This is a genomic window from Mesorhizobium sophorae (assembly GCF_002270415.1).
GTDB lineage: Bacteria > Pseudomonadota > Alphaproteobacteria > Rhizobiales > Rhizobiaceae > Mesorhizobium > Mesorhizobium sophorae.
The window spans coordinates 54,838-102,310 of record NZ_NNRI01000002.1 but is presented as its reverse complement, the minus strand read 5'-3'; the positions used below and the strand labels follow the sequence as shown (position 1 = coordinate 102,310).

Genomic DNA, 47,473 nt, shown 5'->3' with positions numbered 1-47,473 from the left:
ACCATAATGTGGAGCGAGGTGAAGTTCTCAAGCCTCTTTGCCTTGGTCCGAACCTTAAGCGCCAGCAGCTCCTTGCCGATATTGGAGGATGCATCAAAGAGGAACTGCCTGCTTCGCAGGCGGGAGTAAGCGGGGTGTGTGCTGGGAAGCTCGTGCTTGACAAACGAAGCCAGCACCGCGCGCGACAGGACCAGATACTCACCGGCTTGGTTAGTCAGCACGTACCGCTCGTCGTCTAGCGGCGAAAAACGAAAGTACGCCAGCTGATAGGTGTCGTCCAACGGTCGTTGGAACTCAGTTGCCGGAGCAAACTTAGTCATCGGACTGGAGGCCCGATCTGGAAAACGCCAGCGCCAGTATCGCGTTTCTAACCGTGGCGGTTTCGGCGGCGATGCTGCTACGCAGGTCCTGATCCAAGACCTCTAGCCGCAGCCTTTCTACCGCTGCGTCGGCCGAAGTTCGCGCGGCCGCCTTGCTGAAGTTGATCGTGCATACTGCGAAGCCGCTTTCGATCGTGATCTCAACCGCAGCGTTGCCGGTTATCCGATACGCTGCGCGCTTCACACAGTCGAGGCCGAAGACTGACAGATCAAACCTGACTTGGGCAGTCTGGACGAGCTCGCTCTCGCGAGAAGTGTCCGCCATCAACAATAGCTGTAGCCAGAGCAGTGAGATCCGTGACTAGCATGGCTCGAATGGCTGGTGTGGTACGCCATGATAACGTCCGTACCATTTGAGCGGTCGAGCACCTCACCGTAGCCGAGGTCCGCCGGAACAGTGCCAGCTTCAGCGAGCTTGGCCGAAGGCTGATTTGCCGATTCGACAAGAACTGCAGCCTGAACTTGGCCGCCGAGAATCATCGTGGCCGACAAGGCCATTGGTGACAGGAAATTGCGCTTCGACATTATCCAAACCCCCGTTTGTACGGACTCATTAGCAAAACGGGCCAAGCCGGGCAAGTACCGATTGTGGAGAAGTGCTTAAGAGATCACTAAATGTTCCGACCAAATACTGTATTGTGGAGGTTACGGGTTCCGACTTCTGAGCGGAATCGATCGTCATTTTCGCGCTGAACGCGACGGGTCACCTGCGATGACCCGCGCAACATAAGTTATCGCGCCGTGCTTATTGATAGTTGCGGCGTCGCAGCTATCGCAGCAAGCGGTGTGGTGGGTTCTCGGCGCACGTGTTCCAAAAACCCACTCAAGGATCCGCTCTGCAAGGCTCAGTTTGTGCCGTCCCTCGTTATCGCCGAAATAGTCGCGGATCGACTTACGAAGACAAGAGGTCGAGCGGAGCATCCCGGCCACTTGATCGATATTCTGGGTCCGCTGCTCCAGCATGACCGCTCTTTGGTGTTCATCCCCCGGTGCATTCGAAACAGTCATCTCGGCCATGAATTTGAGGCGGCCCGTATCACCTCGGCCCTTACCGTCGTGGAACATGACAGAAACCGACGGCTTCCCATCTCTTCCAGCGCGGCCAAATTCCTGCAACAGGTCTTCAACAGATGCTGATTGTTGCCAGTGCACCACCAGCCGCACGTTAGGAACGTCGAGGCCCATGCCAAAGGCGTTGGTGCAGATGATCTGATCGACCACCGGGCGGCTCTGCCCCAAGAAGCGTTTGACCAGTTCCTGCCGCTCCCAAGCGTTGCCGAGTTTGGAATGATAAAATGGGAGATTCAACCCCAGAGATGACAGAGCCGCCTTGAGTTCGTCGCCGACTTTAACCGTCGGGACAAAGATCATGGCCTTTTGCGCCCTCAACTGGGTGAGATTTAGCATGGAGGCGATCTCCTCCGCCCGCCGGTCAGCTCGGCAGTGCCGCCGCAACATGGCAATGTTCGGTCGATCCACGTCACGGACGAAGACCTTTGCATCCGGGATGCCAAGCGAAGCGAGTATCCGGTCCTGCATTTCCTTTCCAGCGGTGGCTGTGAATGCGAGGACGGGAGGAGCACCAAGTTTTTCGCGCACTTCGCGTAGCCGACCATACTCAGGTCGAAAGTCCTCGCCCCAGCGGTCCACGCAATGGGCCTCGTCAATGATCAGAAAGGACGGCTCGCTGAGCCTGAGCTGGCCGCGCTCGGCATCACTACGAACAAAAAAGCGCTCCGGCGCGACGTAGAGGAGCTTAATGGCCTTCAGAGCTAGGAGAGCAAAACGGATACCCTTCTCCTCGCGGCTCAGATCACTATTGATGAAAGTCGCCGGAATCTTCTTTCCGAGAAGATCGGAGACCTGCTCGGCCATCAGGGCCTTCAAGGGAGAGACAACAAGGGCAACACCGCGCCTCAGCACCGCGGGGAGCTGAAAGCACAGGGTTTTGCCGGACCCTGTAGGACTGACGACTAACACGGATTTTCCCGAAAGCGCCGCCAATATGATCGGCAACTGACCGTGACGAAATCGCTGCAGCCCGAACAGACGTAGAGCAGGTCCGAAGTTACCTGTGGCTTCGGTCACCACTCCTTCGCGGTCCAGCCATCTCGCGAGCCTCACGGCCCATCTCTCAATCGCCCTTCTTGCCAGACCACCAGCCAAGTTTGGGTGATGGCGCGCGTGGCAGCCGTCGCAGAGGGGAACTAGGTTCGACATTTCGTCGGTTCCGCCCATCGAGCGGGGGAGCAGATGGTGGACGTCCGCATCCGCCGACGTGAGCCTGATGCCGCAAGACACACAGCAATTGCCGTCGCGCCGCAAAACCTGCTGCCGGATTATGGACCAGCTATTGGATGGCACGTTCAGATCAAATTTCCCCAATGTAGTCAGCAGTTAGCAGGGTAGTCCCTCGAATGCATCTAAAGGCTACGCGGAATAGTGAGAGGTCGCAGTTAAAACCGAGTGTAGGAAGCTATTGACAGGTTTGGCGGTCGGAGGCATTGCCCTGTCGTTGAGGGGATTTGGGCAGCATGATGAAACTGATTTCAGCGTTGTTGGCCGCCGTCCTCCTTGCGGTCTCACCGGCAGCGGCCGAGCCCAAGTTCGGCGACTATCCCACCAAAATGTACCTCAAAGGGAAGCCCGTCCTGCCAAAGTTCGCGGGCTCCGCTGCTCAATTCAAAACGAGGATTCGGAACGGCATGAAGTCCGGCTCGAATTACGGCGGCCACTTCTCCCTCATCGAAATCGGCTGTGGCACGTCGTGCATCTTCGCGTTTCTGATCGACGGCCGCGATGGCAGGCTGGTCGATTTCCCGCTCGGCGGCGAGGACAACTACCAGCTTCAGCTCCAATACGGCATTGACAGCACTCTCCTGCAGGCTGACTGGATGGACACGAGCAACGGCAAATATGACACGTGCGTCCGGCGCTTCTACGATGTGGGATCGGGGAATCTGACGAAGATCTCCGAGAGCACGTATACGATCAAACCATCCTCGTTTTGCAGCCAGTGACAACGGATCGGGTCGCGCGTCTCAAGGCTTGCTCTTCCAACTAGAATTCACGCGTTTGTGGCAGGCGGGAGACCGATTTGCTAAATTGCGAGCATGGCGGCCGAGAATCAACACTACGTTCCTAAGTTCATCCTGCGACAGTTTCTTTCCGACAAGAAACGCGAGCAGGTCTCAGTCTTCGACAAACACACAGGCAAGACCTTCATAACGTCCATCAAAAACATGATGGCGGAACGCCGCTTCAACGACTTCACTTTCGACGACGAATGGATTGCATCCTTTGAGCCGATCGCTTGTGCTGCCGAGCACCAGATTCAACCAAGCTATGGAAAGGTGTTGAAAGACCGACGGCTCGACAACAGCCCCGAGCAAAAAGCCGCGTTGGCGATGATGCTGGCGTTTCAACTGTTGAGAACTAAGGCCGCCCGCGATCAATGGCAGGCAATAGAGGAGGCGCTCGTCAAGAAGGTCGAAGAAAGTGGCGGGAGAATGCAGGATGTTCGCGGGTGGGAAGGCTGGCAACCTATGACCGAGGATAGGCTGAAAAGGGAACATCTTCTGAGCATTCAAGGCAGCATCGGGGACTACGCCCAACTCATTGCCGCAAAGGATTTTGTGCTGGCAGAGCCAGCGCCGGGGCGTGGCTTCTATCTAGGTGACAATCCGGTTTGCCTTGCCAACGCGCTTGATTTTGGTCCGCGCGGCAATCTTGGCTTGGCCGTTAAAGGCATTGAAATCTACATGCCGCTCGCATCGGACCTTATGCTCTGCGCATTCTGTCCTTCGATCATCGAAGGGTTGAGGGAAACCCACAGGCGAACAAAGAACGCTTGGCAGGCAGAGGCAGTGTCGCGTCTAATGAAAGGTCAACTTTCAGCAGCTGGGATGAGGCAGTTTCTGGATGCGGCAACGGCTACAAACAGGCCAATCGAGGAGTTGCTTTCGGCTGCTGCGGACGGCCACCCTGTCTCGTCGAACGATGACAATATGGACTACTATAACTCTCTGCAGACCTCATACGCTTACCGCTACATCGTGTGCCAGCAGGCGGACTTCGCGTTGGCGAAAAGGTTCAACGGCGAGAACCCCGCGTTGAAGCGAGGGCGCAGGATTCAGGTCGCTTAGGGAAAGATCTCAGCCAACAGCTCGGGTCAAAGCGCGAAGCCGGGTCGCTGCTTGAGGATGGTCGCAACAGATCGAGCAGCGATATCCTTCAAAGCCTCTCGGCCCTCTAGACCTGCGACACACAGCTTAGCGATCTCTGCACCATGCATAAACCTGATGGTCTTATCCACTGCCATTCAGAGCCGTGAGCAGGCTGTCGTAGTCGAGAACAAGCAGCCGGTGCTTGGAAATACGGCCATCGACGTTAAGCCAAACCTGTTTAGCCGATCGCTTCCCGTGCCCAGACTCCACAATCCGTTCGGCCTGAAGCTGACGGAGAAGACCCTTGGCCGCCGATCCCACAGCGTTTCGAAATGCGGCCTGTGTGATCATCAGTTCCGTGTTTCCCGATTTGACCCGCCGATATCCTTCGAAACCCGCTTGCAGCTTGGGGGTGGAGTTTGTCACGACGGGGAAGCGCTCGGCATCTTGAACGGCCATCAAAAGATTCGCCTTCGCGTCCTCTAACGCCCGTTCCAACCCCCCGTTTGTCTCCAAGCAGCGTAGGTAGAGGCGCTTGCACACTCTGAGCGGTAGATTTTTTGGCCATGGCAGCAAGCCATGGCGGATTGCTAATCTGCCAGCGGCATAGACAAGCCCGAACTTGGCTGCGACACGACTATCGACCCCGGCACTTGTGGGACACGCTTTTTCGACGAAGCGATCTATCTCGCTCGCAAGTCCGGCGGCAAAGATCTGTCGCTGCTGCTGCAGCAGCCTAATCCATTGACGGCCGATGGTCCCGTGCGCCGTTTTGCAGGCCGTAAAGAGGTTGCTTGAGCGCTTTCCGCGCTCCCTAAGACCCTCGCTCGCTGGCACTCGATCCCAGATGCCGCCCTCGCTTCTGTTAGGCACCGGTACATCGATCCAGCGAGCCCTGTCACCATCGGTCCAAGTGTGATTGGACCCCGCAAACTCCTTTTCCATAACGTCCGGACCAGTGCTAATCGCCCAACCGCGCCAACGAAGCTGGGGTAGGCCCTTCTCAACAATTTGGGCGTAGGCGCGAGAATTACCGTCAGTGAGAGTGTGGGCTATCGAAGCGATTGCGTGGTAACGGTTTCGAGATGTGAGCGGTAGTTTCTCCGTATCGTCGAGGATCAGTTGCAGGTCGCTGTTGGCCGCTGCACGTTCATGAAGACCACGCTCACCGGCCTGCCAACTGGGTAGGGGGTGCGGAGCTCCATAGACTGAAGCGCCAGCCATAAGCGCAGTTGATTTTCCGGTTGAGCCTCGTCCGCCAAAGTGAAAAATCGCGCCTTCTGGAAGCTCGGTGAAGTTGAATAGAGGTGCCGACAACGCCTGCATGATGGCAAATGCGGCGTAGCTCGATTTTGCTGCTGACTGCGCGACGGAGCGCTTCCAAGTATCAGATGTCTCGGCCTTCTTGGCCAATCGTTCTGTCCCTCGTATCAAATGCTCGTGAACGCGATATGTCCCCTTGGGGGCTCCGATAGCCACCTTGCCAAACATGAACACGTCGCCAACCCAGCCGGAGGTCCCCGAGATCACGCAGGCCTGAAGAGGGATCGCTGCAATGATTTGTGCCGTCCAAAGCTTTTGCTGGTCGCCATCGTTCGGCCAATTCGCGCCTCGGTCTATCAAGGCCTCGATGATGTCTTTAGGCGCAGTCGTAACGGACATCGGCAGCAGCAGCTTACCGCTTCCGCCGCCAAACGTCGGGAAAGAAAGTCCCAACAGGTGCGCACCCGAGGAGCCGTCCGCAAAGCGCCGGACGAACCACTTTTTCGCAGGCTGTCCATCGTCGGCCGACGGAATCTGGACGGCTTGGACCAACTGGACACGCAACTTGGTTTTCTTAGACATTGCCCTCTGCCTCACCTGCCTCACCTGTTTCGATACAGGGTGCTATCGCCCAACATCGCGCACCTGCAGTTATCAAGGGTTCACCTCCAACAGGCCCCTCGAGGCCATCAACCCATGCCCCGTGAGCGTCTGCCGAGGAATTCGCGAACCAGCTCGCGCAAATCGGCGTTCATGAACTGTCGCATCAAGCCGGGCTGAAAGCCCTTAAGGATCATGAGTTCGGGGATGCCGTATTGCGCGTACCAAGCAAGCCACTCAGCGCGCTCGGATGCCTGCATCTTGTTGCGCTGCCGACCTTGGTTGCCGCGGTCGTCCTCGTAGCCAGAGCGCGTCTCAGGCTGGAACTTGGTGAAATACAAACCGGAACCCCCGGCGTGGTAGACAGGGTCAATTCGAGAGTTGTGACGAGGACGACGGGGGACCACCGCCTTCAGCTCCTCGTAAGTCGGACCCTTGATGATCATGTGGACGTGGGGCTCGAAGAGCAGCGTACCGTCCACATCGATCAGCGAAACTTCAACGATGCCGAAGACCTTGGATGCGACCCCGGCTTTGCGTAACCGTCGATGGATCGTGCTGACCATCCTCAACGCGGCCATCGGCCGCAACCGGTGAAGCGATCCAACCGGCTGCCGGTGGCGAATCTTCGCCAGCGCAACCGTGTGCACGTTCTCGCCATCGGCGAACAGCGGTGCGATTTTCGTCAGCACCGTCAGGCGGGCGCGGAAGCGCTCGTAGACGCAGGCGGCACTTTTCGCCGGTCCCCGGCCGAGGCTGTCGAAGTCGTCATGGATGGAAGACTTGTAGGTGCGAACGTCGAGACCCGCGGCCTTGATGTCATGGACGGCGTTGGCCTGCTTTCTCGCCAACCCGCTAATGGAAAACCTGACGGACGAGGATTTACCCTTGTGGCGACGACCGGCCTCTTCTGCCGCGTCGGCGGCTTCCTTCACGATGGCCTTCAGCCGATCGCGGATATCAAATTCGTGATCGTAGATGAACTTGGAAAGCTTCATTGTGCGTCCGGAAGGGAGAGTTGCTTAGCGACCCAGCGGGTCAACAAGAAAGGACCGGCGACCTCGGAAGATCGCCGGTGTTTACTCGTTTAAACAGGGTCCGGAATTCGAGCACTGATCCGGACGTGATGAAGACGCTCAAGCTCCGCCGAACCGGCTAAGAACCAAGCGCCGCCTTCATTCCTTATGGTCAACAGCGGGGACAGATATTCCGCCGCCACCAATAACCGCAGGAAATGTAGCAGCGGGAAGCATTTCTTGTTCTCGTCTATCATCATCGACACCGCCATCATGTACATGTGGGCAATGTGACGACTGCATGAAACGACCCCCATTGCGCTGTGTGTCGTCGTCTCCGGATATATCAAGCTCTTCAAGAGGTCGTCTGAATCTGGAAGGCGATAACAATATTCTTCCTGAAGGCTAATTTCCATTTGCAATATGTTACTATAAGCAGCCGTCGTAACGTAGATCTCTTCCCGAGTAATAATCTCATCGAGGACTCGTTCAACAGCGAGACTGATTTCAGTAATTTCTTCCATGGGCTTCTCCGGATGTTGGCGCATGGCAACGCGTCACCCGCGCTTTACGAGGGAGAGCAGCTATGCGATTTCAGTTGATTGACGACCGGGCATCCCGGCCGAAGTGCTATTGCTCGATTCCTGCCATCGGTGCTCCTTCTTGATGTGCGGAGCACCGATGGCACGAGATGAGGCTGTTTGATCGCGTAGACCTGCGTAATTACGCGTCTGGCGAACTCGGGTTCTTCAGTACCCCCTTTAGACCCGGCTGCAGCCTAATGCCCTTCCAAGCGTCTTGCAGGTTCCTTCGGACGATGCTCAACGATGTCTTCAAACCGGCCGCATTCAAGGCCGCAACAATTGTTGCTAGAGCCTGCCCATTGGCTTTTGCGTAGGGGTTGTAGCCGTATTTCTCCGCAGCCATGACGAGGATCATTCTGTCCAAAGTCGGCTTGTCACGAGAGGTGTTTTTTGCGTCCAAGCTCTTACTACCTTCGGGAGGAAGCAGCTGGTTCTCGAACGTGTTTGGAAAATCGATAGCCATTCTAGTGCAAAGCCCCTTCAAGTGGTCACGTTCTATCCCCTTCGGAATTTCGCCCAGTTCGATCGCCCTGTTCACTATTGAAAGAACCCGACGAAAATTTTTTGCGAAGGGCGATTTCCTGAATGACTTCAGGCTCCGTGCATTGACCCGTCGCGGATCCTTGTCGAGGCACAGCGCCACGGTTTCCTCGGCCGACCACATCGGCAGACCTCGCCAGTAAGCGTAGTCGGGCCGAGCGGATTCTTTTGAGAAGAACCTGCCTTTGTCGAGCAGCCGCTCGTGGAGATCGTCCAATTTGGTGTCACTAAGACAGTTGAGCCGCGCTTCCTCCTCCACGACCAACTTAATCAAGCGCTGGAGCCGTTCGGCATCAGGCTGGGAAAGGTCGATCTCTCCGTCAGAAGTTTCGTAGGGGTTGGCAGGCGTCCAACCTCCGTCGGAGATGTAAAGCAGATGTCCCGCAACCGTGTTCAGCCAGTCTGCTGTGAAGCGCGCGCTCAACCCTCGTTCGTTATCCGCCATGGCAATTGCCCACACGATCCAATGCGAATCTCGGTTCTGGCTGTTGAGAAGGGTTTCAATTTTGGCCTCGCGATTAGGGCAACGAGTTGCGAGGGTGCGCGATCCAATCAAAACGCGGGCGGTCATTTCGCACCTCCCTTGTCGGAGGTGCTGGTCCGAGAGCGGGCAGCTACGAACGACTTGAGGTCGCCAAAGTCGTAAACGACCGAGCTGCCGATCTTTTTGTAGGCCGGACCTGCTCCGGACCAACGCCAATTATTTAAGGTCTTGACGCTCAGCTTGAGGAACCGGGCTGCCTGTGACGGAGTCAGCAAATCACCGTCACGAAAGGGACGTCTCCGGGCCTTTCGCCGTCCAAGTTGGGCTGGCCGCGGCAGAAGGCCTCTGTCTGCAAAATATAGATATAGATCGACGAAAGTCTGCTCTGTTTTTCGCTTGCTCATCGTGTCCTCACAAATGCGGGACGGTGATGAGAGTGCGACGCGCATACTGATCACCGCCCCTTTAGCCAAAGGGTCGATAGATCAGAGCGGAGCGCTTGGAAGCGACAGGGGGAGCCATCCCCCAGACCTTGGCTAAAAGCCGAGATCGTCCTCTGAAGGGCACTGGCTACGGCGCCAGTTTTCTTCTTAGAGCGGTACTTAGTAAGGGCATCGCTGCACTACAATACCCCGTGCGCGCCTCAGGGAAAATTATGATCGGCAAAGGCCTCCGAGGCGGTTGGAGCCCACAAATCGCGGCAGAGATACACTCGAGAGCCGTTGCTATTCTGTAGCTAGCGGCTCAAAATTGAGGGGATTTTAGCTGCAACGCTCGCGTAATTTCGTGTTATATATCAAAGTGGTGGGCGATGACGGGCTCGAACCGCCGACATCTTCGGTGTAAACGAAGCGCTCTACCAACTGAGCTAATCGCCCGCTCCGGGCCGGACCTTTAAGCGGTCGAGGTCGGCTTCGCAAGGCCAAATGAGCTGGGGATGCCCTGGTTGGAGGCTGGTTTTGCCAACAAAACGCCGGCTGTCAAAAAACCTTCTCCTGTTTGCTGTTATGCTGTCTTGCCACGCTTGACACCCGATGGCGAACCCCTTATCCAGCGCCCCAACGACGAACACGGCTGACACGTGCTCGTCAATGCGCGGGTGTAGCTCAGTTGGTTAGAGTGCCGGCCTGTCACGCCGGAGGTCGCGGGTTCGAGCCCCGTCACTCGCGCCATTTATTTCAAGGGGTTAGCTACCGCCCCTTGAAAAGTTCCAACTCTCATTTTCCAGAGAGTTTCAGCTTCTTGTATTCATTCTGTTCCTGACCGAGCAGTTTTCGCCCCTTGCGGCGGCTGGTATCGGCGGAACGAACGGTGGCCAGATCGGTCTTCTGCAGCGCCTTGTTCTCGTCGGTCGAATTGCCCATCTTGGCGGGAATCGCTCCGACCGAAGCGCCGCCTGCGTTGGGTCGACAGTGACGGAAACGCCGAGTGAACGCCGCACCCGACTTCCCATGGGTTTGAAGCTGCCCTCAGCCCATCCCGCGGCAAGCCCACCACCAATCGGCTTCATTCACACCACGACGAAATCGGCGTTGGTCAGCGCGAGGTTAGCGGCCAGTGTGGCGAAATGGGTTGAGCCGCCAGCCGCACTGCCGTCGCTGTCATAGTAGAGCCAGCCGGTGTCCGTCTCGTAGATGATGTGCTGGTTCGCAGTGGTGGCGGCGCCCGAGGCGTTGGCGACAAACTGGTCGGCCGTCAGAGTGCCATTGCCGCCAAGCGCTGCGAAGATGGCGTTGTCGACCTCGATGGTGTCGTCGGCCATTGAGAAGTCGATGATGTGGTCGACATTGGTAACGTCATTGAGCGCTGTGGTGAAGACGAAACTGTCCTGTCCCTGTGCGCCACTCAGCGTGTCGTTGCCGCCGAGACCATTGATGACGTTGTCACCCGAATTGCCGGTGATGATGTTGGCGATCGAATTGCCGGTGGCATTGATCGAGGCCGCACTCCGGAGCGCCACGTTCTCGATGTTGCCCGTGAAGTGGTTGCCGTCACTGAGATTGATCGAGATGTAGCCATTGACGATATCCGAGCCGTCGGCGCCGGCGGTGCTTTCACTGACGATATCGCCGACGTTGTCGACGAAGTAGGTGTCGTTGCCGATGCCGCCCTGCATGGTGTCGGCGCCTTCCTTGCCGTCCAGCGTGTCATTGCCGCCAAGGCCGATCAGCGTGTTGACACCCGAATTGCCGTTCAGCGCATTGGCCAGGCTGTTGCCGGTGGCGTTGATCGAGGCTGCACTGCGCAAAGCGACGTTCTCGATGTTGCCGGTGAAGTGATTGCCATCGCTAAGGCTGATCGAGATATAGCTGTTGACGATATCGTTGCCGTCGGCGCCGGCGGTGCTTTCACTGACGACATCGCCAGCATTGTCGACGAAGTATGTGTCGTTGCCGATGCCGCCTTGCATGGTGTCGGCGCCTTCCTTGCCATTCAGCGTGTCGTTGCCGCCAAGGCCGATCAGCGTGTTGACGCCAGCGTTGCCGTTGAGAATGTTATCAATCTGGTTGCCAGTGCCGTTGATATTCGCCGATCCAGTCAGCGTCAGATTTTCCAGCTCCTGGCCGGAGAGATTGAAGGAGATGGAGCTGTTGACCGTATCGGTACCCTGGCCATTGAGCTCGATGACATGATCGCCGGCATTGTCGACAAAATAGGTGTCGTTGCCTTGAGCTCCGCTCATCGTGTCGGCGCCAAGAAGGCCATCGATGATGTTGTTGCCGCTGTTGCCAGTGATGATGTTCGCGGTGGAATTGCCGGTGCCATTGATGGACGCGGCACTGCGCAGCGCCAGGTTCTCCAACTCCTGGCCAGAGAGATTGAAACTCACATAGGCCTGAACATTGTCGATGCCTTGCCCATTGGCCTCGATCACCTGATCGCCGGCGTTGTCAACGAAGTAAGTGTCGTCGCCGGCGCCTCCGTAAAGGTGATCGCTGCCCGTACCCCCGATCAGCGTGTCAGCCAGCGGCGTGCCATAGAGCGTGTCGGATCCCGCGCCCCCGTCGATATAGTGCTCGTTGCCAGACAAATGAACGACATCGTCCAAGCCGGACGTGCGAGCATCTCCTACGACAGTGAGGAAAATGGGAGACGACCCCTGCTCACCGGTTTGGATTTCGCTGATCTTGTGGGTGCCGGCAGTCGTCCCGTCGGTAATCCAGAGTTCGTCGTTGACGACGCGGTTGTTCGTGTTGACATCGCCACCCACAAAATCGGTGGCATGAAAGATCAGCCGGTTTCCAAGCTGCGTGTAGCCTGAAATGTTGTCATATTGCGAACCATTTAGGGCAAAATCACTTACCGTATCGATATCCTTCACAAGTTGCGTAACACCGGTCTGGGTATCATAAGTATAGAGCGCCGACATTCCTTGGTTGCTGTCCTGAAAGCCCTCAAAGAAGATCTTGTTGCCAAGTGTGCCGATGTCAGACGGTATAGCGTGGATAGCATGCCCCATATAGGTCATACTGACCGCCTGCGTTCCAGCACTGGTCCCGTCCGTGCGCCAGAAATCATAACCGGTGAGGCCGAGAAACGCGCCGGGCTTGACCTGCAGGAAATAGAACTTGCCGTTGACCACCGCGGAGCGATCCTCGATTGCAACGACACCGTCATTTCCTAGTGGAGCCGTGTCCACCAGAAGATGTGTCCCTGGACCGGTTCCGTCGGTGACCCAAAGCTCGCTTCCATGCGTGCCGTCGTTTGCGACGAAGAACGCCTTGTCACCCAGGGCCACGAAAGCGTGGGAAAGGTTGGGACCGGCGGTGACCATCGATCCGATCGCTCCCGGACGGACGTCCAGGAGGAGATGCGTTCCTTGCGAGGTGCCGTCGGAAATCCATGGCTCTTCGCCATTTGCTCCCGTCTGGTTAGTGAAGATCACCTTACTGCCGAGTTGGAAGAAGGATGATGCTACCCCATGGGAATTATTGGGGCCGGTGCTCGAAAAGCTGAACGCAAGCGTGCTGTCATTCGCATTCAGTCTATAGACAAAAGTCTCGTTGAGGGCTACGTCGTCGTATTGAACATACGTACTTTGATTAAACGTAAAAAATTCAAAAAGGTTTGCCGTCGTTCCAGGTAAATTAAGCAATGACTTGGTGCCGGCGACTGTCCCATCACTTGCGTATATGTAATTTGGATTTCCGCCTGGGTCCTGCCCGTTGTAGACATGGCTATACAGTCGCGTACCATCGGAGAATTTTTCCTGCCCCCCCAACTGAAAGGATGCAGAAAGTTGCGCAGTCTCGGAATAGAAATCTGTAATCGGAATGTTATTGGTATCTGTGACGAAGGCGCCCCCGTCGATTGCGAACAACTGCTGTATACCGCTTGCTTGGCTATCGAACGGGTTTAAGTAGAGGTGTACTAGTTTCGTACCCGAGGTAGTGCCATCGGATTCATAGAGGCCCCAACCGCTGTCACCCTGCGCGGCAAAGAAGACATTGCCCATACTGCCCCCCATCTCAAATGGTCATTTTTCGCCGCGACATGACGATTTTTGAGTCGTGGACCCCCACCGAGCTTCGGCGAATTTCTGAGCGGTAAAGTATAGCTCCAATCTTGCGATCCTTTATTATGTGATCCTTTATTAGCAAGTATGCACGTAACAAATCCGTGATGGGCATTAACTCTGGATCGAGAGGTTTCTGCGAAGCGCTTTCCGCCCTACGCGTCGTGCCTCGTCCACTCGGCGGACCATCTCGACTTGCCGGCCATTGCCTTCAGGACATCGGCCCACCCGATCCAGATTCCGATCAACTGACACGCTTGCAACGGCAAGTCTGGCCGCTCCACGCGCTCAGAACCTTGCACTGCGCCCGAAAAAAGTCGTCGTCGCGATGCGAAGCTGGTGGTCCGGTCAGGACATCCAGCTAAAATTGTGGGAGTTAGTCCGATCCGACTCGATCAAAATAACGGGGGCTTTGTTCATGAGCGATCATTCCGGGATCCGCGCAAATATTCTCGAATCCACACTGGCCGCGGCTCAGCGGGATCAACGGACCCTCGACGAGCAGCGGCAGGGCATTGCGCCTCTGGTAGACGGAATGTCGTTTTTCGACAGCATCCGGCACAATGATGACCGCGGCAGCGTCACGGAGGTCTACGATCCGCGCTGGGGCTGGCACGCCGACCCGCTGGTCTTCTCCTACATCTTCACAATTCGGCCCGGGCTGGTGAAGGGCTGGGGCCTGCACAAGCTGCATGAGGACCGCTATTTTGTGATCAGCGGCGAGTTGGAACTGGTCCTTTATGACCCTCGTCCCGAATCCAGTACATATGGCAAGATTTCGAAGGTTTACCTCTCCGGCAATCGTCCACGCCTGGTCAATATTCCGAAGTTTGTCTGGCATGCCGACCGAAACATTGGAACGTCCGAAGTGGTGGTCATCAATTTTCCAACGATACAGTACGATCATTCAAATCCCGACAAGTACCGACTGCCCATCGACACCGATCTCATTCCCTATGATTTCGGCAGCGCGAAGGGATGGTGAGCAAGCCTCGCTTTTCCATCCTGATGCCGACGCATTCGCGCGTCGACGTCATCGGCGTGGCCATCCAATCGGTGCTCGATCAGACCGTCGAGGACTTTGAACTCCTGGTCGTCGGCGACGGCTGCGCGCCCGGCACGGCCGAGGTGGTCGACGCTTTTCAGGACGCCCGCATCCGCTTCTTCGATCTGCCCAAGGCGCCGAGCTATGGCTACGCGAACCGCAATATCGCGCTGCGCGAGGCCCGCGGCGACCTGATCGGCTTTGCGGCCGACGACGACCTGCTGTTTCCGGATCATCTTGAAATCCTGGCGGATGGCCTCAAAGGTGGGGCTGCTATTGCGTACAGCCAGGCGCTGTGGGTTTCCACCGATGGCATCGCAGCACCCTTCCTGACCAATCTGGAGCTGGCCGACGAGTTCAGGGTGTTCACCGAGGTCGGCAACACGATACCCGCCAGCTGCTTCCTGTATCGGGCTGATTGCCTGCCGTCGCGCGATGTCTGGCCGGAAGACGTCGCATCGGGCGGGGATTGGCAATTGTGGCGGCGAATCATGCGTGAGAACCCGCGCAATCCCCTCACCTATTGCCGCGTCCCAACCGTCCTGCATTTCAGCGCCAAATGGAAAAATTCGCGTCACTCACAGGCGGGGCAACTGGCCACGTTTCTTGATATCGCGGACGGAGCAGGCTGGTGGCCTTCAGCCTTGCGCGTCTGGATACCGAACGGCAGCAACGAACAATATGAGTACTCGCGCCTGATGCGCGTTGACCCCGCGGCCTGGAGCGCGCAGATGCGCCGCGTGGTCGGTGATCTGGTGGCACGGCTTGCCTGGGAGGACGTCCAAACGACCCGCCCGATGCTGGCAAGCGCCGAGGCCGAGAAGGTGACGCTGCAGTCTGAAATCTCGAGACTGCACAATGAGCTGCAGGCGGCTCAGCAAGGCAATGCCGAGCTACGGAGGGCCGCTTCGGACGCGTTCGACAAGGACGCTGCGTTGCAGCCGGAAATCTCAAGGCTGCGCACCGAGCTCGATCTGGCTCACCAAGGCAACGCCGAGCTACAGAGCGCCGCTTCGGATACAAGAAACGAGAAGGACGAGATCGAACAGGCGCTGCAAGCATGCCGAATGCAAATCGCGGCTTTGCATCAGTCCACAAGCTGGCGCATCACCAGCCCCTTGCGCAGGATCTCCACAAGCTTGCGTTCGAAAAAATCATAGGGCTCAAAGTCTTGAACTCAGCTTGGTTGGCGGCATCGGCGATCCGGCCGCCAAGGTGATCATTACCCCTTGGCCAGCAGAGCACCGATGAAGGCGGCGCCCGAGGCAGCGGCGGGCGCGTTATCGCCAACCGTCATGCGATGTTCAATGGGACGGCACTCGGACTGAGCGGCACACCAATATCGGAGACTAGCTTGACGAGTTCCGCCTGCCGCGTCGTGTTGGTCTTGGCATAGATGCGGCCAAGGTGGGTCTTGATCGTGTTCTCACCGACCCCGAGCGACAGCGCACTCTTCTGCGTGGTCAGTCCGCCACCCACGGCCAGCAAAACCCGCACTTCCGCCGGCGTGAGATCGAACAGTGTCGTCAGCACCGCCTCTGAGGGCGGCGCGGCCGAGGTTGTCGCCGAGATGAAGACGGCGGCGCATGCGGGACGGAAAGCCGCGCGCGCGGTCCCCTCGGTCAGTGGCAACACATAGGCAACCGCTGGGGGCTGGCTGGCCGCGGACAAGGGCAAGCCGATGCCGCGCGCGCCAAGCGAGGCATCGGCATGAGCGGCTCCCGATATCGCTTCCAGCAGGGCGCGGCCCGTTATCGGATTTTGTGCCTGGAGGATGCCGTTTCTGGAAAAGATGGGCTGCTGCGTCGAGAGCATCGCCTCGGCACGGCCGTTCGCATAAAGGATCGCGCCATCCGCTTTTGTAAGAACGACGGCGGTTGCAAGATTGTCCAGCGTCGCGCGATAGAGACTGGCGGTCACGCGCGCCTGATCGAGCAGGTCGCCGATCAGGGAAGCGCGGCGCAAATGAGGAGAAAGCAACGCCATAAAGCGCTGCTCCTCCGCAGTGACGGCACCCCTGCTCGCGCGTGTCGTGAAGCTCACGAGGCCGATCCGATCCGAGGTGTGCACGAATTTGGTTATGCAGCCCTCGCGCAATCCCTGCGGGCCAGCCCAGTTCCGGTAGAAAGGTGACTGCTGAAGTTCGGCTTCAGTCATGCTCGACAATGTCGATAACGGTGTGTCGATGTCGCCGACGACCACGGCCTTCAGACCTGGAATGTCCTCGAAGCCATAGTCCTGCTGCAGAACCCGCATTTGCTCCGCATCCCAGGGCGATTGGGCCGCGAAACGGCCATACTGATCGCCGGGATCAGCCAGCGCGATGGTTGAATAGGCGGCGTCCACGGCCTCCGTGAGCCGGACCATGACGACGGTCCAGAGCTCCGAATTGAGTGCGCTATCGTAGATGTCGCCGATGATCGACGAAAGCAACTCGTTGCTCAGCCTGTACATTTGCCCCTGCCCAACAGAGCCTTCCCTTTTTGTCAGTCAGGGATACCGCACGCCCTGCCTATACCAGCATGGCCCTGAAAAGCTCAACGCAAGCCGAAGGATTTCTGAGACCTCATTCTTTCGGGTGACGACATTGCAACACGCCAGGCCTAGTGGGCCGCACAAGGCAGGTTCCAGAGCGCGTCAATTCAAGGCGCCCTGGCACTGAGTAGCGTCGGATTCCAAGACTGCGTCCAGGCGCAAGGACTCAGGAAAACGTCTGCTTCAATTGAGAATCAGCTTTGACGGGGGTCAGCATGTCGGTTTGGAATGGTCTTGCAGGTGGCGCGTGGTCCAACGCTTCATTTTGGACTGGCGGCGTGCCTGACGCAATCGGTGCTACAGCGGATTTCAGCAATCTAGGTGTCAGCCTCACGCATCACATCGACCTGGCGGTTCAGGGTCCGTTCACTGTCGGCACCTTGAATCTGGCGAGTTCCGCCATCGAGAATTACAGTCTCGAACACGGCTCGCTCATCATGAACAAGGCGGGCGGTGCGATCATCAGCGTAACGTCGACCTCCAATCTACAGGCAAGCGTGCTGGCGTCGTCGCTGACGCTGCAGCTCAATGCGGCAACGTTGATCGCGACGACCGGAGGCAACACGACCCTCGACGTTCAGGGGCAGATTACTGGAACGGGACTCCTAACCAAATCCGGCCTCGGCACCCTGAAGCTGTCTGATGCGACCAACAACTGGTCGGGCGGAACGCAGATCAATCAAGGCACAGTTTCGTTTGGCGCCGCTGCGTTTGGAACGGGAGACATCACGTTCGCCGGCGACAGCGTGTTCCGGTCTACAGGCGGCGCGACGCTTGCCAACGATCTGATCGAACTCGCCGGCGTTTCAACATCAATCAGGGCACAGACGGGCACGTCACTTTCGTTGACCGGTACCTTCGCGGCGCTCGGCGGCGCCGGGACCACCGTGCATTTTGGCAGCGCGACGGATAAGGGAACGATTTACTTTGGCTCAAGCAGCATCACCGCCAATGATGCGGGCTCGCTTGCCATTGACGGCGGCACGCTGAGAGCGGGCAAGGCGTTCGCGTCCTTCACCAACGGGCTGGCCAACACCAATATCGCGGCCGGAGCGGTTCTCGACGCCAATGGCTTCTATCTGGAACTGAACCATCTGACCGGGGCGGGCTTGATCACCAACAACGGCCTTTCCGATGTTGTCGCTGACGTCTATGAGGCCGGCAGCTCCATCTTCTCGGGCGTTTTCGCGAATAGCTTGAGCCATACAGGGTTAAACAAGATCGGCACCGGGACCCTGACATTGTCAGGCGCCAATACTTACTCCGGCACGACCACTGTCGCGATCGGAACATTACGGGCGGGAGCCGACCACGCCTTCAGCGCCACCAGTGTCGTCGACGTAAAAGCTGGCGCGACGCTCAATATTAGCACTTTCGACCAAACCATCGCCGGACTGACCGGCAGCGGCGAAGTCCGGGCCGATACTGTTACCACGGCCACCTTGACGACGAGTATAAGCCTTGACGACGTGAGGGAGTTTGCAGGCGTGATCTCGAACGGCTCGGCGGTATTTGGCGAGCTCAACCTGATAAAAAGCGGCGCGGGAACGCAGGTTCTGTCAGGCCTGAACACCTACACGGGCCAGACTACAATAGCGGCGGGAACATTGGTGCTGTCCGGGTCGGGTTCGATTGCCGATTCATCCGGACTGGCCATTTCCGCAGGGGCCACTTTCGCTCTCGGCGGGCTGTCGGGAAACAGCGCGTCGGTACAGGCATTGGCGAATGTCGGCACCGTCAGCTTCGGCGGAACGACGTTGCATCTGCTCGATCAGTCAGCCGCCCTGGGAGGCACATATATAGGGTCGGGCTTCACGGATGGTCTTCACATAGACCTCGATGCGACAGCGTCGAATTTCAGCCTTTCGACCGCAACTTTCACCAACTGGGCAGATCTTACTGACCAAATCGCCATCGTTGGCAATGGCCTTGCCAATACGATTACCGGGTCGTCCCACGCCGATACCATTAGTGGCGACCTCGGCAACGACGTGCTGATCGGCGGAGGCGGCGAGGACAATCTGAATGGTGGCGACGGTTCCGATACGGCCTCTTATGCAAGTGCGGCCGCAGGCGTCATTGCGAACCTCTCAAATCACAAGGTCAATACCGGCGACGCCAACGGCGACAGCTATACCCTCATCGAAAACCTGACCGGATCGAGCCATGCGGACCAGCTCTACGGCAACGATGTTGCCAATATTCTGGATGGCGGCATCGGTGCCGATATCATGACCGGCGCACAGGGCAGCGACTCATACTACGTCGATAATGCCGGCGACATCGTCAGTGAGAGCACCGCCGGTGCCGACGGCACCGATACCGTCAATGGCTATATCTCGATCAACCTTGGCGATGGCAATCACTTCACTGGCAATATCGAGAACGTCGCGCTGCGCAGCGCGGCCTCGATCGACGCCACTGGCAACAGCCTGGCCAACGTGCTGACCGGCAATTCCGGCGACAATTTGCTGGACGGCAAAGGCGGCGCCGACACGATGAGCGGAGCGCAGGGCGACGACACCTACTTCGTCGACAATGCCGGCGATGTCGTCAGTGAAAGCACCGCCGGCGCCAACGGCACCGATACCGTCAACGGCCACATCTCGATCAACCTCAGTGATGGCAACCACTTCACGGGCAATATAGAGAACGTCACGCTGCTCGGTGCCGCCTCGATCAACGCCACCGGCAACAGCCTGGCCAACGCGATGAACGGCAATTCGGGCGTCAACACGCTCACCGGCCTGGGCGGCAACGACACACTGGATGGCAAGGCGGGCGCCGACACCATGCAGGGCGGTATTGGCAACGACACCTACTATGTCGACAATGCCGGAGACCATGTCGTCGAGCTCAACGGCGAGGGCACCGACAATGTCCAGGCCTTCGTCTCGTTCAACCTGTCGGGACAGGAGCTCGAGAACCTGGCACTGCGCAGCGCGGCCTCGATCAACGGCACCGGCAACTCGACCGCCAACATCATCACCGGCAATTCCGGCAACAACGTCATCAACGGCCTGCTCGGCAATGACACGCTCTCCGGCAGCACCGGCAACGACAGTTTCGTCTTCACCACGGCGCTGAACGCCTCGACCAATGTCGACCACATCACCGACTTCTCAGCGGTCGAAGACACCATCCACCTCGACAATGCGATCTTTGCCGCACTTGGGGGCAACGGCACGCTGACCGCCGACCAGTTCGTCAAGAACACAACTGGCCTTGCCGCCGACGGCAACGACCACATCATCTATGAGACGGATACCGGCTGGCTCTACTATGACAGCAACGGCAGTGCCGCTGGCGGCTCAACCCATTTCGCCACGCTGGCCGCAAACCTAGCGCTCACCAACGCCGATTTCGTGGTGATTTAGCCGGATAGATTCTACCGCACAGTCACGCGATCTCGGCTGTAAATGATCGTCACCGGACAAGGGTTGAACCCAGACGGTCGCCGACACAAGGCTATCAGGTCGCCTGCGCCAGCAGCGCCTCGACCTCCTGCAGCGTCGGCATGGACGGCGCGGTGCCCGGTCGCGTCACGGAAATTCCGGCGACGGCGCAGGCAAAACGCACCGCCTGCAGCGGCTCGACACCGCGCGACAGCGCGGCGGCGAGGCCACCGTTGAAGGCGTCGCCCGCCCCCGTGGTCTCGACAACCGGCCCCGCACTAACGGCGGGAACATGCTCGGAGCGGTTCTTGGAGTGCAAAAGCGCGCCCTTGTCACCGAGCGTGACGATGACCGTGCCGACGCCCTTTTCGATCAGGCTTGCGGCGGCGGCGCGCGCCTCATCGATCGAGGAGACCTTCATCCCGGTCAATTCCTCCGTCTCCGTCTCGTTGGGCGTAAGATAGTCGCACAGCGTGTAGATGCGGTCGGGAAGTTTTGCCGCCGGGGCCGGGTTGAGGATGGTCGTCACCCCTGCCCCGCGCGCGATCTCCAGCGCCCGCAGCGCGGCATCGATCGGTTGTTCGAGCTGGGTGACGAAGACGCCGGCGCTGCTGATCAGCGTGGCATTGGCTTCGATATCGGCCGGCGAAATCAGCATCGCCGCGCCGGGACTGACGATGATGGCGTTGCTGCCGGTCGTCTCCTCGACGAAGATGTAGGCAGCGCCGGTGTAGCTTTCCGGCGTGTCGATCACGGCATCCTTGACGCCCGCGCCGGCCCAGGTCTGCCTCGCCATGTCGGCGAACGGATCGACGCCGAGGCGGGTGAGGAAGGTGACGTCGGCGCCGAGCTTGCCGGCGGCGACCGCCTGGTTCGAGCCCTTGCCGCCCGGCCCCAGCTTGAACGAGTTGCCGAGGATCGTCTCGCCCATGCGTGGCTGGCGGTCGGCGCGGTAGGCGGTGTCGGCGACGAACACACCAAGGATGACGACAGGCTTGCCCGAGACCATGCCGCTACTCCGCATCCGGCGGCACAACGCCCTTGCGGAAGGCGAAGCAGCCATAGAAGCGGCGCTCACCGGTCTGGATGACGCAATAGGCCTGCTTGGCGCGCTCGTAGAAAGCGTAGCGCTCGACCGCGATCATCGGCCACGATTTGCCTTCGGCCTTGTCGATTTCCTTCTGCACTTCCTCCTGCACGGGCGGGATCTCGTCGGGCTTGCCGACGATCTCCATGCGCGCCGCGGCATCGTCGACGAACGTGTCCAGCGGGTAGAGCGACAGCACGGCCTTGGCCACGTCGGCGGCCGGCGCATCGATGCGCAGCAGGCGGCCGAGCGCCGTCTGGCGCGCCACCGAATCGGCCGGAAAATTGGTGTCGGCGATGATCAAATCATCGCCATGGCCCATCGCCCGCAATGCCTGCAGCACGTCGGCATTGAGCAACGGATTGATCCCTTTGAGCATGGTATTCCTCGTGAAGTCGGTTGGAGATCAGAGACGCTTGCCGGTCTCGGCGTCGAAGAGATGGATCTGGTCGAGCCGTGGCTTCAAGGTAAGCGTGTCGCCCGGCTTGAAGTCGTGGCGTTCGCGAAACAGTGCCACCATCTCACCCTCGCCGAAGCGCAGGAACACCAGCGTTTCCGAGCCGGTCGGCTCGACCACCGAAATCCTCGCCGGCACGCCATCGGGATGGATCTCGAGATGCTCCGGCCGCACGCCGTAGACGACAGCCTGCCCGTCCCGCGCGGCATTGTCCGATGCGATCGGGAACAGCGAGCCTGATATCTCGACGCCGGCCTTGCCACCCTTGCGCATGGTGGCCTTGAGCAGGTTCATCGAAGGCGAGCCGATAAAGCCGGCGACGAAAAGATTGGCCGGCCGGTCGAACAGTTCCAGCGGCGCGCCGACCTGCTCGATGCGGCCGTCGCGCATGACGACGATCTTGTCGGCCATTGTCATGGCCTCGATCTGGTCGTGGGTGACGTAGATGGTTGTGGTCTTCAGCCGCTGGTGCAATTCCTTGATCTCGGTGCGCATCTGCACGCGCAGCTTGGCGTCGAGATTGGACAGCGGCTCGTCGAACAGGAACACCTGCGGATTGCGCACGATGGCGCGGCCCATTGCCACGCGCTGGCGCTGGCCGCCTGAGAGCTGCCGGGGATAGCGCTTCAGGTAGGGATTGAGGTCGAGGATGTCGGCGGCGCGCTTGACCCGCTCGGCGACCACGGCCGGATCGGTTTTCCGCAGCTTGAGGGCAAAGGCCATATTCTGCTCGACCGTCTTGTGCGGATAGAGCGCGTAGTTCTGGAACACCATGGCGATGTCGCGCTTGGCCGGCGGCAAATGATTGACGATGCGGTCGCCGATGGCGATCGTGCCCCCGGAGACGGTCTCCAGTCCGGCCACCATCCTGAGCAGCGTGGACTTGCCGCAACCCGAAGGACCGACCAGGACCACGAACTGTCCGTCGGCGATATCGACGCTGACTTCGTGCAGAACCTTGACGGTTCCAAACGCCTTGGCCACCTTGCTGATTGCGACTTGCGCCATATCTCCCCCATCGGCTCCACTGCCGTAGGCGCAGAAGCTAACCAACGCAATCGGTCAGGGCAAGTCAGTCTCTTATAGATAAAAACCTGCCCTCGTTGACACGGCGTTTGGTTGTGAGAATAGTGACGAGTGCTGGTCCAAAGTCGGAACCAGATCCGCAATCGGAGATTCAATCGACGCAGGGTGGGGTCCTGCCAATTCGTTTCCGAGCCGGGCGTATCGCTGGTGCTCCAGCGTCCGACAGAATGGCCACACCCATTCACACTGATTTCTGGGAGGAATAGTCGATGAGAACAGGTCTTTACGAAAAACTGGTCCGTGCCGGCGCCACAAGGCGTGATATCTTGAAGGGCGCGGCCGGTATGGCCGCCCTCTCGGCGGCATCCGGCGCCGGCCTCGGCGCATTGACGCGTCCAGCATCCGCCGCCGATGATCTGCGCGCGCAAATCCTGCAGGTCCCGGGCGTCGGCAAGGGTCAGCCAACCGACGCCGATTTCCAGAAGGTCGGCGAGATGTGCCTTGGCGCTACCAAGGCCAGCGTCAAGCAAGGCGAGTTTGCCGGTGTCCAGCTCACCTTCATGGGTCTCAACAACCAGAACCTGCACAATGTGCTGTACCGCGGTTTCCTGAAGGCGTGGGAAGACTATACAGGAGCCAAGTTCACCTGGATCGACCTGGCACAGGCCGACTATGGCGCCCGTCTGCAGCAATCGATCGCCACCGGTACCGTCGACTTTGACGTCATCGAGATGGGCGCGCCGTTCGAAGGCGACGTCTGCGGCAAGGGTTTGGCCTCCGAGATGCCGGACTGGGTCAAGAAGCAGATCGATATGGACGATCTCGTCAACTATCTGAAGCCACCTGTCGGCACCTGGGATGGCAAGCAGTACCGCGTGACCGTCGACGGCGACGCGCACAACTTCAACTACCGCACCGACGTCTTCTCCGACAAGGATCTCGCCGATGCCTGGAAAGCTGCGGGCAATTCAACACCGTGGGGCGTGCCGACCACCTGGCAGCAGGTGCAGGCGGTGACCAAGTTCCTCAAGGGCCAGAAATTCAAGGGTCAGGACGTCTATGGCTATCTCGACGCGCCCAAGCCGTGGGGTGGCTTCGGCTTCTATTTCCTGGGCAGCCGCGCCACCGCCTATGCCAAGCATCCCGATGACAAGGCCTGGCTGTTCGACGCCGACACAATGAAGCCACGCATTAACAATCCAGCCTGGGTGCGCGCTATCCAGGACGTGATCGACGCGCTGCCTTTCGAACCGGCGGACCAGATCAACGCCGATCCCAACACGACTGGTTTCAGCCAATTCCTCGCTGGCACCGGCTCGATGATCCCGTGGTGGGGCGACATCGGCTCCAACGCCAAGACCAACGATTCCTCGGTCATCGGCGAGACGGTCGGCTTCTCGATCCTGCCCGGCTCGGACGACGTCTACAATTCAAAGACCGGTAAGTGGGACAAACTTGCCAGCGGCCCGAACTTTTCGCCGAACTGCGCCTATCTTGGCTGGGGCGTTTATGTCATGGCCCGCGTCGACAGTGACGAAAAGAAGAAAAGGGCGGCCTGGTCCGCCGCAGCCCATCTCGGCGGCAAGGACCTGTCACTCTGGTGCGCGGCGTATCCGTCGGGCTTCCAGCCTTACCGCAATAGCCATTTCAACATTCCGGAATGGGTAGCGGCGGGTTACGACGAGGCGTTCATCACCTCTTATCTCAAGTCGGAAGCCGACAGCTACAACCATCCGAACGCGGCCATCGAGCCACGCATCCCCGGCATCTTCCAGTATTACAGCGCTGCCGAGGACATTCTGGCCAACACCTTCGCCGGCAAGATGAAGGCACAGGAAGGCGCCGATGCCATTGCTGCGGCCTGGGAGAAGCTGACCGACCAGATCGGCCGCGAAAAGCAGATCAAGCTCTACAAGGCCTCGCTCGGCATGTAGGCTGATACTATAGTGAACCAGGGTCCGGCGGCGCAAAGCCGCCGGACCCTGACCGGCCGGCAAAGGGCCTTCTGTGAACGGACGGGACGCGTGGCTAACCAGACTTTGCCCACCAATGCGTGGCCGGCGGACGCCGCCCCTTACGATCTGATTTCACCGAGCCGCAAACGCCTGGGCTGGGCTTTGATGGCTGCTGCAACTCTCGGGCTGCTGGCGGTGATCGCGCTGGAGATCCTGTACAAGACCGACGCCGACACTGTCGGCTTCGACACCTGGCGTCCGGTCGTCTACGCCTATGTGCTGTGGGGCGTGGCGCTCGGCATCGGCCGGGTGCTGACACGCGGCGAGGACGGACAGCGTGCCCTGTTCCTGCTGCCGGCGCTGCTGTTCACCATTGCCATGGTGATCTTCCCGACGCTGTTCGGTTTCTACATCGCGCTCACCGACTGGAACCTCAGTTCCTTCAGCGGCCGCAAGTTCAACGGGCTCGCCAATTTCTGGCAGATGCTGGGCGATCCCTACTACCGCAACGCGCTGCTCAACATGGTCCTCTATGTGCTGGCGGTGTCTGTCGAATATGTGATTGCCTTTGGCCTGGCACTGTTGCTCAACGCGCAGATCCGCGCCCGCAAATTCTTCCGCGTCGTCTTCCTGATGCCGCTGATGCTGTCGCCGGTCGCGGTGTCGTGGATGATTGGCAAATCGCTGATGGAGTACCGGTTCGGACCGGCCGCGACGCTGGCACGCCATCTCGGCTGGGAAAATCCCGCCTTCTTCTCCGATCCGATCACGGCGCGTATCTCGATCATGGTGCTGGATGCCTGGACCTTCATCCCGTTCATGATGATCATGCTGCTTGCCGGCCTGCAGGCCATGTCGCGCGAGGTTCTGGAAGCCGCTCGGGTCGACGGCGCGAATGCGTGGCAGACCTTCTGGCAGGTCACCTTCCCGCTGATGCTGCCGGTGTCGGTGACGGCAGTGATCCTGCGCATCATCTTCAAGTTGAAGCTCGCCGACATCATCATCACGGTGACGTCGGGCGGCCCAGGCGGCGCCACCGATTCGGTATCGAGCTTCATCTACCGCGAATATCGCGACCGCTCGAATGTCGGCTACGGAACCATGCTGGCGATGGTGTACCTGATCATCATCGTCGTATTCGTCACGTGGCTGCTGAAGTTTGCCAGTCGTTTCGTCCGCAATGTGAATTGAGCCAGATGAGCGTCCAGACCACCGAATACGTTGCCTCAGAGATCCGCTCGCCGGCGAGCTTCGTCGCCAGCCGCGTTTTCATCTATGGGGCGCTCGTCTTTTGGGCGTTCATCTGCCTGTTCCCGATCTACTGGACGATAACCACCTCGTTCAAGACAGCAGTCGACGTCACCCAGGGCCACCTCATCCCCTTCGTCGACTTCCAGCCGGACTGGAAGGGCTGGCGCTCGCTCGGCCTGTCGCCGGATTCGATCTTCCAGACCTCGACGGTGCGCGAGGAGTTCCTCAAACGCTTCATGAATTCGGTGATCACCTCGGTCGGCGCATCGAGCCTCGCCATCATCATCGGCAGCCTCGCCGCCTACGGGCTTACCCGCTATCGCTACCATTTCGCCTGGTTCAAGAACGAAGACATCTCGTTCTTCTTCCTGTCGCAGCTGATCCTGCCGCCGGTGGTGCTGGCCTTGCCCTTCCTGGTGCTCTACCGGGAGGTCGGCCTGCTCGACACGCGCGTCGGACTGATCCTGCTCTACACGCTGATGGTGCTGCCGATCGTCATCTGGATCATGCGCGACCAGTTCAATTCCATACCGGTTGAGCTCGAGGAAGCAGCGCTCGTGGACGGGCTGTCAATCTGGGGGGCTTTCTTCCGGATCGTCATGCCGATCGCGCTGCCGGGCATGGTCGCCGCCTTCATCCTGGCGATGGTGCTGTGCTGGAACGAGTATTTCTTCGCTGCGCTGCTGACCTCGACCGACGCCAAGACAATTCCGGTCATGGTGGCGAGCCAGACCGGCTCGCAAGGCATCAACTGGTGGTCCATGGCCGCGCTTGCCACTGCGGCGATTGCGCCATTGGCCGTCATCGGCATAGCGCTCGAACGCTATCTGATCATGGGCATGACCGCGGGAGCGGTGAAATAGGCGATGGCCGCCAAATACTGGTTCGCGCGCAACATCCGCGTTGGCCACAAGGGCTACGACCGCTACGGAAAGGGCGTCATGCCGATCGCCTGGCAGGGACGCGCCGTCATCGCCGGCTTTGTGGTGGCGATGGTCGGAGGCGGCCTGTCGATGCTGCTGATTGTGCTCTACACCAAGACATTTCCGCTCGGCATCGCGCTGTTTGCCATCCTTGCCATTGCCGGCGGCGGCACCTTCATCTGGGCCGTGGCGACCAAAAGCGATCCGGACAAGTCGATCTCCGACTATAGGGCGGAGCGGCAGAAAATCGGCGGTTAGCTCCTCAGGATAGCGCGCAAATGATCCATGATCATGGCGACGCCCTTTTGCCCGAGCTCGGCCGAAGCGTCCTTGGCGGTCGCGGTGTACCAGCTCTTGTTGTCTTCGAAGTGACTGGCATCGACAGCTTCCGGGCATAGCGCAAGCATCAGCGACGTCTCGCCGATGCCGGCATGGTCGAACGGGTACTTGCCGTTCATTGCCGCCGACATCAGCGGATGCACCTGCACCCAGTTGAAGAAATTGCCGCCCTCGGCGTGCTGGGCATAATAGCCGGCCATCGCCTCCGAGCCCCACCAGCCCTCGCCGCGCTCCTTTTCGAGGAAGCGGAAGATCGCCTGCCGGCCGGCGGTCTTGAAGGCGAGATCGGTCGGCATGCCGGCGGCGAAATTCTCGGTCTGGTGGTGGATGATGGCGTGGATGTTGCGAAAGCCGATGCGCAGCAAGCTGTAGAACAGCTCTTCGCCGAACGGCGCCAGCGCGTTGCCGCCGACCTGCACCGAGCCACTGCCTTCCGGCGCCGCCACGGCGTAGCTTGCCGCGCCATAGTAGAAGGGCGGCAGGATGACGATGTCACGCTCCTTCTCGAACAGCTCCAGCGTCTTGATGACGGCCAGCGTGTCCATGCCGACGGCCATGTGCTCGCCATGGTATTCGAGCACGCCGAGCGGCAACGCGACCGGCCAGTTCTCGACTATCGCCTTGCGGATCTGGTGCGGCAGCATCAGTTCGTAGCGCATGATCTATTCCATGTTGGTGTGGCGGGCGCGCATCGCTTCCGACGAAGCGCCGATCAAATCCCTGAGCTTCAGCACCATCACCTCGAACAGCAGGAACAGCGCCCCTTCGAACACCGAACCCATCGGCAGCACCGACGTTTTCTTGGTCCCCTGGTCGTTGGCCATGGTCTGCGCAGGAATGAGCAGCGTGAAATCGGCGCGCTTTGCCGCACTGCTTTCGACCTGGGCTGTCAGCAGGAGGTTCGTTGCGCCGGCACCGTGCGCGACCTGCATCAAGGTGAGCACGGTCGAGGTTTCTCCCGGCCCAGAACTGGCCAGGAAGACATCGCCGGGTCCCAGCGGCGGCGTGTTCATGTCGCCGACAACCGAGACCGGCAGGCCGAGATGATAGAGCCGCATGGCAAAGCCCTTGACCTGCAAGGCCTCGCGCCCGCAACCATAGACGACGATTTGTCCGGCTCCTGCGAGCATCTTGCAGGCGGCGTCGATGCGGCTGCCGTCGACGCGTGCCAGCACGCTGCCGAGTTCGCCAAGCGCGGTCCTGAACGGATTTTCGCTGTTGTCGGTCACGGCGAACCTGGCATCGAAATCATCCCGGGGATTGTCGCTCTTGCTGCGACGAACAGCTTGATTTCGCTCATGCTAGCAACCGCGAAAATGCGTGTCCAACGATCCGCAACGCTTTTGCCGAGCCACAGGCATGATAGTGTCATGTCAGACAAATCAAGTGAGGCAGACAGCAGCATATGAAGACACGGCACTTCGACCGCATCGGCAATGGCGGCATCCCTTTTACCGAGCTCGGCTTCGGCACCGCGCCGCTCGGCAATCTCTACCGTGCCGTGTCGGACGAGGACGCCAACGCAACTCTGGAGGCCGCCTGGGCGACCGGCTGCCGCTACTACGACACCGCGCCGCTCTACGGGCTCGGCCTGTCGGAAACGCGGCTCAATCCGTTCCTGCGCTCGAAGAAGCGCGATGACTATGTGCTGTCGAGCAAGGTCGGCCGCATCATGCGCGCCTGCCCGCCGGAACAGCGCACCGGCATCGGCAAGTTCTTCGACACGCCGTCGCGCCGCGAGGTTTACGACTACAGCTATGACGGTGTCATGCGTTCGTTCGAAGCCTCGCTCGAGCGCCTCGGCGTCGACCGTATCGACATCCTCTTTGTGCATGATGTCGACATCTTCACCCATGGCAGCAAGGAAGCGTCCGACCGGCGCATCGAGGAGTTCATGCGTTCGGGCTATTACGGGCTGCTCTCGCTGCGCGACCAGGGCGTGATCAAGGCGTTCGGTGGCGGCATCAATGAGTGGCAAGTTGCCCAGACGCTGGCCGAGCGTGGCGATTTCGACCTGTTCCTGCTCGCCGGGCGCTATACGCTGCTCGAACAGGAGGCGCTGGCGTCCTTCCTGCCGCTCTGCCAGGCACGCGGCATCGGCATCGTCCTCGGCGGACCCTACAACTCCGGCATACTGGCGACCGGGCCGAAACCCGGTGCGTATTACAACCACTCGGAGGCGCCACAGGATATCATGGACCGCGTCGCGCGCATCGACGCCGTCTGCAAGCGCCATGGCGTGCGGCTGATCGAGGCTGCCCTGCAATTCCCGCTGCAGCACCCTTCGGTGGTTTCGGTGATCCCCGGTGGCCAGCGGCCGAGCGAAGTCGAGAGCAACCGTTCGTTGCTCGATGCGAAACTGCCGGCGGCGCTCTGGGCCGATCTCAAGCAGGAAGGCCTGATGCGCGCCGACGCGCCGACCGCATAGTTTGCTTCCGACGCAGGCAACCGCTGTGCCTCGGGCACAAAAAAAGAAAAGCCGGGCCAAGCCCGGCTCAGACTGCTGACAAACCCCGTCTATTTTAGGCGGGGTTTTGTTTTATGCGACTGAACGGGTTAGCGATTTCGTTGTCAGGACAATTTGACAGGAGGTTGCAGGACGGGGACCCGTGGTTCGCTGGCCTCAGGCGATGCCTGGTTTTGGCTTTGGCCACAGGCAAAGGGCGATTTTCTTGATGTTCTGGGCGGCGGCTGCAATCAGGCACTGGCAGGCGACGCGAACGTGACTTCGGAAGCGGGCGTAGCGGTGGCCATGCAGTTGCTTGGCGTCCGCGAAGGAGCGCTCGACGGTCTCCTTGCGGCGGCGGTAGATAAGCTTGCCCCAGCCGGTGAGGCGATTGGCGTCGATGCGCTCTCGCGCATCTTGCCAGACATGGCGGGTGATGGTGCGTGTCGCGGCGGCGTTGGTCGTGCAGGAGGCCAGCAGCGGGCAGGTTTGGCAAATGGCCGGGTCGCTCTTGTATTGGCGGTAGCCGTTGCGATCGGTGGTGGCGTAGCTGAGAAGCTGGCCCTGTGGGCAGCGATAGCCATCCAGATCCGGCTCATAAGCGAAGGCGGTTTTCCTCATCATGCCGGGCTTGGGTGGTGTTGGATTGCGATAGCCGGTGACGCCGAGGATGTCGCGGTCCTCCAATCCCTTGGCGATGCCAGCGGTTGCGTATCCCGCATCGAGCCCAACCGCCCCCACTTGGAAGCCGAAGCGTTGGCGCTGTCGGTCGAGGCGTGAGAGATAGACGATCGAGTCATGCACGTTGGCCGGCGTGGCATGGGTGTCGGTGATGATGGCATGGGCGGCGTCCACCGTGCGGTGGTCGAGATAGAAGAAGCCCTTCGGCTTGCCGTCGCGCACCATGTAGCCGCTGTCGGGGTCGGTACGCGACACCTTGGTCTGCTTCTCGGCGGGCTGGCGTTCCTTCTCCTTCAACGGCTTCTTGCCATGTTGGACCCGGTCCTCCTCGATCGCGGCGTCCAGCGCTTCCCAGTAGTCGGCGCGCGACTTGGCCACCACCGCAAGGTCGAAGCGGTTCTTGTTGGCGCTGGCCTTCAGATGCGTACTGTCGGTGTAGAGCACTGTGCCGTCGACAAGCCCATGCCGGATCGCCTGCTCGACGATCCTGTCGAAGATACCCTGCGCGATGGTCTCATCCTGATAGCGCCGGCGTCGGTTCTGCGACAGCGTCGAGGCGTCGAACACCTTGTCCGTCAGCTTCAGCCGCAGGAACCAGCGATAGGCGACGTTGACCTCGATCTCGCGCACCAACTGGCGTTCCGAGCGAACCCCAAACAGGTAGCCGATGAACAGCGCCTTGAACATCAAGGTCGGGTCGAGCGGCGGCCGGCCATTGTCGGCGCAGTACAGCGGCGCGGTCAGATCGTGGATGAACGAAAAGTCGATCGCGCGCTCGATCTTGCGCAACAGATGATCAGCCGGAACAAGCTGATCCAACGTTACCATCTCAAGCGCGGTCTGTTCGGGGGCGGGTCGCTTCAACATGACCCAGTGAATCAAAAACCCCCAGCAAAAGCCAGGGGTTTGTCAGCAGTCTGAGAAAAGCCGGGCCAAGCCCGGCTTTTCTGGTCGCGTGTACCGGCGTCGGGCACAAAAAAGAAAAGCCGGGCAGGCCCGGCTTTTCTGGTCTCTGAAAGAAAAAGTCGCTTAGTTGACCGCGTCCTTGAGGCCTTTGCCGGCCGAGAACTTCGGCACGGTACGCGCCGGGATCTGGACTTCGGCGCCTGTCTGCGGGTTGCGGCCCGTCGAAGCCGCACGCTTTGACACGGTGAAATTGCCAAAGCCGACAAGCCGGACATCGCCGCCCTTCTTCAGTTCGCCGGTGATCACGGAAAACACCGCGTCGACCGCCGACTGTGCGTCACCCTTCGAAATGCTCGCGGCGTCGGCGACAGCGGACACCAGTTCGTTCTTGTTCATAAAAATTCCCTTCCATGAGAACACCGGAACTTACGACTCATCCGGCAGGAAACGGACTTTAGAAAGAAGCGTTCCCGCAACCAAGTCGAAATGCCCAAGAAAAAGCGGAAAAAGCCCGGAATTCCGGGGTTTTTCACATGAAAAAGCCGGGCGCGAAGCCCGGCTCTCCGTTTGTGCACTGCAACCTTAGCGAAAACTTACGCATGACCCCGAAAACCGTAGCCGGTTTTCGGAAGGGACTATGCGCAAGTCTCGAGTGTTAGAGCGTCCCTAGCGCGTCCAGGTGGACGCGTTGCGCCGCTCTAATGTGCAAGCGTCTTGCCGGCATCGTCCGCGGTGTCGGCCGTCGCCGGCGGATTGACTGGTTCGACCCACTCGATCGGCTCCGGCATACGCACCAGCGCGTGGCGCAACACCTCACCGACCCGCGAGACCGGAATGATTTCCATGCCGTTCTTCACGTTGTCCGGAATCTCCGCCAGGTCCTTGGCATTGTCTTCCGGGATCAGCACCTTCTTGATGCCGCCGCGCAACGCGGCAAGCAGCTTCTCCTTGAGCCCACCGATCGGCAGTACCCTGCCGCGCAGCGTGATCTCGCCGGTCATCGCCACATCGGCCTTGATCGGAATGCCCGTCAGCACCGAGATGATCGCGGTCGCCATCGCCACGCCGGCCGACGGTCCATCCTTGGGCGTCGCACCTTCCGGCACGTGCACGTGGATGTCGCGCTTGTCGAACAGCGGCGGCTCGATGCCGAAATCGATGGCGCGCGAGCGGACATATGAGGCCGCCGCCGAAATCGATTCCTTCATCACGTCGCGCAGGTTGCCGGTCACCGTCATGCGGCCCTTGCCGGGCATCATGACACCTTCGACCGTCAGCAGCTCGCCGCCGACTTCCGTCCAGGCAAGCCCGGTAACGACACCGACCTGATCGTCAGCCTCGACCTGACCGAAGCGGAAGCGCGGAACACCGAGGTAGTCGGCGAGGTTCGCCGCCGTGATGTTGACCGTCTTCTTCTTCGTCTTCAGGATCTCGGTCACCGCCTTGCGCCCGAGCTTCATCAGCTCGCGCTCCAGACTTCTGACGCCCGCTTCACGAGTGTAGGTCTGGATGATGGCGCGGATCGCGTCCTCGCCGACGGAGAACTCCTTCGGCTGCAGGGCATGGTCGCGCACCACCTTCGGCATCAGGTGCCGCTTGGCGATCTCGATCTTCTCGTCCTCGGTGTAGCCGGCGATACGGATGATCTCCATGCGGTCCATCAAGGGCGCAGGGATGTTCAGCGTGTTCGCCGTCGTCACGAACATCACGCTCGACAGGTCGTACTCGACCTCGAGGTAATGGTCCATGAACGTCGAGTTCTGTTCCGGATCGAGCACCTCGAGCAGCGCCGACGACGGGTCGCCACGGAAGTCCTGGCCCATCTTGTCGATCTCGTCGAGCAGGAAGAGCGGGTTGGACTTCTTCGCCTTCTTCATCGACTGGATGACCTTGCCGGGCATCGAGCCGATATAGGTGCGCCGATGGCCACGGATCTCGGCTTCGTCACGCACGCCGCCGAGCGCCATGCGGATGAATTCGCGACCGGTCGCCTTGGCGATCGACTTGCCGAGCGAGGTCTTGCCGACGCCGGGAGGGCCGACGAGGCACAGAATCGGCCCCTTCAGCTTCTTCTGGCGGCTTTGCACGGCAAGGTACTCGACGATGCGGTCCTTCACCTTGTCGAGACCGAAATGATCGGTGTCGAGCACGTTCTGCGCGAAAGCCAGGTCCTGCTTGACCTTGGAGTTCTTGCCCCACGGGATCGACAGGATCCAGTCGAGATAGTTGCGCACGACGGTCGATTCCGCCGACATCGGCGACATCGTCCGGAGCTTCTTCAACTCGGCTTCCGCCTTTTCGCGGGCCTCCTTGGAGAGCTTGGTCTTCTTGATGCGCGCCTCGATCTCGGCAGCCTCGTCGCGGCCGTCCTCGCCTTCGCCGAGCTCCTTCTGGATCGCCTTCATCTGCTCGTTGAGGTAGTATTCGCGCTGTGTCTTCTCCATCTGGCGCTTGACGCGCGAACGGATGCGCTTCTCCACCTGCAGGACGGAGATTTCGGCTTCCATGAAGCCCATCGCCTTTTCCAGCCGCTCCTTGACCGAGAGCGTGGCCAGCATTTCCTGCTTCTCAGGAATCTTGATGGCGAGATGCGACGCGACCGTGTCGGCGAGCTTGGAATAGTCGTCGATCTGGCTGGCGGCACCCACCACTTCTGGCGAGATCTTCTTGTTCAGCTTGACGTAGTTCTCGAAGTCGGTGACCACCGAGCGAGCCAGCGCCTCAACCTCGACCTCTTCCTCTTCCGGCTCGACCAGCGCCGTGGCGCGGGCCTCGTGGAAGTCGGGGCGGTCGGTGAACGAGACGATTTTCGCGCGCGAGGCGCCTTCGACCAGAACCTTGACGGTGCCGTCGGGCAGCTTCAGCAATTGCAGCACATTGGCGAGCGTGCCGATGTCGAAGATGGCATCGGGCTCGGGATCGTCGTCGGCGGCATTCATCTGGGTGGCGAGCAGGATCTGCTTCTCCTGACCCATCACCTCTTCCAGCGCCTTGATCGACTTTTCACGCCCGACGAAGAGCGGAACGATCATGTGCGGGAACACCACGATGTCGCGCAGTGGGAGGACTGCGAAGACGCCGTCGCTGGGAGCCTTGGATATTTTGGCCATTGTCCAACCTTTCATGTCGCGGCCGCCAATCAGCCAACCGCGAATCTCATATTAACGACCGGGGATCGTTCCGCCTACCACCGTTTATGACGGGAGTTTTACAGCACAGAAATCGGGCACCTCGGCCTTCTCCAGTTAGTTGGATGCACGATCCACAAAGATCAAGGGGCCCGTACAAATCCGCTCCTCCAACTTACCCGCAAGTGACAGATTTGCGACGGCGAGACCGGGCGCAGCCGCAAAACCCTGCGTGACAGCAAAACGGCGCCTTGCGGCGCCGTTTCAAAATTCCGCTGTGGGCTCATGTCAGGCGCTGACATTGCCCTTCTTTTCCTTCTGCTCGGAGTAGATATAGAGCGGCCGGGCACTGCCGGTAACCACCTCTTCCGAAATAACCACTTCGCGCACGCCTTCGAGCGCGGGCAGTTCGAACATCGTGTCGAGCAGGATCGCTTCCATGATCGAGCGCAGGCCGCGCGCGCCGGTCTTGCGCTCGATGGCGCGCTTGGCGATCGCCGACAGGGCGTTCTCGTGGAAGGTCAGGTCGACATTCTCCATCTCGAACAGCCGCTGATACTGCTTGACCAGCGCGTTCTTCGGCTCGGTCAGGATCTGGATCAGCGCCGGCTCGTCGAGGTCCTCCAGTGTTGCCAGGACCGGCAGACGGCCGACAAATTCGGGGATAAGACCGAATTTCAAGAGATCCTCGGGCTCTACCAGGCGGAAGACATCGCCAGTGCGGCGATCCTCGGGCGAAGCGACGATGGCGCCGAAGCCGATAGAGGTCTTTCTGCCGCGATCCGAGATAATCTTGTCCAGCCCGGCGAAGGCGCCGCCGCAGATGAACAGGATGTTGGCGGTGTCGACCTGCAGGAATTCCTGCTGTGGGTGCTTCCTGCCGCCCTGCGGCGGCACGGAGGCGACGGTGCCTTCCATGATCTTCAGCAGCGCCTGCTGCACGCCCTCGCCCGACACGTCGCGGGTGATCGAGGGATTGTCGGACTTGCGCGAAATCTTGTCGATCTCATCGATGTAGACGATGCCGCGCTGAGCCCGCTCGACATTGTAGTCGGCCGACTGCAACAGCTTGAGGATGATGTTTTCGACATCCTCGCCGACATAGCCGGCTTCGGTCAATGTCGTCGCGTCAGCCATGGTGAAGGGCACGTCGATGATGCGGGCCAGCGTCTGGGCCAGCAGCGTCTTGCCGCAGCCGGTCGGGCCGATCAGCAGGATGTTCGATTTGGCCAGTTCGACATCGTTGTTCTTGCCGGCATGCGCGAGGCGCTTGTAGTGGTTGTGGACGGCCACCGACAGCACGCGCTTGGCGTAGGGCTGGCCGATGACATAGTCGTCGAGAACCTTGAGGATCTCCTGCGGTGTCGGCACGCCCTCGCGCGACTTCACCATCGAGGTCTTGTTCTCCTCGCGGATGATGTCCATGCAAAGCTCGACACACTCGTCGCAGATGAAGACCGTCGGACCGGCGATCAGCTTGCGCACTTCGTGCTGGCTTTTGCCGCAAAACGAGCAGTAGAGCGTATTCTTGGAATCGCCGCTGTTGTTGCCGACCTTGCTCATTTTCATGTCCTTTCATGGCCGCCCGCCGATGGTCTGGCTGAAAGGGCGCATACTCTCATCTATCGCGGGAATCCGCCGCCGCCAGTGTCCGGCTCCTGCAACGCATTCCGTACGAAACACAAATCAGAAAACGTGGCAATGATTCGCGACAGCCCCGCATAAAGCTAAGCCGCCGAAACTCAACATAGCCTTAACGTAGGCAATCCTGGCCCCCGAGGGAACAGGCAATTGTGGCTGAAATGCCGCAAGACACGCCAAAAGCGCGTGATGCCGCCATCCAACTGCCAACTAGCCCTTATGCCACAGCGCCTTCTACCGGCTCGCGCGACGAAATGACCTTGTCGATGAGGCCGAAATCCCTGGCTTCGTCGGCGGTCATGAAATGGTCGCGGTCGAGCGTCTTTTCGATCTCTTCGTAGCTCTTGCCGGTGTGCTTGACGTAGACCTCGTTGAGGCGACGCTTCAGCTTGATGATGTCCTGGGCATGGCGCTCGATGTCGGACGCCTGGCCCTGGAAGCCGCCGGAAGGCTGGTGAACCATGATGCGGGCGTTCGGCGTGGCAAAGCGCATGTCCTTGTGGCCGGCGGTCAAAAGCAGCGAACCCATCGAGGCCGCCTGGCCGATGCAGAGCGTCGACACTGCCGGCTTGATGAACTGCATGGTGTCGTAGATCGCCATGCCCGAGGTGACGACGCCGCCCGGCGAGTTGATGTAGAGGTTGATTTCCTTCTTCGGATTCTCGGCTTCCAGGAACAAAAGCTGCGCGCAGACCAGCGTCGCCATGCCGTCCTCGACCGGACCGGTGATGAAAATGATGCGCTCCTTGAGGAGGCGCGAGAAAATGTCGTAGGCCCGCTCGCCGCGATTGGTCTGTTCGACCACCATCGGAACGAGGTTCATGTAGGTTTCGACGGGGTTCTTCATTAGTTATCTCTTATCTCGCGGTGGGATTCCGGCGCCGGGAAGGCTCGCAGATCGGGCAGAATCGGTTCTGGATCGTCATTCCGTAAATAGGATGTCGGCTCATCCTTGTGCAAGGCCGACCCGTCCTAGCCATCTGGGTAAGTCGAATCAAGGTTATTCACGGGGATCATCGACCCGTGTCGTCATCGTTTGGCGATGTCATCACCACCCGTAGCAATTTCTTAACCGCATTGCTTAACGAAATACGGCAAATCCCCCTTTTACCCGACGCTGCTTCCCCTACAATCCAACGTTGAACCGTCTTCGTACCGTTCAACAGGGGGAGTGTCATGTTCAGGAAAACCGCATGCTTCGCCATTGCCGGGCTGACCGTGCTCGGCACGATTTCGCAAACGGCGGCCGGCGGCCGCGCCGTCGAATGCTATGAACCGTTCCGCACGCCTGATGTCTACGACACCGTCTACGAAGACGTGCTGGTCAGCCCGGCCGGACAGCAGGTCGACTATGTTCCGGCCATCTATGGCACCCGCGAACGCGTGGTGATGACGGTTCCGGCGCAAGTGACCTACGAGGTCGTGCCCGCCCTCACCCGCACCGTCTACCATACGGTCCAGATCGATGATGGCGGCTATTCCTGGGAATGGCGCGTCATCCATGGCCGCAAGGTGCTGTGCAAGGTCTGGCACAAGGCGCGCTACGGGCGTGTCGCCGAGACCGTGGTGATCCAGCCCGAACGCACACGGCGTGTCGTCACCCCGGCGCAGTATAACAGCATCGCCGAGGAGGTGCTGGTGCAGCCGGAGCAAAGGCGCATCATCAATGTTCCCGCCTCTTACCGGACGGTGGCGCGGCGCGTGCTGGTCAGCGAAGGGTCATCGGGCTGGCGGCGCGTGCATATTCCCAGGCACTGCCAGGATTAGTTGCGTTCACGCCGATCACGGCACCAGATAGCCTCCAATGATGAGAGGTTGTTGGACTGCAACCGGGAGGGTAGCCTGCGCCGCAGCAGGGTTTCGGCGGGACTGAGAACATGCGCGACCTGGAAATTTCCAATCAAGAACTATCAGATCTTGCGGAAGAAGCCCTGGGGCTCGCCAAAACCTATTGGACGTCCCTCGAGGGACGTCGGACGTACCCCTTGACCAGCGGCAAACACACGACCGAACTCTTCTCGCGACCTTGGCTCGAGAACGGTCGTGGTAGGGAAGTCTTGCAGGACTTCAAGTCGATCTCAGAGCATGTGCGACCTTCGACAGGCAGATTCTTCGGTTACGTCGTCGGCTCGGGCGAGCCGGTCGGCGCGCTGGGAGAGTTGCTCGCTGCGGCGCTCAATCAGAATGTGACCTCGTGGCGGTCGGCGCCGGCGGCGACATCGATCGAACGCGCGGTTGTCGGATGGTTGGCTGACGCTGTCGGCTGCATCGGATTTGCCGGCAGCCTGTGCGGCGGAGGCTCGACGGCCAACCTCATGGCATTGGCGATGGCGCGGGAAGCGAAGTCGCCCGCCAACGAAACAGGTGCACGGCCCTGCGTGGTCTATGCTTCCGAGCAAGTGCACATGTCCATTCCCAAGGCCGTCGCGCTGCTGGGCATCGGCAGAAAAAACCTTCGCTTGATCGCTGTCGACGACAAATTCAGAATGCGACCGGACGCCCTCCAGGCAGCTATTGTTGCCGACCGCGAGGCCGGAAACGTGCCGATCGCCATCGTGGCTACGGTCGGCACCATCGTTTCCGGCGCGATCGATCCCCTCCCCGAAATTGCAGAGATCGCTCGGAGGGAAGCGCTCTGGGTGCATGTCGACGGTGCCTATGGGGGACTGGCGGCTCTGGCGGTGCCGGAAAAGTTCCAGGGGTTGTCTTCAGCAGATTCACTGTCGCTCGATGCGCACAAATGGCTCTATCAGCCACTCGATTGCGGCTGTCTGCTCTATCGCCGCCCAGACATCGCGCGAACGACTTTTTCGCACAGCGACGACTACGTCAGGATACTGAGCGATGACCCGACGGAAGCATTTGCGTTCTTCGAGGAGTCGATCGGGCTCTCTCGACGCTTCCGCGCGCTGAAGCTCTGGATGTCGCTGCAGTATCACGGACGCCGCGCCTATCGCGAAGCCATCACGCGCGATCTCCACCATGCCCAGATGCTCGCACAGACAATCGCGTCGCAGCCGGAGCTGGAACAGCTTGCGCCGGTATCGTTAAGCGCAGTCTGTTTCCGCCACCGCTCGAAGGACAACGAAGCGATCCTGCGCCGCGTGATCGCGCGCGGCCGGGTTTATCTGTCGAACGCAACGGTCAACGGTCACTTCGCGCTGCGGGCGTGTTTCGTCAATCATAGAACGACCCCAGATGATGTGCGGGCGATTGTGTCCGAAGTCATGGCCGCCGCCGACGAGCTCAATCGCTGAGCCGCCGCGAGTCTTCGACCTGGTGCGGTTCAGGCCACCTCCGCTCGCAGCCAGCGCTTCAGTCCGGCGATGTCGCCATCATCAATGGCAGCGGCAACGCGCCGGCCTACCGCAGCACCGAACTTGTAGCCATGGCCGGAGCAGGCCGAGACGACCAAGCATCTGCCCTTCTCGTGCGCCATGAATGTCTCGTCGGCGGTGAAGGTGTAGGCGCAGGTGACGACCTCGGTCACCTCATACTCATCGATGCGGGCGATCGGCGGCGAAAACAGGTTGCGGATCGCCTCGCCCTCGCCCGGCACCGGCTCCCGGTTCCAGTCGGCGTCGCTGGTCGGCACCCTGTGCAATCCGGAACCGAATTTCATGCCGCCGCCGCCGGAAGGCGGGATCACGTGGCCGTCGACCGTACCGCCGACATCGAGGACGACCGGTGCTGCCTGCCAGGCGGCCTTGAGGTCGGCCGGCGGTTCGACATAGGCAAGTGCCGTTCGATAGGTTTTCAGTTCGCCGTCCAGTTCCGGGAAAAGTTTCAACACCCAGGCACCGGCAGCGACGACGATGCGGTCGGCCTGCATGGTTTCGCCGCTTTCGAGCGCGATGTGGCCGGTTTCCTCGGCGATTTCGACGACCTTGCTGTTCTCGTAGACATTGGCGCCATTGGTCCGCAGCCATTTGGCCAGGCCGGAGGCGATCTTGCGGCAGTGCAGCGCACCGCCTTCGGTCGAAAAATAGGCATAGCGGAACGAGCCAGCCTCAAGAAACGGCCAGCGTTGCGCGGCCGCATCCGGCTCCAGCAATTCGAAAGGGAAATTCCCCTCCTCCAGGCCCTCGCGGTATTCCTCGGCCTCGTCGCCCGGCGCGCGCGAGATGCAGACAAAGCCTCTGGGATCGAGGTGGCTTTCGCCGAGATCGGCCCACATCTCGTCCCAGGCCTGATAGGCTTCGGTGATCAGCCGGCCATAGCCGGTACCGGCCCGGTAGGCGCGGCGGATGATGCGGTGATGGTCGCCCGATGCCGCCCGCGGGTTGGGGATCGGTCCCTGCTCGACGATGGAAACGCTGTGGCCGGCCTTGACCAGCGACCACGCGGTGGAAAGACCGGCAATGCCCGCGCCGACAACGATCACATTCATCAGTTCAGTCTTTCCGCAGCCATATGGCTGGCTCAACGCATTGGGCTATCGGGCGCAACATACGGTCTGGAACCGGGCTGGCAAGCCGCGCTATTGGTCTGGCATGACCAAATTGACGCCACCTTATCTGGCCTTTGATCCAGCCATCCGCCACCTGCGGCTCGATCCGCACGAGCCTGCCTTTTTTCAAGATCCTTACGAGGCCTACGCCTTTCTGCACGGCACCTCGAATGCATCCTTCTGGGAAGAGTTCGGCTTCTGGTGCTTTGGCGGCTTCGACGACGTCAACCGGCTGCTGCGCGATCGTCGCTTCGGCCGGCAGAACCCGGCCGGCGTTCCAGATAGGCGCGGTGTCGGCCAGGACCGCAGCCATCTCAAGGCATTCGACGGCATCGAAGCCAATTCGATGCTGGAGCTGGAGCCACCGGTGCACACGCGGCTGAGAACGCTGGTCAACCGGGCCTTCGTCTCGCGCCAGGTCGAACGGCTGCGGCCACGCGTCGAAGCGCTCGCCAACGAGTTGATCGACCGTTTCGAACAAGGCAAGGCTGTCGACCTCTTGCCCGCCTTCGCGGCGCCGCTGCCGATCACCATCATTGCAGAAATGCTCGGCGTGCCGGTCGAGATGGGGCCGCAACTGCTCGACTGGTCGCACCAGATGGTCGCCATGTACATGCATAGCCGCACGCGCGAAACCGAGGAGACGGCCAACCGCGCCGCAGGCGATTTTGCCGATTTCCTGCGCGGCCATATCACCGAGCGGCGCAAGAACCCCGGTGACGACCTGCTGTCGTTGCTGATCTCGGCGCAGGAGGACGGCCAGAAACTGTCGGAGGACGAGATGGTGTCCTCGGCGATCCTGCTGCTCAATGCCGGCCATGAAGCGACCGTGCACCAGACCGGCAATGCCGTGCGCTCGATCCTGGCGCAAGGCGGCGATCCCCGTCGCTTCTTCAGCTCACCCGAAGCGACCGCGGCGACAGTGGAGGAGTGCCTGCGCTTCGACGCGCCACTGCACATGTTCACGCGCTACGCCTATCAGGAGTTCGAAGTCGCGCCAGGCATCGTCGTACAGCCGGGCCAGACGATCGGGCTGCTGCTTGGCATGGCCAATCATGACCCGCGCGCCTTCGCCGAACCGCTCGCCTTCAACCCGGATCGCGCCGACCAGAAGAACGTATCCTTCGGCGCCGGCATCCATTTCTGCATCGGTGCGCCGCTGGCCCGGCTCGAATTGCAGCTATCGCTGAAAACCTTGTTCGACCGGCAGCCAAAGCTGCATCTTGCCGAACAGCCGCGCTTCCGCGACACTTACCATTTCCATGGGCTGGAAACGCTCGCCGTCGGCTTCTGACGATCGCGGGCCTGGGGCTGCGACATGAGGGTGTTTTCGAGACCGGCGACGGCGTTCGCAGTGGCAATGCTGTCATGCCTCGGTGTGGCGCATGCCCAGCAACAGCCGGAAAACATCCCGTGGGAAAACAGCGTGGCGATCGCCCAGAAAATGGCGGCCGGCCTGCTGGAGCGGCAGACCGGAGCCAAGGATTTCCCGCCGCCATCCTTTGCGGTGGAGGTCGATCTCAACCTCGACGGCTTTCCCGAGATCTTCGCCTATCGCTATGCGCCGGACTGCGACGGCATCCATTGCGGCAACTTCCTGTTCGTCCTCGAAGGCGACAGCTACCAGGAAGTCCTCGGCGACATTCCCGGTGCGAGGCTGGTGCCGCAGGACAAGATCGGGCTCAGCGCCTTCAAACGAAACGGTTTTCTCGACATCCAGACCGACCAGATGATGATCGGCTGGGACGGAAAACGCTATGTCGACGCCTCTACATTTCCTGCCTCGTCGCTCGATGGCGCCGCCTTCATGGCGGCCTGCCGGAAAAGCAGATCCAACGAGCAGCCGGCGGAGGGTGAAGCGGAACGCGTGAGCGCTGAATGCCAATGCCGGTTCAGCCGGTTTCAGGTGACCGGCTTCACGCAGCCCGATCTCGATATGTACACCGCATCGCTGGGCGAGAATTTCGAATATCCGACGGGCGCGAAAGAGATTGCCTGGCAGGCGCTTCTGAAGAATGCCGAGGATGTCGGCACCGGCTGCGATGTCGCCAGCGGCAAGAGCCAATGGCCGCCGGCCTACTTCAATCATGGCGACCAGCCGCAGCAGAAGCTCAATTTCGCCGGCTTCCTCGATGCCTGTCCAGCGCAGGACTTCATCCTCACCAACCACAAGGTTGGCTCACCGGACCGAGCGCTCAGCCTTTGCGGCTGCCTTGCGCGCGAAATGCCCACCCAGGGCATCAGCCAGGAAGGCCTTGATCTCGTGGCGCAGTACTATCGCAACGAGATTTCCGACGCCGATATCGAGACACAGGACGCCAATGCCCTGACCTTCCACGACAAGGCATCGGAGGCCTGCCTCAGCCAGTTCCCGGCGAAATAGGATGGCGACGGTTTGCCCAAACATCTGACGGAGTTGAAATTCGCCTTCCTCGAAGAGCCGCCATTCTGCTTCACCGGTGCATCGGGCGAGGTCTCAGGCTGTGACGTCGAGCTTGCGCGCAGGCTCGGCGAGAAGCTCGGATTGGCGGGCTTCAGGCCGATCGAGACCGAATTCGCTGAATTGCTGCCAGGGCTGGTCGAGGGCCGCTGGACCATGACGACCGGCCTGTTCGTCTCCGACGAGCGCCAAGAGATCGTCGACTTCACACGGCCGATCTGGGCGTTGCAGGATGGGTTGCTGGTCGCGAAAGACAATCCGCGCGGCTTTGGCGGCTACCAGTCCATTGCCAGCGACCGGACGGCGTTGCTTGGCGTCATTACCGACCAGGTGCAGCATCTCACGGCGTTGCACAACGGGATTGCGCCGGAGCAGATCAGGATGTTTGCAACCCAGGCCGACGCAGCGGATGCAGTCGCCAACGGCGTGGTGCACGCCTATGCCAGCGTTGCGATGGCGCATCGAGGCTATCTGACCCAGCGGTCCGAAATGCCGCTTGGCCTTGTCGAGGTCCCGGCCAGCGAAAAACAGCCATCGGCCGGTGCCTTCGCAATCGCCAAGGGCAACCGCGCCCTGCTCAGGGACATCGATGCTTGCCTCGATGAATTGCTGGGCGGTGACTGGCACCGGCAGATGATGGCGCGATACGGATTTTCGGACAGCGATATCGATCGCGTCGTCTGACCCCGGCCTGGATGCCTGTTTTTATGCATGTCGTTCCCCCAAAACCGGGGCCACTTTTGGGCGACATGCATTAGAGCTTGATCACATACTCCTTGCGGGTCGTTTCAAGCACTTCCCAACTGCCCTTGAAGCCGGGCCTGAGCACAAAGCTGTCGCCGGCCTTGACGGTGCGCGCCGCACCGCCTTCTTCGGCGATCACCGAAACGCCGGACAGGATGTGGCAGAATTCCCATTCGTCATAGACGATGCGCCATTTGCCCGGGGTCGATTCCCAGATGCCGGCATAGAGGCCACCGTCACGCTCCTCGACGTTCCAGGTGCGGAATTTCGGATCGCCCGAGATCAGCCGATCCGGCGCCGGCGCGCCAGATTCGGGTTCCACGTTTTTGATGTCGACGGAAAGAAACGCGGTCATGATCGATCAGACCTTGGCAAGCGCCTGTTCGAGGTCGGCAACGATGTCGTTGACGTCCTCGATGCCGATGGAAAGCCGCACAGTGTCCGGACCGGCTCCGGCCTTGACTTTCTGCTCGTCGGAAAGCTGGCGGTGCGTGGTCGATGCCGGGTGGATGACCAGCGACTTGGTGTCGCCGACATTGGCGAGGTGCGAAAACAGTTCCAGCGCCTCGACGAATTTGACGCCGGCGTCATAGCCGCCCTTGAGACCGAAGGTGAACACGGCGCCGGCGCCTTGCGGCGAGTACTTCTTCTGCAGCGCGTGGTTCTTGTCTGAGGGCAGGCCGGGATAATTCACCGAGGCGACCTTAGGGTGATTGGACAGCCAGGCGGCGACGGTCACGGCATTGTCGCAGTGGCGTTGCATGCGCAGCGGCAAGGTTTCCAGGCCGGTCAGGATCAGGAAGGCGTTGAACGGCGAAATCGCCGGGCCGAGATCGCGCAGGCCAAGCACGCGTGCGGCAATGGCGAAAGCGAAATTGCCGAACGTTTCGTGCAGGATAAGGCCGCCATATTCGGGGCGCGGTTCCGACAGCATCGGGTACTTGCCCGACTTGGACCAGTCGAAGGTGCCGCCGTCGACGATGGCGCCACCGATCGAATTGCCGTGACCGCCGATGAATTTGGTCAGCGAATGGACGACGATGTCGGCGCCGTGCTCGATCGGGCGGATCAGGTAGGGCGAGGCCAGCGTGTTGTCGACGATAAGCGGCAGGCCGTGCTTGCGGGCGATGTCGCCGATCTTCTCGATGTCGACAAAGGTGCCGCCCGGATTGGCGAGGCTCTCGATGAAGATCGCCTTGGTCCTGTCGTCGATCTGGCTCTCGAAGGTCGAGATGTCATTGGTGTCGGCCCAGCGCACCTCCCAGCCATAATTCTTGAAGGCGTGGCCGAACTGGTTGATCGAGCCGCCATAAAGCTTGTTGGCGGCGACGAAATTGTCGCCCGGCTGCATCAAATTGTGGAACACGATCACTTGCGCGGCATGGCCGGAGGCGACCGCAAGCGCCGCCGTGCCGCCCTCGAGGGCCGCGATGCGTTCTTCCAGCACTGCCTGCGTCGGGTTCATGATGCGGGTGTAGATGTTGCCGAAGGCCTTCAGCCCGAACAGCGAGGCGGCGTGATCGGCATCGTCGAAGACGAAGGAGGTCGTCTGGTAGATCGGCGTGGCCCGCGCGCCGGTCGCCGGGTCAGGCTTGGCGCCGGCATGGACGGCGAGCGTGTTGAAACCGGGCGTGCGGGTCATCGAAACCTCTCTTTTTGAAACTCTTGAAATGGCCGGGCATTCTTGGCGAAGCCCGGACGCGAATGCAAAGAAGAAAATGCCCTTCGGCGAACGATCTGCGGCCGGGACGCGAGAAAATACACGACCTTGCGGAATAATTTTTGCTTCCAAGGCGCGCCGCGTTTGAAGGACTTTATCCGACGCGCCTTAGAGGCTCCTTTTTGATGCATGTCGTTGTCTCAAAACCGCTGCGCACTTTTGGGCGACATGCATCATTTCTGGCGAACGCCGAAACTCTGGAACCCGGGGCGCATCAACGGCTTCTTCGACGACAGCACGCCGGAATTGACACCAGTCCAACCGATCTCGCCGGACAGCTTGCCATATTCGATCTTGGGGCAGCGGTTCATCACCACCTTGATGCCGGCAGCCTCGGCGCGCGCGGCTGTCTCGTCATGGCGTACGCCAAGCTGCATCCAGAGGACTTTCGGCAAGGGATCGAGCCGCAACACCTCATCGACAATGCCCGGCACTGCCGACGCCGCGCGAAAGATGTCGACCATGTCGATCGGTTCGGGAACATCAGCCAGCCTAGCATAGGTCATCCGGCCGAGGATTTGCTTGCCGGCCTGGCCAGGGTTGATCGGAAACACCGAAAAGCCCTTGGCCAGCAGATATTTCAGCACGAAATAGCTTGGGCGCACGTCATTGGCGGACGCGCCAACCATGGCGATGGTCTTCACCGAATTGAGGATGCCGGCGATGTAGGTGTTGTCGTAACTATCGTGGTTCATGCGGCTTCCTGCGGTAGTGATAGCGGTAAAGTTCACGGCTGAACCCAAGCGAAGCATAGAGCGCACGGCCTGGCGCATTGTCGGCCACCACTTGCAGGCATGCCGCGTCAGCACCCGCCCGTCGTGCCCAGTCGATTAGACCGCCGACCGTCTTGCGGCCCAGGCCTTGCTGCCTGAAGCGGCCGTCGGTTTCAACCGATTCCACCACAAGCAGCCCGTTTCGGATGACGCCATAGGCCAGGGCGGCAATTTCGCTGTCGCGTTCGCAGGATACGAACGCCCGGTCGCCGGCGATCAGCCCCGCCATCTCGCGAAAGACGCGGCGATCAATGTCGTCGTAGGCGCCTATGCGAAACCGCGCTGCGAGCCAGTCTTCGGCGGGCACCGGCGATACAGTGACGCGCCCGTCGCGGATCTCCGCCAGGTCGTCGATACCGGCATAAAGGTGGATGGTTCCGCCTTCGAGCTGATAACCGCGATGGTCGAGTGCGCCTTCAAGTTCATCGGCGATATCAGGCACCCGAAACAGCGGCGTCTGGTCGTGGCCGACATAGAAGGACTCGGCAGCGTCGATCACCCTGTCGGGCGCGCCGCGCTTGCCACGCAAGGGATTGACCGAGTTTGCGCGCCGGGTCCGGCCACCGGAGCGCCTAAGAAGCCAGCCGTCGACGGCGGTTTCGGCCGCTGCCGGCCAGGCTTCGCGGCACGCCTGTTCGCTGCGCAAGTTGAGATCGTCGTCGGTCACGCATCATCCTCCGACAGCGCTTCCTGCACAAAAGCTTGCGGATCGGTGCAGATCGGCGTGGTGAATTCGAGTTCGAAATCGTGGTCGCGAAACAGCGGCAGGTTCCAGTCAAGCCGGATGCGTTTGAGATAGGGTGCCTTGAGCCGCGTCAGCTGCTTACGACAGGTCATCAGCCAGGCAGGGAAATGGTGCCGTCCTCCGCGATTGGAAAGGCCGGATTGTGCGCCACTTCCCAGACATGCCCATCGGCATCGGCGAAATAACCGTACCAGCCGCCCCAAAAGGCGCGGCCGCCCGGCTTGACGATACGGCCGC

General features: G+C 60.3%; 43 protein-coding genes, 2 tRNA genes and 1 pseudogene (1 of these 46 cut by a window edge). 16 read left to right on the top strand and 30 right to left on the bottom strand.

From position 1 onward, the window contains the following. The 4 genes from CGZ66_RS02750 to CGZ66_RS02735 form a co-directional block, all read right to left on the bottom strand. On the bottom strand, positions 1–281 hold a 281-nt coding region (locus CGZ66_RS02750), incomplete at its 3' end, for a hypothetical protein (protein WP_206073653.1). A gap of 31 nt (positions 282–312) precedes the next feature. Continuing rightward, complete coding sequence (locus CGZ66_RS02745) at positions 313–645, bottom strand: hypothetical protein (RefSeq protein ID WP_095081309.1); 333 nt, start codon at positions 643–645, stop codon at positions 313–315. Further along, complete coding sequence (locus tag CGZ66_RS02740) at positions 645–905, bottom strand: hypothetical protein (protein ID WP_127218519.1); 261 nt, start codon at positions 903–905, stop codon at positions 645–647. Before CGZ66_RS02740 ends, CGZ66_RS02745 begins: the two co-directional genes overlap by 1 nt. Positions 906–1,058: 153 nt before the next feature. Further along, positions 1,059–2,681: a RecQ family ATP-dependent DNA helicase gene (locus CGZ66_RS02735; RefSeq protein ID WP_245330980.1), complete on the bottom strand. Its 1,623-nt coding sequence runs from the start codon at positions 2,679–2,681 to the stop codon at positions 1,059–1,061. Between the two features lie 233 nt (positions 2,682–2,914). Between CGZ66_RS02735 and CGZ66_RS02730 the strand changes: the two genes are divergently transcribed. Next, complete coding sequence (locus CGZ66_RS02730; RefSeq protein ID WP_095081307.1) at positions 2,915–3,400, top strand: hypothetical protein; 486 nt, start codon at positions 2,915–2,917, stop codon at positions 3,398–3,400. Positions 3,401–3,493: 93 nt separating this feature from the next. After that, positions 3,494–4,525: a DUF4238 domain-containing protein gene (locus CGZ66_RS02725; RefSeq protein WP_095081305.1), complete on the top strand. Its 1,032-nt coding sequence runs from the start codon at positions 3,494–3,496 to the stop codon at positions 4,523–4,525. 162 nt (positions 4,526–4,687) lie between these two features. Here the strand turns inward: CGZ66_RS02725 and CGZ66_RS02720 are convergent, their stop codons facing one another. From CGZ66_RS02720 to CGZ66_RS02695, 6 genes are all read right to left on the bottom strand, one after another. After that, complete coding sequence (locus tag CGZ66_RS02720) at positions 4,688–6,391, bottom strand: DUF927 domain-containing protein (protein WP_143748649.1); 1,704 nt, start codon at positions 6,389–6,391, stop codon at positions 4,688–4,690. 107 nt (positions 6,392–6,498) lie between these two features. Next, positions 6,499–7,407, bottom strand: coding sequence for a hypothetical protein (locus CGZ66_RS02715; protein WP_095081301.1), 909 nt, complete (start codon positions 7,405–7,407; stop codon positions 6,499–6,501). Between the two features lie 89 nt (positions 7,408–7,496). Then, positions 7,497–7,949, bottom strand: a complete 453-nt coding sequence (locus CGZ66_RS02710) for a hypothetical protein (RefSeq protein ID WP_143748648.1) — start codon at positions 7,947–7,949, stop codon at positions 7,497–7,499. A gap of 199 nt (positions 7,950–8,148) precedes the next feature. Next, entirely contained in the window at positions 8,149–9,120 is a 972-nt protein-coding gene (locus CGZ66_RS02705) for a hypothetical protein (protein WP_143748647.1), read from the bottom strand. Continuing rightward, positions 9,117–9,437, bottom strand: a complete 321-nt coding sequence (locus CGZ66_RS02700) for a helix-turn-helix domain-containing protein (RefSeq protein WP_095081296.1) — start codon at positions 9,435–9,437, stop codon at positions 9,117–9,119. The genes CGZ66_RS02705 and CGZ66_RS02700 overlap by 4 nt, the downstream gene beginning before the upstream one ends. A gap of 398 nt (positions 9,438–9,835) precedes the next feature. Next, positions 9,836–9,911: transfer RNA gene (locus CGZ66_RS02695), tRNA-Val, on the bottom strand. A gap of 217 nt (positions 9,912–10,128) precedes the next feature. On the opposite strand from CGZ66_RS02695, the gene CGZ66_RS02690 reads away from it, so the two are divergent. Further along, positions 10,129–10,205, top strand: a tRNA-Asp gene (locus CGZ66_RS02690). Positions 10,206–10,250: 45 nt separating this feature from the next. On the opposite strand, the gene CGZ66_RS39735 is transcribed toward CGZ66_RS02690, so the two are convergent. Beyond that, entirely contained in the window at positions 10,251–10,397 is a 147-nt protein-coding gene (locus tag CGZ66_RS39735) for a hypothetical protein (RefSeq protein WP_167391962.1), read from the bottom strand. Between the two features lie 146 nt (positions 10,398–10,543). Next, a complete protein-coding gene (locus CGZ66_RS02685; RefSeq protein ID WP_167391961.1) occupies positions 10,544–13,489 on the bottom strand; it encodes a beta strand repeat-containing protein in 2,946 nt (981 codons plus the stop codon). 478 nt (positions 13,490–13,967) lie between these two features. Here CGZ66_RS02685 and CGZ66_RS02680 point away from each other — a divergent pair, with 478 nt between their 5' ends. Both CGZ66_RS02680 and CGZ66_RS02675 read left to right on the top strand, forming a co-directional pair. After that, the gene (locus CGZ66_RS02680; protein ID WP_095081292.1) at positions 13,968–14,534 is read left to right on the top strand and encodes a polysaccharide biosynthesis C-terminal domain-containing protein; all 567 of its coding nucleotides are present in this window, start codon (positions 13,968–13,970) and stop codon (positions 14,532–14,534) included. Next, a complete protein-coding gene (locus CGZ66_RS02675; RefSeq protein ID WP_095081290.1) occupies positions 14,528–15,754 on the top strand; it encodes a glycosyltransferase in 1,227 nt (408 codons plus the stop codon). Before CGZ66_RS02680 ends, CGZ66_RS02675 begins: the two co-directional genes overlap by 7 nt. 133 nt (positions 15,755–15,887) lie before the next feature. Here CGZ66_RS02675 and CGZ66_RS02670 read toward each other — a convergent pair whose 3' ends face one another. Further along, on the bottom strand, positions 15,888–17,027 hold the full coding sequence (locus CGZ66_RS02670; RefSeq protein ID WP_245330978.1) for a helix-turn-helix transcriptional regulator: 1,140 nt from the start codon (positions 17,025–17,027) through the stop codon (positions 15,888–15,890). Positions 17,028–17,407: 380 nt separating this feature from the next. On the opposite strand from CGZ66_RS02670, the gene CGZ66_RS02665 reads away from it, so the two are divergent. After that, positions 17,408–20,506, top strand: coding sequence for a beta strand repeat-containing protein (locus CGZ66_RS02665; protein ID WP_167391960.1), 3,099 nt, complete (start codon positions 17,408–17,410; stop codon positions 20,504–20,506). A gap of 94 nt (positions 20,507–20,600) precedes the next feature. Here CGZ66_RS02665 and rbsK read toward each other — a convergent pair whose 3' ends face one another. The 3 genes from rbsK to CGZ66_RS02650 are packed head-to-tail and all read right to left on the bottom strand — an operon-like array spanning position 20,601 to position 23,076. Next, the gene (gene rbsK / locus CGZ66_RS02660) at positions 20,601–21,533 is read right to left on the bottom strand and encodes a ribokinase (protein ID WP_095081284.1); all 933 of its coding nucleotides are present in this window, start codon (positions 21,531–21,533) and stop codon (positions 20,601–20,603) included. Positions 21,534–21,537: 4 nt separating this feature from the next. Further along, a complete protein-coding gene (locus tag CGZ66_RS02655; protein WP_095081282.1) occupies positions 21,538–21,990 on the bottom strand; it encodes an RbsD/FucU family protein in 453 nt (150 codons plus the stop codon). A gap of 27 nt (positions 21,991–22,017) precedes the next feature. Beyond that, on the bottom strand, positions 22,018–23,076 hold the full coding sequence (locus tag CGZ66_RS02650) for an ABC transporter ATP-binding protein (protein ID WP_095081280.1): 1,059 nt from the start codon (positions 23,074–23,076) through the stop codon (positions 22,018–22,020). 287 nt (positions 23,077–23,363) lie between these two features. Between CGZ66_RS02650 and CGZ66_RS02645 the strand changes: the two genes are divergently transcribed. The 4 genes from CGZ66_RS02645 to CGZ66_RS02630 all read left to right on the top strand — a co-directional run bounded on the left by CGZ66_RS02645 (position 23,364) and on the right by CGZ66_RS02630 (position 27,481). Continuing rightward, positions 23,364–25,028, top strand: coding sequence for a type 2 periplasmic-binding domain-containing protein (locus tag CGZ66_RS02645; RefSeq protein WP_095081278.1), 1,665 nt, complete (start codon positions 23,364–23,366; stop codon positions 25,026–25,028). A gap of 90 nt (positions 25,029–25,118) precedes the next feature. Next, a complete protein-coding gene (locus tag CGZ66_RS02640; RefSeq protein ID WP_095081276.1) occupies positions 25,119–26,240 on the top strand; it encodes a carbohydrate ABC transporter permease in 1,122 nt (373 codons plus the stop codon). 5 nt (positions 26,241–26,245) lie between these two features. Next, complete coding sequence (locus CGZ66_RS02635) at positions 26,246–27,163, top strand: carbohydrate ABC transporter permease (protein WP_095081274.1); 918 nt, start codon at positions 26,246–26,248, stop codon at positions 27,161–27,163. A 3-nt stretch (positions 27,164–27,166) separates the two neighbouring features. Next, entirely contained in the window at positions 27,167–27,481 is a 315-nt protein-coding gene (locus CGZ66_RS02630; RefSeq protein WP_095081273.1) for a hypothetical protein, read from the top strand. On the opposite strand, the gene CGZ66_RS02625 is transcribed toward CGZ66_RS02630, so the two are convergent. Together CGZ66_RS02625 and CGZ66_RS02620 are read right to left on the bottom strand one after the other, a co-directional pair. Continuing rightward, entirely contained in the window at positions 27,478–28,221 is a 744-nt protein-coding gene (locus tag CGZ66_RS02625) for a creatininase family protein (protein WP_095081271.1), read from the bottom strand. The two genes, CGZ66_RS02630 and CGZ66_RS02625, sit on opposite strands and share 4 nt — an antisense overlap. Before the next feature lie 3 nt (positions 28,222–28,224). Next, positions 28,225–28,791 carry an SIS domain-containing protein gene (locus CGZ66_RS02620; protein ID WP_095081269.1) on the bottom strand — a complete coding sequence of 189 codons (567 nt, stop codon included), beginning with the start codon at positions 28,789–28,791 and terminating at the stop codon, positions 28,225–28,227. 176 nt (positions 28,792–28,967) lie between these two features. Between CGZ66_RS02620 and CGZ66_RS02610 the strand changes: the two genes are divergently transcribed. Further along, positions 28,968–29,990 (top strand): aldo/keto reductase, encoded by a 1,023-nt coding sequence (locus CGZ66_RS02610; RefSeq protein WP_095081265.1) that lies wholly within the window; start codon positions 28,968–28,970, stop codon positions 29,988–29,990. A 195-nt stretch (positions 29,991–30,185) separates the two neighbouring features. On the opposite strand, the gene CGZ66_RS02605 is transcribed toward CGZ66_RS02610, so the two are convergent. The 5 genes from CGZ66_RS02605 to clpP form a co-directional block, all read right to left on the bottom strand. Then, on the bottom strand, positions 30,186–31,556 hold the full coding sequence (locus CGZ66_RS02605; RefSeq protein WP_095081263.1) for an IS1182 family transposase: 1,371 nt from the start codon (positions 31,554–31,556) through the stop codon (positions 30,186–30,188). Between the two features lie 162 nt (positions 31,557–31,718). After that, positions 31,719–31,991: an HU family DNA-binding protein gene (locus tag CGZ66_RS02600; RefSeq protein ID WP_023798342.1), complete on the bottom strand. Its 273-nt coding sequence runs from the start codon at positions 31,989–31,991 to the stop codon at positions 31,719–31,721. Between the two features lie 302 nt (positions 31,992–32,293). Then, entirely contained in the window at positions 32,294–34,705 is a 2,412-nt protein-coding gene (gene lon, locus CGZ66_RS02595; RefSeq protein WP_095081261.1) for an endopeptidase La, read from the bottom strand. A 306-nt stretch (positions 34,706–35,011) separates the two neighbouring features. After that, on the bottom strand, positions 35,012–36,286 hold the full coding sequence (gene clpX, locus CGZ66_RS02590; protein ID WP_023759839.1) for an ATP-dependent Clp protease ATP-binding subunit ClpX: 1,275 nt from the start codon (positions 36,284–36,286) through the stop codon (positions 35,012–35,014). Positions 36,287–36,581: 295 nt separating this feature from the next. After that, positions 36,582–37,211 carry an ATP-dependent Clp endopeptidase proteolytic subunit ClpP gene (gene clpP / locus CGZ66_RS02585; RefSeq protein WP_095081259.1) on the bottom strand — a complete coding sequence of 210 codons (630 nt, stop codon included), beginning with the start codon at positions 37,209–37,211 and terminating at the stop codon, positions 36,582–36,584. 329 nt (positions 37,212–37,540) lie between these two features. On the opposite strand from clpP, the gene CGZ66_RS02580 reads away from it, so the two are divergent. Together CGZ66_RS02580 and CGZ66_RS02575 are read left to right on the top strand one after the other, a co-directional pair. Next, complete coding sequence (locus tag CGZ66_RS02580; protein ID WP_095081257.1) at positions 37,541–38,131, top strand: hypothetical protein; 591 nt, start codon at positions 37,541–37,543, stop codon at positions 38,129–38,131. A 110-nt stretch (positions 38,132–38,241) separates the two neighbouring features. Continuing rightward, entirely contained in the window at positions 38,242–39,621 is a 1,380-nt protein-coding gene (locus CGZ66_RS02575; protein ID WP_095081255.1) for a pyridoxal phosphate-dependent decarboxylase family protein, read from the top strand. Between the two features lie 29 nt (positions 39,622–39,650). Here the strand turns inward: CGZ66_RS02575 and CGZ66_RS02570 are convergent, their stop codons facing one another. Continuing rightward, entirely contained in the window at positions 39,651–40,754 is a 1,104-nt protein-coding gene (locus tag CGZ66_RS02570; protein WP_095081253.1) for an NAD(P)/FAD-dependent oxidoreductase, read from the bottom strand. A gap of 103 nt (positions 40,755–40,857) precedes the next feature. Between CGZ66_RS02570 and CGZ66_RS02565 the strand changes: the two genes are divergently transcribed. From CGZ66_RS02565 to CGZ66_RS02555, 3 genes are read left to right on the top strand one after another with little or no spacing between them, the layout of a single operon-like run. Next, positions 40,858–42,108, top strand: a complete 1,251-nt coding sequence (locus CGZ66_RS02565; RefSeq protein ID WP_095081326.1) for a cytochrome P450 — start codon at positions 40,858–40,860, stop codon at positions 42,106–42,108. A gap of 24 nt (positions 42,109–42,132) precedes the next feature. Beyond that, positions 42,133–43,197: a hypothetical protein gene (locus tag CGZ66_RS02560; RefSeq protein ID WP_245330977.1), complete on the top strand. Its 1,065-nt coding sequence runs from the start codon at positions 42,133–42,135 to the stop codon at positions 43,195–43,197. A 12-nt stretch (positions 43,198–43,209) separates the two neighbouring features. Continuing rightward, positions 43,210–43,938, top strand: a complete 729-nt coding sequence (locus tag CGZ66_RS02555) for a transporter substrate-binding domain-containing protein (protein WP_245330976.1) — start codon at positions 43,210–43,212, stop codon at positions 43,936–43,938. 70 nt (positions 43,939–44,008) lie between these two features. On the opposite strand, the gene CGZ66_RS02545 is transcribed toward CGZ66_RS02555, so the two are convergent. The 6 genes and pseudogenes from CGZ66_RS02545 to CGZ66_RS02520 form a co-directional block, all read right to left on the bottom strand. Beyond that, positions 44,009–44,353, bottom strand: coding sequence for a cupin domain-containing protein (locus CGZ66_RS02545; RefSeq protein ID WP_095081251.1), 345 nt, complete (start codon positions 44,351–44,353; stop codon positions 44,009–44,011). A gap of 6 nt (positions 44,354–44,359) precedes the next feature. After that, complete coding sequence (locus CGZ66_RS02540; protein WP_095081250.1) at positions 44,360–45,640, bottom strand: O-acetylhomoserine aminocarboxypropyltransferase; 1,281 nt, start codon at positions 45,638–45,640, stop codon at positions 44,360–44,362. 251 nt (positions 45,641–45,891) lie between these two features. Then, complete coding sequence (locus tag CGZ66_RS02535; RefSeq protein ID WP_095081248.1) at positions 45,892–46,413, bottom strand: CoA-binding protein; 522 nt, start codon at positions 46,411–46,413, stop codon at positions 45,892–45,894. Then, entirely contained in the window at positions 46,400–47,158 is a 759-nt protein-coding gene (locus CGZ66_RS02530; RefSeq protein ID WP_095081247.1) for a GNAT family N-acetyltransferase, read from the bottom strand. The genes CGZ66_RS02535 and CGZ66_RS02530 overlap by 14 nt, the downstream gene beginning before the upstream one ends. Positions 47,159–47,208: 50 nt before the next feature. Then, positions 47,209–47,328, bottom strand: a pseudogene (locus tag CGZ66_RS02525) (AAA family ATPase); the annotation flags it as partial. Then, a protein-coding gene (locus tag CGZ66_RS02520) for a VOC family protein (RefSeq protein ID WP_095081246.1) crosses the window boundary here: on the bottom strand, positions 47,328–47,473 show its final stretch. Its footprint extends 277 nt past the window's final position; 146 of the gene's 423 nt are visible here — the last part of the coding sequence; its start codon lies off the right edge, out of view; the stop codon is at positions 47,328–47,330. The pseudogene CGZ66_RS02525 and the gene CGZ66_RS02520, both read right to left, overlap by 1 nt.

Excerpts from the sequence above, each read along its gene's own strand:
- CGZ66_RS02745 (WP_095081309.1), bottom strand. The coding sequence starts at position 645 with ATGGCGGACACTTCTCGCGAGAGCGAGCTCGTCCAGACTGCCCAAGTC.
- CGZ66_RS02740 (WP_127218519.1), bottom strand. The coding sequence starts at position 905 with ATGTCGAAGCGCAATTTCCTGTCACCAATGGCCTTGTCGGCCACGATG.
- CGZ66_RS02730 (WP_095081307.1), top strand. The coding sequence starts at position 2,915 with ATGATGAAACTGATTTCAGCGTTGTTGGCCGCCGTCCTCCTTGCGGTC.
- CGZ66_RS02725 (WP_095081305.1), top strand. The coding sequence starts at position 3,494 with ATGGCGGCCGAGAATCAACACTACGTTCCTAAGTTCATCCTGCGACAG.
- CGZ66_RS02720 (WP_143748649.1), bottom strand. The coding sequence starts at position 6,391 with ATGTCTAAGAAAACCAAGTTGCGTGTCCAGTTGGTCCAAGCCGTCCAG.
- CGZ66_RS02715 (WP_095081301.1), bottom strand. The coding sequence starts at position 7,407 with ATGAAGCTTTCCAAGTTCATCTACGATCACGAATTTGATATCCGCGAT.
- CGZ66_RS02710 (WP_143748648.1), bottom strand. The coding sequence starts at position 7,949 with ATGGAAGAAATTACTGAAATCAGTCTCGCTGTTGAACGAGTCCTCGAT.
- CGZ66_RS02705 (WP_143748647.1), bottom strand. The coding sequence starts at position 9,120 with ATGACCGCCCGCGTTTTGATTGGATCGCGCACCCTCGCAACTCGTTGC.
- CGZ66_RS02700 (WP_095081296.1), bottom strand. The coding sequence starts at position 9,437 with ATGAGCAAGCGAAAAACAGAGCAGACTTTCGTCGATCTATATCTATAT.
- CGZ66_RS39735 (WP_167391962.1), bottom strand. The coding sequence starts at position 10,397 with ATGGGCAATTCGACCGACGAGAACAAGGCGCTGCAGAAGACCGATCTG.
- CGZ66_RS02685 (WP_167391961.1), bottom strand. The coding sequence starts at position 13,489 with ATGGGCAATGTCTTCTTTGCCGCGCAGGGTGACAGCGGTTGGGGCCTC.
- CGZ66_RS02680 (WP_095081292.1), top strand. The coding sequence starts at position 13,968 with ATGAGCGATCATTCCGGGATCCGCGCAAATATTCTCGAATCCACACTG.
- CGZ66_RS02675 (WP_095081290.1), top strand. The coding sequence starts at position 14,528 with ATGGTGAGCAAGCCTCGCTTTTCCATCCTGATGCCGACGCATTCGCGC.
- rbsK (WP_095081284.1), bottom strand. The coding sequence starts at position 21,533 with ATGGTCTCGGGCAAGCCTGTCGTCATCCTTGGTGTGTTCGTCGCCGAC.
- CGZ66_RS02655 (WP_095081282.1), bottom strand. The coding sequence starts at position 21,990 with ATGCTCAAAGGGATCAATCCGTTGCTCAATGCCGACGTGCTGCAGGCA.
- CGZ66_RS02650 (WP_095081280.1), bottom strand. The coding sequence starts at position 23,076 with ATGGCGCAAGTCGCAATCAGCAAGGTGGCCAAGGCGTTTGGAACCGTC.
- CGZ66_RS02645 (WP_095081278.1), top strand. The coding sequence starts at position 23,364 with ATGAGAACAGGTCTTTACGAAAAACTGGTCCGTGCCGGCGCCACAAGG.
- CGZ66_RS02635 (WP_095081274.1), top strand. The coding sequence starts at position 26,246 with ATGAGCGTCCAGACCACCGAATACGTTGCCTCAGAGATCCGCTCGCCG.
- CGZ66_RS02630 (WP_095081273.1), top strand. The coding sequence starts at position 27,167 with ATGGCCGCCAAATACTGGTTCGCGCGCAACATCCGCGTTGGCCACAAG.
- CGZ66_RS02625 (WP_095081271.1), bottom strand. The coding sequence starts at position 28,221 with ATGCGCTACGAACTGATGCTGCCGCACCAGATCCGCAAGGCGATAGTC.
- CGZ66_RS02610 (WP_095081265.1), top strand. The coding sequence starts at position 28,968 with ATGAAGACACGGCACTTCGACCGCATCGGCAATGGCGGCATCCCTTTT.
- CGZ66_RS02605 (WP_095081263.1), bottom strand. The coding sequence starts at position 31,556 with ATGTTGAAGCGACCCGCCCCCGAACAGACCGCGCTTGAGATGGTAACG.
- CGZ66_RS02600 (WP_023798342.1), bottom strand. The coding sequence starts at position 31,991 with ATGAACAAGAACGAACTGGTGTCCGCTGTCGCCGACGCCGCGAGCATT.
- lon (WP_095081261.1), bottom strand. The coding sequence starts at position 34,705 with ATGGCCAAAATATCCAAGGCTCCCAGCGACGGCGTCTTCGCAGTCCTC.
- clpX (WP_023759839.1), bottom strand. The coding sequence starts at position 36,286 with ATGAGCAAGGTCGGCAACAACAGCGGCGATTCCAAGAATACGCTCTAC.
- clpP (WP_095081259.1), bottom strand. The coding sequence starts at position 37,211 with ATGAAGAACCCCGTCGAAACCTACATGAACCTCGTTCCGATGGTGGTC.
- CGZ66_RS02580 (WP_095081257.1), top strand. The coding sequence starts at position 37,541 with ATGTTCAGGAAAACCGCATGCTTCGCCATTGCCGGGCTGACCGTGCTC.
- CGZ66_RS02575 (WP_095081255.1), top strand. The coding sequence starts at position 38,242 with ATGCGCGACCTGGAAATTTCCAATCAAGAACTATCAGATCTTGCGGAA.
- CGZ66_RS02570 (WP_095081253.1), bottom strand. The coding sequence starts at position 40,754 with ATGAATGTGATCGTTGTCGGCGCGGGCATTGCCGGTCTTTCCACCGCG.
- CGZ66_RS02565 (WP_095081326.1), top strand. The coding sequence starts at position 40,858 with ATGACCAAATTGACGCCACCTTATCTGGCCTTTGATCCAGCCATCCGC.
- CGZ66_RS02560 (WP_245330977.1), top strand. The coding sequence starts at position 42,133 with ATGAGGGTGTTTTCGAGACCGGCGACGGCGTTCGCAGTGGCAATGCTG.
- CGZ66_RS02545 (WP_095081251.1), bottom strand. The coding sequence starts at position 44,353 with ATGACCGCGTTTCTTTCCGTCGACATCAAAAACGTGGAACCCGAATCT.
- CGZ66_RS02540 (WP_095081250.1), bottom strand. The coding sequence starts at position 45,640 with ATGACCCGCACGCCCGGTTTCAACACGCTCGCCGTCCATGCCGGCGCC.
- CGZ66_RS02535 (WP_095081248.1), bottom strand. The coding sequence starts at position 46,413 with ATGAACCACGATAGTTACGACAACACCTACATCGCCGGCATCCTCAAT.